Source organism: Undibacterium sp. GW821-FHT11H02, from assembly GCF_058808015.1.
Window position 1 is genome coordinate 1 of record NZ_JBXARG010000020.1, and the last position, 57,671, is coordinate 57,671.

52 protein-coding genes and 1 pseudogene (1 of these 53 running past the window's edge) are annotated in these 57,671 nt (G+C 46.9%); 19 read left to right on the plus strand and 34 right to left on the minus strand.

The genetic code is table 11. From position 1 onward, the window contains the following. Positions 1-232, plus strand: a 232-nt coding sequence (locus tag AC1RR2_RS17215; protein ID WP_493223507.1) for a hypothetical protein, incomplete at its 5' end; no start/stop codon positions are given. A 664-nt stretch (positions 233-896) separates the two neighbouring features. Here the strand turns inward: AC1RR2_RS17215 and AC1RR2_RS17220 are convergent. The 3 genes from AC1RR2_RS17220 to AC1RR2_RS17230 all read right to left on the minus strand — a co-directional run bounded on the left by AC1RR2_RS17220 (position 897) and on the right by AC1RR2_RS17230 (position 2,917). Continuing rightward, on the minus strand, positions 897-1,646 hold the full coding sequence (locus AC1RR2_RS17220; protein ID WP_493223508.1) for a FadR/GntR family transcriptional regulator: 750 nt from the start codon (positions 1,644-1,646) through the stop codon (positions 897-899). A gap of 203 nt (positions 1,647-1,849) precedes the next feature. Then, positions 1,850-2,527 (minus strand): aquaporin, encoded by a 678-nt coding sequence (locus AC1RR2_RS17225; protein ID WP_493223509.1) that lies wholly within the window; start codon positions 2,525-2,527, stop codon positions 1,850-1,852. A gap of 33 nt (positions 2,528-2,560) precedes the next feature. Next, on the minus strand, positions 2,561-2,917 hold the full coding sequence (locus AC1RR2_RS17230) for an ArsR/SmtB family transcription factor (protein WP_493223510.1): 357 nt from the start codon (positions 2,915-2,917) through the stop codon (positions 2,561-2,563). A 357-nt stretch (positions 2,918-3,274) separates the two neighbouring features. On the opposite strand from AC1RR2_RS17230, the gene AC1RR2_RS17235 reads away from it, so the two are divergent. The 3 genes from AC1RR2_RS17235 to AC1RR2_RS17245 are packed head-to-tail and all read left to right on the plus strand — an operon-like array spanning position 3,275 to position 5,793. Beyond that, positions 3,275-3,820 (plus strand): ester cyclase, encoded by a 546-nt coding sequence (locus tag AC1RR2_RS17235; RefSeq protein WP_493223511.1) that lies wholly within the window; start codon positions 3,275-3,277, stop codon positions 3,818-3,820. 9 nt (positions 3,821-3,829) lie between these two features. Beyond that, positions 3,830-4,957 carry a sensor histidine kinase gene (locus AC1RR2_RS17240; protein WP_493223512.1) on the plus strand — a complete coding sequence of 376 codons (1,128 nt, stop codon included), beginning with the start codon at positions 3,830-3,832 and terminating at the stop codon, positions 4,955-4,957. Then, positions 4,954-5,793: a LytR/AlgR family response regulator transcription factor gene (locus AC1RR2_RS17245; protein WP_493223513.1), complete on the plus strand. Its 840-nt coding sequence runs from the start codon at positions 4,954-4,956 to the stop codon at positions 5,791-5,793. Before AC1RR2_RS17240 ends, AC1RR2_RS17245 begins: the two co-directional genes overlap by 4 nt. Positions 5,794-5,924: 131 nt before the next feature. Here the strand turns inward: AC1RR2_RS17245 and AC1RR2_RS17250 are convergent, their stop codons facing one another. The 3 genes from AC1RR2_RS17250 to AC1RR2_RS17260 form a co-directional block, all read right to left on the minus strand. Continuing rightward, complete coding sequence (locus AC1RR2_RS17250; protein ID WP_493223514.1) at positions 5,925-7,325, minus strand: Fic family protein; 1,401 nt, start codon at positions 7,323-7,325, stop codon at positions 5,925-5,927. A 195-nt stretch (positions 7,326-7,520) separates the two neighbouring features. After that, the gene (locus tag AC1RR2_RS17255; protein WP_493223515.1) at positions 7,521-8,000 is read right to left on the minus strand and encodes a GrpB family protein; all 480 of its coding nucleotides are present in this window, start codon (positions 7,998-8,000) and stop codon (positions 7,521-7,523) included. Positions 8,001-8,065: 65 nt separating this feature from the next. Then, a complete protein-coding gene (locus AC1RR2_RS17260) occupies positions 8,066-9,136 on the minus strand; it encodes a LysR substrate-binding domain-containing protein (protein ID WP_493223516.1) in 1,071 nt (356 codons plus the stop codon). Positions 9,137-9,251: 115 nt separating this feature from the next. Here AC1RR2_RS17260 and AC1RR2_RS17265 point away from each other — a divergent pair, with 115 nt between their 5' ends. Further along, the gene (locus tag AC1RR2_RS17265; protein WP_493223517.1) at positions 9,252-9,830 is read left to right on the plus strand and encodes a flavodoxin family protein; all 579 of its coding nucleotides are present in this window, start codon (positions 9,252-9,254) and stop codon (positions 9,828-9,830) included. A 163-nt stretch (positions 9,831-9,993) separates the two neighbouring features. On the opposite strand, the gene AC1RR2_RS17270 is transcribed toward AC1RR2_RS17265, so the two are convergent. The 9 genes and pseudogenes from AC1RR2_RS17270 to rlmH form a co-directional block, all read right to left on the minus strand. Further along, a complete protein-coding gene (locus AC1RR2_RS17270) occupies positions 9,994-10,956 on the minus strand; it encodes a YxiH-YxzG fusion protein (protein ID WP_493223518.1) in 963 nt (320 codons plus the stop codon). Positions 10,957-11,008: 52 nt separating this feature from the next. Next, positions 11,009-11,359, minus strand: coding sequence for an immunity protein Imm33 domain-containing protein (locus tag AC1RR2_RS17275; RefSeq protein ID WP_493223519.1), 351 nt, complete (start codon positions 11,357-11,359; stop codon positions 11,009-11,011). A 233-nt stretch (positions 11,360-11,592) separates the two neighbouring features. Next, on the minus strand, positions 11,593-11,970 hold the full coding sequence (locus AC1RR2_RS17280; RefSeq protein WP_493223520.1) for a PH domain-containing protein: 378 nt from the start codon (positions 11,968-11,970) through the stop codon (positions 11,593-11,595). 138 nt (positions 11,971-12,108) lie between these two features. Beyond that, positions 12,109-12,762 carry a hypothetical protein gene (locus AC1RR2_RS17285; protein ID WP_493223521.1) on the minus strand — a complete coding sequence of 218 codons (654 nt, stop codon included), beginning with the start codon at positions 12,760-12,762 and terminating at the stop codon, positions 12,109-12,111. 28 nt (positions 12,763-12,790) lie between these two features. After that, on the minus strand, positions 12,791-14,266 hold the full coding sequence (gene rng / locus AC1RR2_RS17290; RefSeq protein ID WP_493223522.1) for a ribonuclease G: 1,476 nt from the start codon (positions 14,264-14,266) through the stop codon (positions 12,791-12,793). Between the two features lie 26 nt (positions 14,267-14,292). Continuing rightward, positions 14,293-14,904, minus strand: coding sequence for a Maf family protein (locus tag AC1RR2_RS17295; protein WP_493223523.1), 612 nt, complete (start codon positions 14,902-14,904; stop codon positions 14,293-14,295). Positions 14,905-14,951: 47 nt separating this feature from the next. Beyond that, positions 14,952-15,041 (minus strand): annotated as a pseudogene (locus tag AC1RR2_RS17300) (23S rRNA (pseudouridine(1915)-N(3))-methyltransferase RlmH); the annotation flags it as partial. Positions 15,042-15,061: 20 nt separating this feature from the next. Next, entirely contained in the window at positions 15,062-16,480 is a 1,419-nt protein-coding gene (locus AC1RR2_RS17305; RefSeq protein WP_493223524.1) for an alpha/beta hydrolase, read from the minus strand. A gap of 57 nt (positions 16,481-16,537) precedes the next feature. Next, the gene (rlmH, locus tag AC1RR2_RS17310; RefSeq protein ID WP_493223525.1) at positions 16,538-17,008 is read right to left on the minus strand and encodes a 23S rRNA (pseudouridine(1915)-N(3))-methyltransferase RlmH; all 471 of its coding nucleotides are present in this window, start codon (positions 17,006-17,008) and stop codon (positions 16,538-16,540) included. A gap of 297 nt (positions 17,009-17,305) precedes the next feature. Between rlmH and AC1RR2_RS17315 the strand changes: the two genes are divergently transcribed. Beyond that, entirely contained in the window at positions 17,306-18,190 is an 885-nt protein-coding gene (locus AC1RR2_RS17315; RefSeq protein WP_493223526.1) for an ABC transporter ATP-binding protein, read from the plus strand. 21 nt (positions 18,191-18,211) lie between these two features. After that, positions 18,212-21,814 carry an ABC transporter permease/M1 family aminopeptidase gene (locus AC1RR2_RS17320; protein WP_493223527.1) on the plus strand — a complete coding sequence of 1,201 codons (3,603 nt, stop codon included), beginning with the start codon at positions 18,212-18,214 and terminating at the stop codon, positions 21,812-21,814. 305 nt (positions 21,815-22,119) lie between these two features. Here the strand turns inward: AC1RR2_RS17320 and AC1RR2_RS17325 are convergent, their stop codons facing one another. The 7 genes from AC1RR2_RS17325 to AC1RR2_RS17355 all read right to left on the minus strand — a co-directional run bounded on the left by AC1RR2_RS17325 (position 22,120) and on the right by AC1RR2_RS17355 (position 28,761). Further along, positions 22,120-22,827 carry a LytR/AlgR family response regulator transcription factor gene (locus AC1RR2_RS17325; RefSeq protein ID WP_493223528.1) on the minus strand — a complete coding sequence of 236 codons (708 nt, stop codon included), beginning with the start codon at positions 22,825-22,827 and terminating at the stop codon, positions 22,120-22,122. Next, entirely contained in the window at positions 22,824-23,957 is a 1,134-nt protein-coding gene (locus AC1RR2_RS17330) for a sensor histidine kinase (protein ID WP_493223529.1), read from the minus strand. Before AC1RR2_RS17330 ends, AC1RR2_RS17325 begins: the two co-directional genes overlap by 4 nt. Positions 23,958-24,104: 147 nt before the next feature. Then, complete coding sequence (gene rsfS / locus AC1RR2_RS17335; protein WP_493223530.1) at positions 24,105-24,818, minus strand: ribosome silencing factor; 714 nt, start codon at positions 24,816-24,818, stop codon at positions 24,105-24,107. 73 nt (positions 24,819-24,891) lie between these two features. Further along, positions 24,892-25,620, minus strand: coding sequence for a nicotinate (nicotinamide) nucleotide adenylyltransferase (nadD, locus tag AC1RR2_RS17340; protein ID WP_493223531.1), 729 nt, complete (start codon positions 25,618-25,620; stop codon positions 24,892-24,894). Then, positions 25,611-26,510, minus strand: coding sequence for an oxygen-dependent coproporphyrinogen oxidase (gene hemF / locus AC1RR2_RS17345; RefSeq protein ID WP_493223532.1), 900 nt, complete (start codon positions 26,508-26,510; stop codon positions 25,611-25,613). Before hemF ends, nadD begins: the two co-directional genes overlap by 10 nt. 166 nt (positions 26,511-26,676) lie before the next feature. Continuing rightward, positions 26,677-27,951 (minus strand): phosphoribosylamine--glycine ligase, encoded by a 1,275-nt coding sequence (gene purD, locus AC1RR2_RS17350; protein ID WP_493223533.1) that lies wholly within the window; start codon positions 27,949-27,951, stop codon positions 26,677-26,679. 84 nt (positions 27,952-28,035) lie between these two features. Beyond that, positions 28,036-28,761 carry a YebC/PmpR family DNA-binding transcriptional regulator gene (locus AC1RR2_RS17355; protein WP_493223534.1) on the minus strand — a complete coding sequence of 242 codons (726 nt, stop codon included), beginning with the start codon at positions 28,759-28,761 and terminating at the stop codon, positions 28,036-28,038. A gap of 257 nt (positions 28,762-29,018) precedes the next feature. Between AC1RR2_RS17355 and AC1RR2_RS17360 the strand changes: the two genes are divergently transcribed. Together AC1RR2_RS17360 and AC1RR2_RS17365 are read left to right on the plus strand one after the other, a co-directional pair. Further along, positions 29,019-30,620, plus strand: a complete 1,602-nt coding sequence (locus AC1RR2_RS17360) for a helicase HerA-like C-terminal domain-containing protein (protein WP_493223535.1) — start codon at positions 29,019-29,021, stop codon at positions 30,618-30,620. A gap of 686 nt (positions 30,621-31,306) precedes the next feature. Further along, a complete protein-coding gene (locus AC1RR2_RS17365) occupies positions 31,307-32,146 on the plus strand; it encodes an alpha/beta hydrolase (protein ID WP_493223536.1) in 840 nt (279 codons plus the stop codon). Between the two features lie 3 nt (positions 32,147-32,149). On the opposite strand, the gene AC1RR2_RS17370 is transcribed toward AC1RR2_RS17365, so the two are convergent. Continuing rightward, entirely contained in the window at positions 32,150-32,671 is a 522-nt protein-coding gene (locus tag AC1RR2_RS17370; RefSeq protein WP_493223537.1) for a GNAT family N-acetyltransferase, read from the minus strand. Positions 32,672-32,842: 171 nt separating this feature from the next. Here AC1RR2_RS17370 and AC1RR2_RS17375 point away from each other — a divergent pair, with 171 nt between their 5' ends. The 3 genes from AC1RR2_RS17375 (at position 32,843) to AC1RR2_RS17385 (ending at position 36,440) form a co-directional block, all read left to right on the plus strand. Next, a complete protein-coding gene (locus AC1RR2_RS17375) occupies positions 32,843-33,739 on the plus strand; it encodes a DMT family transporter (RefSeq protein ID WP_493223538.1) in 897 nt (298 codons plus the stop codon). A 187-nt stretch (positions 33,740-33,926) separates the two neighbouring features. Then, positions 33,927-34,079, plus strand: coding sequence for a hypothetical protein (locus AC1RR2_RS17380; RefSeq protein ID WP_493223539.1), 153 nt, complete (start codon positions 33,927-33,929; stop codon positions 34,077-34,079). A 147-nt stretch (positions 34,080-34,226) separates the two neighbouring features. Next, a complete protein-coding gene (locus AC1RR2_RS17385; RefSeq protein ID WP_493223540.1) occupies positions 34,227-36,440 on the plus strand; it encodes a DUF1631 family protein in 2,214 nt (737 codons plus the stop codon). A gap of 142 nt (positions 36,441-36,582) precedes the next feature. Here the strand turns inward: AC1RR2_RS17385 and AC1RR2_RS17390 are convergent, their stop codons facing one another. After that, positions 36,583-37,302: a DUF4136 domain-containing protein gene (locus tag AC1RR2_RS17390; RefSeq protein WP_493223541.1), complete on the minus strand. Its 720-nt coding sequence runs from the start codon at positions 37,300-37,302 to the stop codon at positions 36,583-36,585. A 449-nt stretch (positions 37,303-37,751) separates the two neighbouring features. On the opposite strand from AC1RR2_RS17390, the gene pepN reads away from it, so the two are divergent. Together pepN and AC1RR2_RS17400 are read left to right on the plus strand one after the other, a co-directional pair. Next, positions 37,752-40,421 carry an aminopeptidase N gene (gene pepN / locus AC1RR2_RS17395; RefSeq protein WP_493223542.1) on the plus strand — a complete coding sequence of 890 codons (2,670 nt, stop codon included), beginning with the start codon at positions 37,752-37,754 and terminating at the stop codon, positions 40,419-40,421. Positions 40,422-40,618: 197 nt separating this feature from the next. Continuing rightward, positions 40,619-41,632: a class 1 fructose-bisphosphatase gene (locus tag AC1RR2_RS17400; protein ID WP_493223543.1), complete on the plus strand. Its 1,014-nt coding sequence runs from the start codon at positions 40,619-40,621 to the stop codon at positions 41,630-41,632. 98 nt (positions 41,633-41,730) lie between these two features. On the opposite strand, the gene AC1RR2_RS17405 is transcribed toward AC1RR2_RS17400, so the two are convergent. Beyond that, positions 41,731-42,195 carry a cache domain-containing protein gene (locus AC1RR2_RS17405; protein WP_493223544.1) on the minus strand — a complete coding sequence of 155 codons (465 nt, stop codon included), beginning with the start codon at positions 42,193-42,195 and terminating at the stop codon, positions 41,731-41,733. A 204-nt stretch (positions 42,196-42,399) separates the two neighbouring features. On the opposite strand from AC1RR2_RS17405, the gene AC1RR2_RS17410 reads away from it, so the two are divergent. Together AC1RR2_RS17410 and AC1RR2_RS17415 are read left to right on the plus strand one after the other, a co-directional pair. Beyond that, positions 42,400-43,314, plus strand: a complete 915-nt coding sequence (locus AC1RR2_RS17410) for a glutaminase (protein ID WP_493223603.1) — start codon at positions 42,400-42,402, stop codon at positions 43,312-43,314. Between the two features lie 360 nt (positions 43,315-43,674). Continuing rightward, on the plus strand, positions 43,675-46,194 hold the full coding sequence (locus AC1RR2_RS17415) for a DEAD/DEAH box helicase (RefSeq protein WP_493223545.1): 2,520 nt from the start codon (positions 43,675-43,677) through the stop codon (positions 46,192-46,194). A gap of 1,214 nt (positions 46,195-47,408) precedes the next feature. Here the strand turns inward: AC1RR2_RS17415 and AC1RR2_RS17420 are convergent. From AC1RR2_RS17420 to AC1RR2_RS17445, 6 genes are all read right to left on the minus strand, one after another. Then, a complete protein-coding gene (locus AC1RR2_RS17420; RefSeq protein ID WP_493223546.1) occupies positions 47,409-47,777 on the minus strand; it encodes a bleomycin resistance protein in 369 nt (122 codons plus the stop codon). A gap of 199 nt (positions 47,778-47,976) precedes the next feature. After that, on the minus strand, positions 47,977-48,348 hold the full coding sequence (locus tag AC1RR2_RS17425; protein WP_493223547.1) for a hypothetical protein: 372 nt from the start codon (positions 48,346-48,348) through the stop codon (positions 47,977-47,979). Positions 48,349-48,491: 143 nt separating this feature from the next. Continuing rightward, positions 48,492-48,764 (minus strand): hypothetical protein, encoded by a 273-nt coding sequence (locus AC1RR2_RS17430; RefSeq protein ID WP_493223548.1) that lies wholly within the window; start codon positions 48,762-48,764, stop codon positions 48,492-48,494. 1,179 nt (positions 48,765-49,943) lie between these two features. Beyond that, positions 49,944-50,837, minus strand: coding sequence for a pirin family protein (locus AC1RR2_RS17435; protein WP_493223549.1), 894 nt, complete (start codon positions 50,835-50,837; stop codon positions 49,944-49,946). Beyond that, positions 50,834-51,241, minus strand: a complete 408-nt coding sequence (locus AC1RR2_RS17440; protein WP_493223550.1) for an OsmC family protein — start codon at positions 51,239-51,241, stop codon at positions 50,834-50,836. Before AC1RR2_RS17440 ends, AC1RR2_RS17435 begins: the two co-directional genes overlap by 4 nt. A 64-nt stretch (positions 51,242-51,305) precedes the next feature. After that, positions 51,306-52,211 carry a DMT family transporter gene (locus AC1RR2_RS17445; RefSeq protein ID WP_493223551.1) on the minus strand — a complete coding sequence of 302 codons (906 nt, stop codon included), beginning with the start codon at positions 52,209-52,211 and terminating at the stop codon, positions 51,306-51,308. Positions 52,212-52,363: 152 nt separating this feature from the next. Between AC1RR2_RS17445 and AC1RR2_RS17450 the strand changes: the two genes are divergently transcribed. Further along, positions 52,364-52,801, plus strand: coding sequence for a hypothetical protein (locus AC1RR2_RS17450; RefSeq protein WP_493223552.1), 438 nt, complete (start codon positions 52,364-52,366; stop codon positions 52,799-52,801). 207 nt (positions 52,802-53,008) lie between these two features. Next, the gene (gene ilvD / locus AC1RR2_RS17455) at positions 53,009-54,883 is read left to right on the plus strand and encodes a dihydroxy-acid dehydratase (protein ID WP_493223553.1); all 1,875 of its coding nucleotides are present in this window, start codon (positions 53,009-53,011) and stop codon (positions 54,881-54,883) included. A gap of 164 nt (positions 54,884-55,047) precedes the next feature. On the opposite strand, the gene AC1RR2_RS17460 is transcribed toward ilvD, so the two are convergent. Both AC1RR2_RS17460 and AC1RR2_RS17465 read right to left on the minus strand, forming a co-directional pair. Beyond that, positions 55,048-55,995 carry a hypothetical protein gene (locus AC1RR2_RS17460; protein ID WP_493223554.1) on the minus strand — a complete coding sequence of 316 codons (948 nt, stop codon included), beginning with the start codon at positions 55,993-55,995 and terminating at the stop codon, positions 55,048-55,050. A 1-nt stretch (position 55,996) separates the two neighbouring features. Further along, entirely contained in the window at positions 55,997-56,332 is a 336-nt protein-coding gene (locus AC1RR2_RS17465; protein WP_493223555.1) for a PadR family transcriptional regulator, read from the minus strand. A 140-nt stretch (positions 56,333-56,472) separates the two neighbouring features. On the opposite strand from AC1RR2_RS17465, the gene AC1RR2_RS17470 reads away from it, so the two are divergent. Further along, positions 56,473-57,123, plus strand: coding sequence for a hypothetical protein (locus AC1RR2_RS17470; protein WP_493223556.1), 651 nt, complete (start codon positions 56,473-56,475; stop codon positions 57,121-57,123). Between the two features lie 93 nt (positions 57,124-57,216). Here the strand turns inward: AC1RR2_RS17470 and AC1RR2_RS17475 are convergent, their stop codons facing one another. Beyond that, a protein-coding gene (locus tag AC1RR2_RS17475) for a hypothetical protein (protein ID WP_493223557.1) crosses the window boundary here: on the minus strand, positions 57,217-57,671 show its 3' portion. 250 nt of this gene lie beyond the right edge of the window; 455 of the gene's 705 nt are visible here — the last part of the coding sequence; its start codon lies beyond the right edge, outside the window; its stop codon occupies positions 57,217-57,219.

A 57,671-nucleotide genomic window follows, 5' to 3' on the forward strand; every position in this document is an offset into this window, starting at 1 on the left:
AAAGGCGACCACGCTGCCACTGCCCTTCGGGTTCCCAATTGTGCAAGACAAAAAATGGGAAAGCTTCGAAACTCGCTACGCTCAAACAACGAAGCTTTCTTTATCCATTTTCTGTCCCGCACAATTGGCAGTGTCAGAAGTGGAACAGCGTCAAAGTCAAAAGCAGCCCCAACATCAAAAAGCAGCCCCAACATCAAAACAAACAGTATCAACCGTATTGGCGCTCAGTTAAGCTCAAAAAATCGAGATGTCATCCCTGCGTAGGCAGGGATCCAGTGACGTTCGGCTTGTACGCCGCTGGATTCCCGCCTTCGCGGGAATGACGATACGTAGAATTAGCCGTTGATGGCGGTTGTTTTTGAATTTGCCTTTGACCTACCCCCGTTAGAGACGATGTAATTTGTGCGTCCCAGAAAATGGATAAGAAAGTGTTGTGTTTGAGCGTAGCGAGTTTCAACACTTTCCCATTTTTTGTGATGCAAAAATTATGCTGAAACGTAGCGTAAGCACCCGCAGGGCGAGTCTACGGTCGCCTTTTTTGGATTACCTTTTTTGGCGAAGCAAAAAAGGTGATTGGCTGTCGGGCCACACCCGACCTACAGGCTCAAAAATCACCACCATACTTCACCATACAACAAGAAAAAAGCCAACCAAAAACACAAGTACCGCGTGGGCACAAAACCCGTGCCCACCCTACGTCCCTTGTGGGCGATGAGCACATCAGAAAATAATTAAAAAACGCAAAAGTCCAGCAACTAATTTGCCAAAATTGAAGCACGCGACATAAGTGATTTAAGCATTGAACGGTAGTTTTGCGCTAGCCAATCCTGCGAAACTACTAGGAAACGATAGGATACTTAATGTAATTGGATTGACCTTGGAGTCGGAGTCGAAACTCAACCCGCCCCCTCAATCACCTCCTGCGCCACCCTCAATCTCTCCCGGCTATTACTCAAATGGGTACGCATAGCCGCCCGTGCAGCTTCAGGATCCTTGCGCAAAATCGCATTGAAAATATCCTCATGCTCATGCTGTACTCGTGCCAGATAAGCCGCCGGATCATCTCGATTTAATTGCGCTGTATTCAAGCGTGCACGAGGGATTAATGTATGTCCCAAATGCCCCAGCAGTTCCATAAAGTATTGATTGCCGGTGGCACGCGCTATCAATAAATGAAAACGTACGTCCGCTTCTACGGAGTGAGCGCCGCTCGCTACCGTGTCGCGCATTTGTTGTAGTACTTCGCGTAGTTCGGTGATTTGTAATTCTGTGCGACGCGTTGCGGCATGCCAGGCGGCTTCGGTTTCTAAGCTGATACGAACTTCTAACACATCCAATACATCTCTGACCGTGACGATGGAAGAATTTTGCAAGCCCAGATGATGTGAGGGCGCGAGTACAAAAGTGCCTATGCCGTGCCGCGTTTCTACCAGACCGGCTGCTTTTAATTGCGAAATCGCTTCACGAACTACCGTGCGGCTGACGCCATACACTTGCATGATTTCGGATTCTGTTGGCAGTTTTTCTGCGACTTTCAAATCATCACTTTTGATCCGCGTGGTCAGATGCTCGACCACCACACTAGCGAGATTGCGTGGTTTGCTGCGGACGGGGATGGGATGATCGTTAAGTGGATTGGTAGTCATGGCTGTGTTGATTTCAAAGTAGCAGAGCGTGTCAGAAGATACTCACAGTATATTTTTTGATTCGTGGTATCTCATATGATAACCGATAAGATAAATAAGTAGAAATCGGATATCTTGAAAATAATGCTCGTCTAAATACTATTCAAAACTCGTTTAAATGCCAGTTGTATGATGACTAAATCGAAATCCCATCCTTTGTTGCTTTAATCGGTCTGAGGTTTGGGATAGAGCCAGTTAAACAGCAAAGTGGCCAAGTCTGCCGCTAGGAATTGGGCTACGATAAAGCCCAAGGTATCGATAGGACGTATGCCCGCAAAAGTATCGCTCGCTGCGCGTGCCAAAGTGACCGCTGGATTGGCAAATGATGTCGAGGACGTGAACCAATACGCTGCCGTGATATAGGCTGCCACGGCAAACGGCGTGGTCGCCGGACGTGTGCGTGAAGTGCTGATGATGACGGCGATCAGGCCAAAGGTCGCAATAAATTCACTCCACCATTGTGCTGCGCCAGTGCGCACATGAGTCGAAGCAAAAAATACGGGCAAATCAAACATCGCATGCGCCGCCGCTACACCTGCGAAAGCGCCCACTACTTGCGCCAGGATATATGGCAGTATCAAGTTCGCTGGCAGATTTTTTTGCCAAGCTTCTGAGAGCGTGACCACTGGATTAAAATGTGCGCCCGATAAATTGGCAAACATCAAAATCAAAGCAATCAAACCTGCACCGGTGGCCAAAGTGTTTGCCAGCAAAGCCAGGGCCACATTTCCATTCGAATGATTTTGCGCCATGATGCCGGAACCCACCACGACGGCCAGTAAAAAGGCAGTGCCCAGAAATTCGGCAACCACGCGTTTGATGAAGTTATTTTCTGAAGACATAACAATTGAAATAATAAAGAAAGAGAAAAAGAATCAGGCCAAGGGAACGGTTTTGCGTGTGGATTTTTTCGCTGCAGTTTTGGCTGAAACCGAAGGCCCACAAGGGTTGCCGCCGCAACAGCTCTCAGTCAAAAATCCTAGCAAATTATTCATCGCATCAAAATTCGCCGAATAAATAATAAAACGCCCATCCTGACGCGCCACGATCAAGTCAGCGTGCGACAACTCTTTTAAATGAAACGATAGCGAAGATGCGGGCACTTTGAGTTGCTCGGCAATCTTACTGGCAGCAAGACCTTCGGGGCCGACCGTCACCAACAAGCGAAAAACTGCTAGGCGAGATTCTTGAGCCAGAGCGGCGAGGGCGGTAATGGCCGATTTGGTTTCCATGGATTGAATTGATGAGTTAATAAATTTCTATAATTCTAGAGATGTAGAATTATAGAAGCAAATCGCCAGTTTTATCCACATTCGTTTATTATTTTTGATTTGGCTTGTTGAATGTGGTTTGGGTGAGTCGAAAATTAGCTTATCGAAGCATGCTCATAGTTAAAGCCAAGCTCTTTCCAGCTAAGCTCTATCTTGTTTGCCACCAAAAAAGCGAACTCTCAAGTCATCCTGGTCACGAAAAAAATACGGTCTGACCCAATAGCTTCACCGCTCATCACAAATTCTTACGATTAAAAAAATGCACAGCTTAGATTGCTATCTCAGAGCGCATTGCTCTTTACTTTTGGAGATAGGAATATGAAAATCTTTACACTCATGTTAGCCGCCATTTTGGCGGGCAGTACTTTGTCCAGTACACAGTTCGCTTATGCGAGTAACTTATTAGACAGACCGGCGGTGAGCGAGCGGCAACTAGCTAAAAATAAAGCTGCCGCGATGAAAGTGTATGAAGAGGGATTGAGTCAGGGCAAATTCGAAGTTGCTTACACCAAGGATTTTGTTGGTCGTGGTGGTGGTACGGCGACTTTCACCCATGCAGATGGCATCAAAGAGGCAAAAGGCTGGCGTCAGGCATTCCCTGATTTAAAAGTGAATGTCGATCTGGTCGTAGCAGAAGGCGATTTAGTTTCGGTGCGTTGGACGGCACGCGGTACTAATAGCGGTACCGGTAACGGTATACCCGCTACCGGAAAATATGTGCAAACCAGTGGTACCACGGTGTTCCGTTTTGTGGATGGCGCAATTGCAGAAGAATGGACCGCTGGGGACGCCTTAGGTTTGATGAAGCAATTAGGTTTATTGCCCGCCCCCAATGCGAGTTCTGGCAGTAGCGCAGCGAAGTAAAGTGAGTCTATGGAAAAGCAGAGCCAAGTAAAGTTCCTATTATCGCCAATCATCATCATTGGTCTGGCCTGGACCTTGGTGGGACTTTTGCTCGGCACACAAGCCTGGGTCGCTCGCGCAGTACGTGGCGACCCCATCGCGTTGTTACATACATTAGCGATCTGGTTAGCCTGGTCTTATCTGTGGGCGCTACTCACACCATTGGCGCTAAGTCTGTTGCGGCGCTTTCCTTTTAGTAAGCCGCATATCGGTGCTCATTTGTTGATGCATTTGCTGGCCAGTATTGTGATCGCCAGTCTGGATCTTGCCGCCTATGCCTTAGTCGCGCCCTATGTTGGCGCGATGAGTGTGGGCATCAACTGGTGGGCAACATTTTCACAATTATTTGCTACCACGGTCTTACTAAATTTGCCCGTATATTGGTTGATCATCGCCATCGCTCAGGCGGTGCAAATGATAGCGCTGCATCGTGAGCGTGAGCGACGTGAGGCGGAATTAAGAGCGCAACTGAGCGAATTAAGTTTGCAAGCATTAAAAGCACAATTACAGCCACACTTTTTGTTTAATGCCCTCAATACCATCGCCGTGCTGATGCGTGAAGATGTGAATTTGGCGCATCAAGTATTGTTGCAATTAAGTCGTCTGCTACGTCGTGCATTAGAAAACACCTCAGGGCAACGCATCAGCTTAAGTGAAGAACTCGCTTTTTTAGAGATCTATCTGACTTTGGAGAAAACGCGATTTCAAGAGCGGTTGCATTATCAGATTGAAATTGCGGACGATGTAGGAGAGGTGCAGGTTCCTAGTTTCTTATTACAAACTCTAGTTGAAAACGCTGTGCGTCACGGTTTGGCGGAACGTCAAACCCAAGGGAAGATCATCATTGCTGCTCAGCGTGAAGCGCAGATGCTGCGGCTGACAATACAAGATAATGGCAAAGGACTTCCACAGTGGAATCCAATTTTGTCGAACCAAGATGGGATCGGTTTATCGAATACCAAAGCACGCTTGGCGCTTTTATACGGCGATCGTGCGCATTTTAATATTCAGAGCTTGCCACAAGGCGGTACTTTGGTCACGATATTGCTACCTATCTTGTTGACTAACGCAGGCGCAGAAAGCGAAGAGGCATCATGAGAGCGATCCGCACATTATTAGTCGATGATGAACCGATTGCCTTGCGCGGTCTGCAACAGGTTTTGCACAATGAAAATGATATTGAAATCATAGGGCAATGCGCAGACGGTGCGGCCGCGATAGCCAGCATTGCAGAATTACAGCCCGATCTGGTGTTCTTAGATATACAAATGCCTGAGTTAAGCGGCTTTGATGTGATCGCAGCGATCGGTCTGGAACGTATGCCTATGGTCATTTTTGTGACAGCCTATGATGCCTATGCGATACGCGCTTTTGAAGTTCACGCACTTGACTATGTACTAAAACCAGTTGATCCACAGCGCATGCAGCTAGCACTGCAGAAGGCCAGGCGGCAAATGCAGAACAGGCAGCAGCCGCAGCAAGTGAAGTCCGAAACAACGGCTGACATTGCTAGCCTTACCAATGCAATGCCAACGGTGTTGCGTGAGCAAATACAGCATGTATTGCAAGAACTAGGATGGATGCAGCCTCAACGCTGGTGTAAGCGATTGGCGATTAAGCACAATGGACGCGTAATCCTTATCAACATCAATGATGTCGATAAGATTGAGGCTGCTGGCAATTATGTCGAGATAGAAGTACACAGATCAGAGAGTAATAAAATTTATCTCTTACGTGAAAGCCTGAGCAGTCTGGAGCAAAGACTAGATCCAGCGCAATTTACCCGTATCGCCCGATCGTCTATCGTCAACATTAATTCGGTACAAGAGCTACAAAACATGTTCAACGGTGATTTTGTCGCGGTATTGAAAAATGGCAGCAAAGTCAACGGTAGCCGCCGTTACCGCGAGGCTTTGGATGCCTTGTTGAATTAATCTTTAAATTAATAGCTTTAGCGGGTTCTGGATAAGAAGGTGGTGTGAGTGGGGGCGTTTTTTATTGTAATGCAAATGGACAAAGTCGCTATATGGCTTTGGTGACAAGGCTGTGCCCAAATGAGATCGATTTAATCGTGTCCGACATGTTTTTCCTGCCACGCAGCAAACTCTAGTGGTCTGATACCAAAGCGAACCGCATTGCCCGCATGCAGAGTCTTGAATTCTGCAAGCGTTAATGCGATGAAGTGAGCTGTGTCGGCTTCTGCCACCGTTGCCGGCGTGTTGGCACGGATCGTTGTGTCAGTGACGACTTCATCGCTGCGAATGATAGCCGCAACCACCTCAGTCAATGCTTGCCGATAGCGTAGGCGAAAGATATCTGGCGGCATAAGATTTTGTTTAACTGCGACATATTGCTGACAAGAGCGTTCATATGCCCATACAAAAACATCGCGTAGAAGTTCGATGCGATTTAACTCATACACGCCTATCATGGCATCGATATAGGCCTGCTGTGGCACATCGATAAATGACAGGGGACATAAGTTATGGTGGATGAAAGGAATATTCGCGGCGAGTCGAGAGACGCGTTTATTCACGTCTTCAAAGGGTTGCAGATAGGGCAAATGCACCATCAGAAAAAAAGCCTGCTCGAATGGATCGAGAATCTCTGTCGCCATTTGAATAACGATGCCAAATAACTCTTGCAGCCTCTGCGGCAAAGCGACGGGTAAATATACGCTGCCGCCGATTTCCACCGCCCGGTTACGAAGTCGACCGCAAGCCGATGGATCTGGCATTAAGCCATCAGATAAAAATGCATGTAGTGCGATGATGGTGTCACTGCTCAGCTTTGCCTGTTCCGGGTCGCGTACCAAATATTCGATTGCTTCTTTGTGATTTAAGATCATCTGCGTTTCGGTGGCATTTTTGCCTTCTGCCGCCTGACCGAACTCAATTAACCGCTCCGTATCAAGACGGCTGTAAGTATTGCCTTCCAGTTGTGACGACGCCCACGATAAATCTATCAATAGTCGATTCAAAATGTCACGAGCAAAAGTACCTGCAGGAGTCTGATCAGCCGATGAGCGTCCTATCGTGTGCAATTGTTCGCTTAGCGCTTGCGGTAAATAAGCAGTCTGATTGGGGTGGTAAGCTTCGAGAAAATTTAGTTGATAAGTTACTGGCGAGCGTAAATGACGTGCTTGGCGCACATAGGCTTTGATCGCTTCGCCTTCAGGTGACGTCGGTACATAAATTTCGGACTGCACTTGATTAATTGCATGTACGTATGCTTGAGCTGATGCTTTAGTGATGCGAGGAGCGGATAGATAGCGCAATGCGCGGCTCTCACCGCGAGTGTGAATCCGGCCTTGTCCTATCAGCACGGCCAACCTGCGCTGCAAAGTTCGTCGTGTCAGCTGATTGCCGACGACTTGCAGAAGTGCTTCTATGCCAATACCCTGATCGTGTAAGGAAATAAGTTCGGCGAGCTGGTCTAACTCTTGAGCTAAGCCTGATTTGGGCATGATCTTCTCTACTTGTGGCTGGTTTTGTGATTATCGCGCCAAATGAAATGGCATGCAAATAAATTCGTGCCATTTTTTGTGACAAATATGTGTCGCGAAAGACATTGGCTCTATGATGCGTGATCTGAAGTCCTATAACAAATGAGAGTTGTTTTTTTAATTCTTAAAATCAGGTAATCCACCCGATAAGTTGCTTCAAATCTGCCAGCTCTCACCTTGTTTAGGTGAAATCCCCAAAGCCACTTCGATGGAAGGGGATTTTGCAGCCGTGTAGGTTGACATATCGTAAACGTATTTGTCCGTTAAACTTAATTTCAAAAGCTGGTATTCAGATCGCAGTTGGGCGTTTGAACGCAGTAAGCCTCGAAACATTAAATGTTCTTGCCAGATGCGCGATCCAATTTCAACACCTTGTAAATGAATACGCAATCCGTGAGCGGGCGATTGAATAAAGTAGCGCCGCATCGGTATTTCTTTCTCGTACTTAGAAACATCAGTAAAACCAAGCGCTTCAAGCGATGCGATCTGCGATTCAATTTCGCTTAGCGAATTTGCGCCAAGAGGAATATCAATCAAAGGCTTAGCGGAAAGCTCCACCATAGAAGTGCTGCCTATATGTTCTATACGCGTATTTGTAAACGAGAATATCGTTAAAAGATCCAGACATTTTCTCAAAAGCGCACGGCCATTCTTCTGAATAGGGACTGATCATGACGGTGGGTATCATGGCTAGATTATTTTTAAATTAATTCCTGCGAACGACACGTGGACAGGGTTTGCGAAGAAGCAGCTGCCTCGTCCCTGATCCATTGTGCAAATGCCTGAACACTCGCCCTCTGCGCATCTTGTTCGCGATACAGCAGCCAATGTGAATACGGATCGCGGCTGCGCACCGCGAGTGGACGTATGAGTTTCTTCTCTAATAAATCTTCGATTACCAATACATCCAGTCCTAAGCAAATACCGTGATGCGATTTTGCAGTGTCGATGGCTAAATGTTCGTGGCTATAAAACGGACCTTTCTTGGCGTGCGCGAGTAAGGCTTCTTGATCCTCATGATTGAGCGCTTGGAATTCGGTAGTGTGATTCAACCAGGCTTGCCAGCGTTCACCGACTACACCTGTTTCGCGATCGGGAGGTAAGGGTAGACGGAGTAAAGTGTGTTGGCGAAGTTGGTTGAGATCGCCGAGTTGGAGACGTGATGATTGACGAGCAGTTTTTTTTAGCACTTTGGCTGAGTGCAAAGTAGCCGGACTGCAAACTGGAAATAAGTAAGTTTCTTCCCATAATTTCTCCGCATGCAAGCTGGATTTTTTTGCGCTAGTGGAAGCTTGGTCGTAACCACCTTTGCCATAACGCAGTACCACGTCAATGCTGGTGTCTTTGATCAAATCATGGGTTTGATTCTCGGACGATAGCCGCAAATCGATGTCAGGATATCGCGCATGAAAACGGCTCAAACGCGGCACTAACCATTTCGCTGCGATGGACGGTGCGGCACTCACCACCAACACTGGATCGTCGTTGTCTAGTTTGCTGGCCTGCTCCAATGCCGATTGCAATTGCGTGAACGAAGCGCTCACTTGTTCGGATAATTGTCGTCCCTTCGCCGTGAGTTGTACCAAGCGATTTGAACGGATAAACAGCGCTGTACCCAGATAGTCTTCCAAGGCAGCGAGCTGATGACTAATTGCTGCTGGCGTGACCGAGAGCTCATGCGCCGCCAATTTAAAACTACCAAGGCGGGCAGCCGCTTCAAAGGCACGGATGGCGCCCAGTGGCGCGGATCGGATGTGAATAGATTTCGTCATGAGTTCAGTTTAGCAGAACTAATCCGAATCGCAAAAATCATCATTTGTCAGGCGGGTTAGCGGTACTTACACTGCGATCCCATTGATTCTTTATCCCAGCATTTTGGAGCAAGCTATGACAAGCATACAGACGCAATCCCAACCACGTCGTTTTCTATTTCTACTCGCCAGCAGCCGAGCACTAGGCAATACCGAACAACTAGCTCGCTATGCTGCCCAATTTTTGCCTGCCGAGCTTGAACAACAATGGATCAATCTGCACGACTACGATATGCCCGATTTTGTCGACCAAAGACATACGGGTGATGGCGAGTATCCGGTTCCACAAGGCGCAATGCGTGAATTACTCGATGCCACCTTGGCAGCGACGGATTTGGTATTCGTGACGCCTCTGTATTGGTACAGTTTGCCAGCCGCTGCCAAAAAATACCTCGATCATTGGTCGGGCTGGATGCGCGTACCTGGTTATGATTTCAAAGAAAAAATGCGAGGTCGTCGTTTGTGGAATATCACGGTGACCGCGGATGAAGACCAAGCCTATGCGCAAGCCTTGGTGGAAAGCCTGCGTTTAACGGCGGGGTATATGGAGATGCCATGGAACGGTAGTTTGATTGGCTATGGCAATCGTCCGGGTGAGGTGATGCAGGATGCGAGTGCGTTGGAACGCGCTGCGAATTATTTTGTCGATGCGTAGGGTGGGCACGGTCTCATCGTGCCCACGCGTTACGGTCGAAAAAGCTGAAATGTGCTAAGCGCATGGAGAGATTTTCGTTGATAAACCAAACAATCCGCGTGGGCACAAAAAGCGTGCCCACCCTTGTATCTACATGGATTACAGGGTCATGAACAGAAAAACCTTACGTATTGTGATCAATTTTCAGTTTTGCTAGCAGGTCGTCTAGTGTGATGAGATAGACACTAGATTTTTCCAAAATGAATATTGATTTGCCTCTGCAAGTTATTGCTGACGGCCGATCAATATTTGAAATCCTCATAGTCAATAGTGTTTTTGCTTTGTGGTCTGGAAGGAGTTGTATGAGACTTAGAGATGACGAGGCACCGTAACCTCCAGTTAATAATGCAAAATTTCTAAAGATTGCAAAATGATTCGCCCCTGAAACCGGCATCATCCAGTAATCGACGATGACTTTGTTCTCAATTTTGACCAAAGGGAAATCGGTATAGTAGTAAGCCCATGTGGTACTGTCGGAACTCACATTAAGCGCATAGCAATCGAAGATGTGATCTAGATTTTCCGTTGGTGAATATTCGAAGCATGATTCACCTTTCTCATTCCAAGCTTTAAGTCCGGAAGTACCGATTGGCTCTTCCCAACCATAATTTCCAAATACTCCTTCGTCAAAATAACTTGTCCAAATGGTGCCGTCCTTCGACGTTTGAACATCTTGAATGCCATCTCCTAGCAAAAGACTTCCAATAAAATCACCATGAATGTTGTAGATACGACCATTTTTATCGAAGTCCTTTTCCGAACGAAATTCTGATCGAGCACACGTTAGCAAATACTTGTTTTCGGGTAAAATTTGGATCGAATGAATGTTAAATTTTTCGTTTTCGATATGTAGAACTTGGTTTGTCTGACCAGATTTTAAGAGGTAGGCTACAAAATTTTGCCCACCTTTTGGCTGTGTAATTACGAACGACGCCATGTTTTTCTCTTCGCGTAAATTTAGCTCTTTCTTGGCGACCAGAAGTAAAGCGCTTTCTTCATCAATAGCATCGAACGAAACCAACTTTTCAAGATCGATTTCTGAATTTAAGTCTAAAATTTTTAGTGCTGTGATTTCGGCTGTTTTCATGAGACTAGAGAAGTTTTTTACGACAGTTGAGTTTGAGGGATGAAGCCACGTTTCATCTTGGATCGGTGGTCAATAGCGTTTGGTCAAACCAAACGTCCTCGAAGTTTTTATCGTCAATTAGAAAACGATATCCAACTGGCAAACTGAGGTATTCCTTTACTACAGGTAGGTAATCTTCGATGTGCTCGACATGGAGTGGCGAAAAGAAATTTTCGTCTTCCGACATTTCGCCACCGCACCAAACATACCAACCATTCGTGCCCTTCTTTGGCTCGATTCTCAGTCCATGAATCGGCTGTTGCCCCAAAGTGCTAAGAGCTAAACCCAGTTTCGAGCCACTTTTTGGTTCGAATGGTGTGACATTTGCCCATTCACATACTGTCTTTTCGCGAATAATTTTCATAAGTGATAGGTACAAATAAATCTTGAGTGTCCGCTATTTTAGTTCGTAGAGTGCGCACGGTCTCATTATGCCCACACGTTGTGGTCGAAAAAGGTGAAATGTGTTAAGCGCATTGGGAAGTTTTCGTCGATAAACCAAACAATCCGCGTGGGCACAAAAGCGTGCCCACCCTGCACGGCTCATATAATCCAGAATTTGCTTGACGGACGAGACAGTATCCACATGGCTTTAGATCACGCAAGAACATATTCGCTAATAATTTTATTGAATTTGACGACGTCAAAATTGCCTTTTATCTCAAAGCGAATTTTGCCAATTGGACTGATATATATTTCTAACTCACAATCGAGATCGAGTACTCCAGCTGTTTCCACAGAAAATGTTTGAATTTTGCTGTATGGAATAGAGGTGTAATCAACTTTTTTACCAGTAAAACCTTGAACGTTTGCTGCAATGATACGCTTGTTAGTAAAGACCAATTGGTCACGAACTGTCTGAAATACTTGAAGGACATTTTCACCTTCAATTAGAAATTCATGAATTGGTGGCAGTATCTTTGATGACTCAATAGGATTCAATTTGAAAATAACATTTTTTTGAAAATCAATCATTTTTAAACTTTCTTGGATTTGTGTTTGGCCGTTTGAATCTAAGCCACCTTTGTATCAATTGTGAATGATATTAGAGCCGTTGAACTATTGGTTCTTATAGTTTATTGGTGAGGCGATATTCGAAAATACTGTTATTAATTATTTTTGAATTTCGTGCGCAAGACTGGAGCCTTTTTGATACGAATATTTCCACGCATCAGATGCGATCTTCTTTACTTTAATCGCAGCAGAATTGGTGGCAGGCTCTACCGACTTCTTGAAATTTTCTGCCGCAATTTTTGTATCTGCCATAGTATTTACAAATCGGCTGCTAAATTCTGCTGCTGCAGCTTCAATTTTCTTCACTTGTTCTGGATGATTTTTTCTTGCGCAAATCAATTCAACAGTTACGGCTGCTCCTCCTACTATTAATCCAACTCCGATAATTACAGGTGCTGAGGCAACCACACTTGTTGTACCTAGAGTCCCTGCTATATACCCAGACGTGCCAGTTAATATGTATGCTCCACTACTGTGTGCGACTGCCGTGACTGTAAGACCACTAGCCGAGATGACAGCACCGGTTATTGCCAATGATCCAGCGACGGCAGTTAAGCTGGCTATTTTATTGCTTTGACTTGGAGCATATGAGCAAATCACTTCATTTTTTTGATTGGCTTCAACGTTACCAGCGATAAAAAATAACATAGTAAAAAAATATTTCATCCATCCAATCGTCGATAGTGATGAAAGAGGGTTTACGAATTCTTTAGTGAATTGATGAAATAACGATGTTAATGAATATTTTTTCATGGTATTTAAAAAAATTACTTAATTTTATTCACATCAAAATAATATCGTACTGCTCCTGATGAAACACATTCTCCACCTGCAGTGAAATCGGCTTACCAATGAAATCCCCTAGCATCGCCAAATGCTGTGACTCTTCTTCTAAAAACATATCGACCACGACTTGCGATGCCATGATGCGGAATTCTCTTGGGTTGAATTGTTTGGCTTCGCGTAGTAGTTCGCGCAGGATTTCGTAGCAGATGGTGCGGGCGGTTTTGACTTGGCCTTTGCCGCTGCAGGCCGGGCAGGGCTCGCATAGGACGTGTGCTAGTGATTCGCGCGTGCGTTTGCGGGTGACTTCGACTAAGCCTAATGCTGAGAATGTGGAGACTGAGAGTTTGGTGCGGTCGCGTGCTAAGGCTTTGTTGAGCTCTGCTAACACCGCGTCTTTGTGCTCCTGACTTTCCATGTCGATCAAGTCTAGGATGATGATGCCGCCTAAATTACGTAAGCGCAGTTGGCGCGCGATGGCGAGTGCAGCTTCTAGATTGGTCTTGAAAATCGTGTCGTCAAAATTGCGTCCTGCGACAAAGCTGCCGGTGTTGACGTCGATGGTGGTCATGGCTTCGGTTTGATCTATGATCAGGTAGCCACCGGATTTGAGATTGACGCGACGTCCTAGGGCGCGTTCGATTTCTTCTTCAACGCCATACAAATCAAATAAAGGTCGCTCGCCCGTGTAGTGCTGAAGTTTGGGAAGTACGGAGGGTGTATACGTGCGGCAAAAATCTTGCAGCATGATGAAATTTTCACGTGAATCGATTTGTATGCTGCTGGTTTCTTCATTGACGAAATCGCGTAAGACCCGTTGCGCTAAATTTAAATCCTGATGCAAGAGGCTGCACGGCGGTTTGGTCTTGGCGAGTTTGCTGATGGTGGACCAAGTGCGGCGCAGATATTCGATGTCGGCACGTAGGTCTTCTTCGGAGGCATCTTCGGCCATGGTGCGTACAATGAAACCGCCTTTTTCGTCTTCTAACATCAAGCCTTGCACTTTGGTGCGCAAGGCCTCGCGTTCTTCTTCGTTTTCTATACGTTGCGAGATACCGATATGGGAGTCTTGCGGTAAGTACACTAACATACGACCGGCAATGGAGATTTGTGTGGAGAGGCGTGCACCTTTGGTTCCTATCGGGTCTTTCACCACTTGTACGGTGACTGCCTGACCGTCATAAAGGAGTTTTTCAATGGGGGTCAGCGGCATATTGTTGGAAGTGCCTTCGTGACCTTGCGGGCGTGCATCCCAGATATCGGCCACGTGCAAAAACGCTGCGCGTTCTAATCCTATGTCGATAAAAGCTGATTGCATGCCGGGTAGAACGCGCACGACCTTACCCAAATAAATATTGCCGACCAAGCCGCGTGATAGCGTGCGTTCTATGTGCAATTCTTGTACTGCGCCCTGAAAAATCAGGGCGACGCGGGTTTCTTGCGGTGTGACGTTGATTAAAAGATTTTCGCTCATGGCTAGGTTTCTATCTATTTAAAAATTCAATTCTGTTTGAAGCGGTCTAGCAAATTCGTGGTCTCGTATAGAGGGAGTCCCATAATGCCGGAATAACTACCGCTGATATGCGTGATAAAACGCGCCGCCATGCCTTGTATGCCGTAGCCGCCGGCCTTGTCGTAAGGCTCGGCGCTGTCGCAATAAGCAGCGATTTGCGCGTCGCTTAATGGCGCAAAAGTCACTTTTGAGATTTGCGTGCATTGTAAAAGTTGGTGTTGATACTTGATCGCGATGCTGGTTAATACTTGATGCGTATTGCCAGCCAGTTTGCTCAGCATAGCAATCGCTTCGTCGCGATTGCCGGGTTTACCTAATATTTCTTGGTGGATAACCACCGTAGTGTCGGCGGCTAACACAGGGTGCGCGAACAAATGCCGGGCAACGACGGCATTCCACGCCGCCTGGGCTTTTTCTTGGGTGACGCGGGCGACATAGGCCTCGGGCAGCTCGCCCGGTAACACAATCTCAGAGACATCGGGTCCACGTGGCGGTGAGTCGCGCAGTAGCAGGACTTCAAAATCAATGCCAACCTGACGCAGCAATTCACGTCGACGTGGGCTTTTGGAGGCAAGATAAATTTTTTGGTGGTGCGGCATAACTAAAATCCTGATGCATGGCGCGGTCGCTACATTTTTAATACCCTTTATACCCGATGGTAAGGGTGATTCTGAGTAATCGACCAAGCGCGGTAGAGTTGTTCTGCGAATAATACACGCACCATGCCATGTGGCAAAGGAAAACGACGGGTGATCGTTACCATTTCAGTTGTTCCACAAAACTTCCCAGTTCCGTGGAAATACGCTGGCGATCTGCCGGATTCTTAAAAACAAAGAAATGCCCGCCTTGTTCGAAACTGACGAGGCGATTGGGAATATCAAGTGCCGTCAACTTGGCGGCGAGACTTTGCGCATCTTGATAGGCACACATTTCATCATCTTTCGCATGAAACAGGATTTGCGGTGGGCTGCTCCGATTTACCATAAGCAGCGGGGACAGTTGTTTGGTATCGCGCAAAGGCCCCACCACGCTGTTATACCAAGTATCTTTCGAGGGATCAAAACCACCAGACATATAGGCGGCTGCGCTGACTTTCGTATGATTGAGAACCGCCATCTGCGATGCTAAGGCGCCACCACTGGAAAAGCCGCCGACCATCAGTTTCTTAGGATTGATCTGTAATTCGCTACTATGCGCAATCGTCCAATCGATCGCACGTTCGGCATCGGCCAGCGCGTTCAGTGGTGTTCCGTCAAATCGCTGCGAAGTGCGATATTCGACTTGGACCACCACAAAGCCGCGATTTTGCAAGGCGCGACACAGCACTGGGCAGTAACTCCAGTGCCCCGTACTCCATGAACCGCCATGAAACCAAATAAAGACCGGGGCTTCTTTGCCTTCGCCTTTTGCAGGGAACACATGAAGTTGTAGATCGACGTCATCGACTGTTTGGTAAGTGTAGGCGACATGATCTTTCGGTGTTTGCATTTCTTGCTCATAGGCGGCGCGGAATTTTGTGATTTGCTCTGGGGCCACGCCGTTCTTTTCTGCGGTAAGAATTTGCGGCAAGACATTCTTGGCACCGTTGTCATCAATATGCTCCACCAGCAGTTTGCTCATGAAATGGGCTTTCACTTTGTGGCTGCCGATTGCAGTGTCTAGTGCGCTAAAGTTTGCACGTAACCAGCGGTTATCACCGCGCAGTAGCGCAGGATCTTGTTTCACCAGTCGCCCCGCGCTGTCGTGCAGCCAGGCTTGAATCAAGAGCTGGAAATTGCTTTGCTCAAGACTAGCTTCATCATTGAATTGGATGGACTTAATTGCATCGCGCTTCGGTTGCCAATTAGTAGCGACCGATTCACCAGTTTCTCGTTGATGAAAATAAGGATAATTGATCAAACCCGCCGCCCATTGCCACTGCACATTCCGTAGCGCGGCGGCGCGTTCGCTGGTGCTTAGTTTGGGAGAAATTGTACGTTCTTGGCTGCGGCGTCGCTCTGTCCAAATCTTGTTGAATTGCGCGGGTTTTTCATGAACTAAACGTATCATTCCGCGCATACTGAGATCATGCTGTTGATCGATCACAGCTACTTGCGCACGAGGCTGAGAGACTAGAAGCAAAGACAAGGAAAGCCCAAGTAATACCGGCAAACAGATAGAGCGAAACAGATGCATAAGGACACCCCGCAAGCAAAGACTGTTAAAAGAAATCGTGCGTGGTAAAGACGTTTGCTAGACCCTATGATACGGGTGATTTTGGGTAATCGACCAAGCGCGATATAGTTGTTCTGCTAATAATACACGCACCATGCCATGTGGCAAAGTTAAACTGGAAATACGGATCAAACCGTCGGCTTTTGCCTTGAATTCGGCATCTAAGCCGTCCGCGCCACCGATCACGAACACCACATCACGACCTTCTTGCTGCCAATCGGTCAGTTGTTTCGCGAGACCGACAGACGTTAAATCTTTGCCACGCTCGTCAAGTGCAATGATTTTGGCATTCTTGGGAATCACCGCTTCTATCTTTTCTTTTTCCAATGCCATCACGGTTTCGGCGGTTTTGCTGCCTGAGCGTTCAATCGGTTTGATTTCCTTGAGATGAATACGAGCTTCGGGCGGCATACGTTTGGCGTATTCCTGAAAGCCATTTTCTATCCAGGAGGGCATTTTGTGGCCAACAGCGGCGATGATGAGTTGCATGATGTTGAGGTCAGTATTTGGTCTAAGCCTGATTATACTTGCTAGGCTTACTTAGCTCAGATTCTTATTTCAATTGCCAATCTGTGTCTATAGAGCTTAATCCTTGAATGCACTTCGTAGTTACATCGCAGCACAGCTACCGTTCACATAGGAAATTCACCGTTCATCACGCCAAATTCCCATTCATATAGTCAGCGTGGCTTGTGCCATGGCCTTCTTTTATTCTATGAGCTAGTAGTGACCTTGCGCGACAGATCGCAGACGTTGCTTCATTTTTTTCGGCCAGGAGTGATCGACATGTTATCCATAAAAAATCTGAATAAAACTTATGCCAATGGCGTACATGCCATCAATCAAATTAGCTTGGACATTCCTAAAGGTTTGTTTGGCTTGCTCGGGCCGAATGGGGCGGGTAAATCGTCTTTAATGCGCACCATCGCGACCTTGCAAGATCCAGACAGCGGCAGCCTCCATTTTAATGGTGTCGATGTCTTGCAGAATAAAGATGCATTGCGACGTCAGTTGGGTTACTTGCCGCAAGATTTCGGTGTCTATCCGAAAGTAAGCGCAGTTGATTTGCTGAACCACTTTGCTGTGCTCAAGGGCTTAAGCAATCGTGCGGAACGTAAAGAGATGGTGGAAGCCTTGTTACAGATGACGAATCTGTGGGAAGCGCGTAAGCGTGGTGTGGGGACCTACTCGGGCGGCATGCGTCAACGCTTTGGCATTGCGCAAGCCTTGCTCGGTGCGCCAAAATTGGTGATCGTCGATGAACCAACCGCGGGGCTTGATCCCGATGAGCGCAATCGCTTTCTCAACCTCTTGTCAAAAATTGGCGAAGAGGTCGTGGTGATTTTATCGACGCATATCGTGGCCGATGTGACGGATCTTTGTCCGCGCATGGCGATGATAGGTAAAGGCCAGGTGCTAGTGAATGGAGAGCCGAAGAGCGCGATTGCTGAACTGAATAATCTGGTGTGGCGTCGTAGCGTGAGTGAAGCCGCTTTAGCCGACTTTGAAAAACGTTTTACGGTGTTGTCGACCCGCTTGGTCGGTGGCAAGCCCGTCATTAATATTTTCTCTGACACCCAGCCTGATGATGGCTTCATTCAGGTCGAGCCTGATTTAGAAGATGTCTATTTCCTGCAATTGCGCAGTATGCAAACGCGTTTAGCGGCTTAAATCAAAATTGGGGAGTTTATTATGTGGTTTGAATTCTTTCAGTTTGACCTGCGCTATCAACTGCGCCAATGGATGTTGTGGATCACGACCGTACCCATGATGGTCATTGCGTTTGTCAGCGCTGGCAGCGATGGTGCGCGCATAGGCGGAGCGATCGGAAATATCCATTTGAATGCGCCAGTGGTCATTGCGAATCAACTGGGTATTCTGAGTATTGTTGCGATGTTCTTGGTGACGGTATTTATTGCCGGTACCGTGCTACGTGATCAGGAGGTGGGTATCGCCGATCTATTGTTTGCGACACCGATGCGTAAATTTGATTACCTGCTCGGTCGCTTCTTGGCGGGTTTCTTAGTTTGCCTCGTGATTTTTGCTTTGGTAGTGCTGGCGATGTTAATCGGTTCGACCATGTCTTATATCGACCCTGAACGTTTGAGCGAATTTAGTGTAGCACCGTATCTTTGGAGCTTCTTTGTCTTCATCGTGCCGAACTTGTTATTCGTGTCTGCCTTGTTGATGTTGTTGGCTGCGACGACGCGTTCGCTGATTTTGGTGTATGTCGGTGTGTTGGCTTTTATGGTGTTGTGGGCAGTAGCAGGGGCTTTGCGTAGTTTTCCCGGTGCGGAAAATGTAGCGGTCATGCTCGACCCGTTTGGTGTGCGCGCATTGGCTGAAATGACCAAGTATTTTACGAGCGAAGAATCGAATAATCTGCTTCCTAGCTTTAGCGGCATCTTGTTGTTCAATCGTGTGTTGTGGTCGTGCGTCTCTTTAGCCTTGTTTGCAGCGACGGTGGCTTTCTTCAAGCCGCAACGATTGGGAACGGGTAGTGCATGGTTCGGCAAATTATGGTTTGCCAAAAAGACGAAGGAAAAGCCTATCCTAGCTGCTAAGGTTTTGCCACAATTCACGCCAAAATTTGACCTGTCAGTAGCATGGGCACAATGTTGGAGTGAGATGCGCTTCGACACCAAGGGCGTATTGAAGAGTATTCCCTTTCTCGTGATGTTGTTACTGGCCTTGGCCAACTTTATCGCAAACTACATGATAGGCGGCGCGCTAATGGACAGTGTTCCTTATGCCTTGACCCGTTTAATGTTGGAAGAATTGGCGGGGGCGATCAACTTTGTGTTGGCCATTATTTTGCTGTTCTACAGTGGTGAGCTGGTTTTTAAAGAACGACAAGCCAAGATTGCCGATTTGCGTAATGCCATGCCCGTGCCGAATTGGGTGCCTATGGTGGCAAAAAGTGGCGCCTTGATTGCTGTGGTTTTTAGCTTTCTATTTGCCGGCGTGCTCTTAGCCATCGCTATTCAGAGTTTGCGAGGCGGCGCAGCTATCGAGTTGGGTCTGTATGTGCAAGGTACAGCCATCAATGCCATGTATTTCATCTTTATTGGCTTAGCCATGCTGGCGCTGCAAGTGCTCGCCAATAATAAATATGTCGGCTATGTATTGGGTTTGGGCTTGTTGATGTTGAGTAGTGCCTTGAACAGTCTCGATATCAATCTGCGTCTTTTGGATTTCGCTTCTTTGCCGCCTTTGCAGTATTCCGATTTGAATGGCTATGGTCATTTTCTGATTGGATGGATGTGGTTCGCCGTGTATTGGAGTGCCTTCACACTGGTTTTGTTGTTCCTTGCTCAAGCTTTTTGGGTGCGTACCTCCAGCCAAAACTGGCGGGCGAGATTGGTATCTGGTTCACGCGCTCTGTTTTCATTGCGAGGTGGTGTGGGCATCGGTATGTTCGCAAGTGTGACGGTTTTCGTCGCCACTGGCGCTTGGATCTATCACAACACGACGCAATTGAATCGCTACGAATCGAAAAGTGCAGAGCTTGATCGTCAGGCTGATTACGAGAAAAAATTCCGCAAATATCTTAGCGTAGCGCACCCTAGTATCACTGCAGTGAAAGCCGATGTAGACATTTTTCCGTATGAGCGAAAAGTGACGATTCAGGCGCAATACGTGATGCAAAACAAAGGTCAGAGCGATGTCGAATTATTGCAATTGAAAACGGATCTTGATGCGCAAACGAGTTTTCAGAATCTGCCGGCACATCAAGTGGTTGTCGATGATAAGCGTCATGGCTACAAGGTACTGAAGTTGAGTCAAGCCATCAAGCCTGGGGCGAGTTTAGCCTTGCAATTTAAAGTCGATGTGGTTCGTCGTGGTTTTACCAATAGTGGCGCGGCTGATCCCATTAATGAGAATGGTACTTTGTTTGCATTCGAAAATTTCTTCCCGCGTATCGGCTATGATCAATCCGGGGAAATCGAAGACAAAGCCGAACGTCGCGAACGCGGCTTGGGCGCGCAAGCTGGCGTGCCAAAATTGGAAGATCAGCAAGCGAAAAATTACATGTTCTGGAAGCTATGGGGATTTGATGCTGACCTGATGGATTTTGAAACCACGGTATCGACTAGCGCAGATCAAGTCGCGATTGCGCCCGGTGATTTGCAAGGATCGTGGGAAAAGAATGGTCGACGTTACTTCCATTACAAAATGGACAAACCGATTTCTCCTTTCTTTTCCTATCAATCGGGTAAATGGGAAGTGAAGAAAGCTGATTGGAAAGGCGTACTGATTGAAATCTATTACGATAAAAAACATCCCTACAATATCGATAGTATGGTCAGTGGTGCGCAAGCAGGTTTGGAATACTTGAGTTCGAATTTTGGTGCGTATCCACATAAACAAGTGCGCATCTTAGAGATTCCCTTGTACCAAACTTATGCGCGTAGTTTTCCCAATACCATTCCTTTCTCAGAAGCTCTGGGTTTCATCAACGATTTACGTGATAAGAATTCGGTGGATCACGTGTTCTATGTCACTGCCCACGAAATTGCTCATCAATGGTGGGGGGATCAGGCTATCGCTGCCAACGTGCAGGGTAGTGGCATGGTGACAGAAAGCTTGGCGGAATATTCAGCCTTGATGGCAACGGAAAAGCAGTTCGGTGCAGAAAAAACGCGTCATATTCTTCGTTCAGATTTGAACAAATATTTGAGCGGACGCGGCAAGGAACTGAAAGAGGAACAGCCTTTGTTCAAAAACGAAGGCCAGATCTATCTGCAATATCGTAAAGGCAGCATGATCATGTATCGTCTGCGCGAAGAAATTGGTGAGGCTGCGGTCAATCGTGCATTAGCAAAGTTCATGGATGCTTACCGTTATCAGACACGTCCCTATCCAACTAGCGCCGATGTGATTCGCTACATCCGCGAGGAGACACCTGCGGACAAGCAAGAGTTGATTACGGATATGTTTGAACGCATCGTTCTGTACGATAACCGTGTGCTCGATGCCAGCGCTAAGCAAAGAGCTGATGGTCAGTGGGATGTGACGATGAAAGTCCAACTGGCGAAACTGGAAGCGGATAGCAAAGGGAAAGAAAAAGCACGTGCTTACGATGAAGCGATTGATGTTGCTGTTTTCTCCCGTAAGGAGGGGGCGCCAGAACGTGAAGAACGTGTGCTGTTACGCGAAAAACGTCAGTTGCCTAGTGGTGAATCTGTCTTGACTTTCACGGTTAAGGACAAACCATATGACGTGGGTGTTGATCCTTATCATTTGCTGATTGATAGAAAGACCGAGGACAATCGTAAGGTGGTTAGGTTTTAACTAGATATGACAAAATAAGTAAGAGCAGGGTGGCAAATTATTTTGTCGCTCCCTTCTCCCGCAAGCGGCGAGTTGGAAATGCGGGGGCGGGGAGTCAAAGCATGCTTTGACGGGCGTTCAGATTCGGATGATATTTTTCAACGCACAAATATTTAAAAATTCGCCCTGTTTAGTGGTATTCAAACACTTTGCTGTCGCTGAACTACCCTCACCCTAGCCCTCTCCCGCTTGCGGGAGAGGGGACTTGCGTAAGTAACTGTATAAAAGACTCGTCACATTATAAATGCGAAACAATCACGAAATTTCTACAGCCGATTAGCTTGTTTAAACTCAGCAGCACGACGGCGCGACATGCTGACTTTGAGATCGCCTTTTAATGTGAGCGTCATACCACCAGACGTATTGGTGACCATGTTTTCCACAAAAGCCATGTTGACGATTTGGCTGCGGCTGACGCGTAGGAATTTACTGGCGTCGAGTCGGGCTTCTAATTGATTCAATGAGCGCAGCATTAATGGTCGTTGTTGATCGAAATAGACACGAGTGTAATTGCCCTCTGATTCGAATAAAGCGATTTGATCTAAAGCGACAAACCAGCAGCGCTCACCATCTTTGATAAATACTTTTCCATCGGATGCTAAGCTTGTTTGCTCGTCACCCGACTTAATTTTAAGCATCGCTTTCTGCACGGCTTGTGCGAAGCGCGCTGGCTCTATCGGTTTGAGTAAATAATCGAGAGCGCTGACGTCAAATGCACGAAGCGCGTATTGATCAAATGCGGTTGTGAAGATAACTTCAGGAGTGTCATCTAAACTTTGTAATAAATCAAAGCCTGTTCCACCGGGCATCTGTATGTCTAAGAAAATCAAATCGGGCTCCGTTTTGCGGATTAATTCTTGTGCCTCGACGATGTTGGCTGCTTCTGCCACCACTTCTAATTCCGCGTGTTGCTTGAGCAAGCGCTTCAATTCTTCACGAGCCAAGCGTTCGTCGTCGATGATCATGACCTTCATACAGTAGCCTTTCTGTCGAATTGCGTGTCGTCAGGTAAGTAAATGCGCGCCTTGACGCGATCGTCCTCTTCAAAAAGCTCACATGAGGCTAGTTCGCCGAACAGTAGAGATAATCGTTTTCTCGCGTTTTGTAGTCCTAGCTGTGTGGATTCGCTGCTGGTGCTGAGTTTGCCTTGATTGGCAACGATGATTTCGACGCCAGTGGGAATACGTCTGGCGAGTAATTGGACTTCACACGGTGCCATACTGGCTTCGACACCATGTTTGATCGCGTTTTCTACCAAGGTTTGTAAAATCATTGGCGGTAAAGCCAAGTTCTCCAACGAGGTGTCGATTTGCAAGGAAAACTGTAAGCGCTCTTCGAAGCGCAATTTTTCCATGGAGAGGTAGGCTTCTACAGCTTTGATTTCATCTGCTAGTTTGACTGTTTGTGCTTGGCCAGCAGTTAAGCTGTGGCGCATCATGCCGGCTAGTTGTCCGATCGCATGGGCTGCTGCTTGTTGATCTTGGAATACCAAAGCACGAATAGTGTTTAGGCTATTAAAGAAAAAATGCGGGTTCACTTGTGCCTGCAAAGCTCGCAATTCTGCATCTTTGACGTTGAGCTCAAGTTGGAGTTTTTCCAATTCAAACTGGACCAGTTTACGCTGGGAATGGGCAATCGCGTAGCATAAAGTCCAAACCAAAAAAACCACGAACCATAAGAAAATCAGGAGCGAAGTCAGTAACCACCAGGCTTCGTCGCCTTTAAAAATATCGCCGTCTCTGAAGAACCAGTCGGCAAAGATCACCACGCCAAATTGGATGATGGAAATAAGTAGCAGTCCAAAAAAAATTTTCGCGATCGGAAAGGCTTCTTTGCGCACAAACCATCGTTTCTTTTTCAGATAGGCACGCCATTGATGCGACAGCAGAAAACCTACGAAGGCGCAGAATAATTTAGCGACGGTAAAGGAAATGAAGTTGTCGCCTTTGTTGGCGGACGTGGTCAATATCATGAAGACACAAAACACGGTCCAGCCTATGGCTTGCGCCAGCCAATAGTTGCGCGATGAGCCGCTAAACATGCTTTGCTCAGCAATCGTCATCGCAATTGCATTGGTTCTAGCATTAGTTTGTGATGTTTCCATAGGGCTCGTGCAAGCTGGCTTGATGCTGTGATCGCTCACCATTAGGCATTTTCAGCAAGCGGTAAATATGTGTTGATGATCCATGAAAAATGGGGAATAACCGCGATGATTATTCCCCGTTCTCTACAAGATTTCTTGCAATGACAATTACTCAGCAGTTTTACGACGCGTAGTTGCTTTCTTAGCAGCCGCTTCTTTCGATGACGCAGCAGCAGTCTTAGTCGATGCCACCTTGACACGAGCACCGGTAGGGATCTTCGCTGCACGTGGTTTCTTCACTGCGGCATCACCCGTCGCAGAGGCACGTGGCTTAGTTACTGCTTTACGTGCAGGCTTGTCACCAGCTAACTCAGCCGCTACTTTGCTGACGCGTGGTTTGCGTGCAGGTTTTTTCTCATCTTCCAAAGTCGTTTGTATTGCCATCATATCTGGCGTCACTTCAACAGGTGCTGCTTTCGAGCGTGAGCGTTTTGGTTTCTCTTCGTCCATAGGACCCGCAGTCATTTTCGAGGTACGCTTCGCTGCGCCCATTTTGACTTCTTTGCCGCCCCACAGCTCTTCTAAACGGTAATAAGCGCGGATCGCAGGTTGCATGATGTGAACAACCATATCGCCCAAATCGACCAGTACCCACTCACCCGTACCTTCGCCTTCCATGCCGACGATATTGCCGCCGTTTTCTTTGACCTTATCACGCACTGCCGCAGCGAGTGCTTTGGTTTGGCGGTTAGAAGTACCAGAGACCACGCAAACGCGATCAAACAGGCTGGTGATTTCGGTGGTGTCGAAGATTTGTATGTCTTGACCTTTAACGTCTTCTAATGCGTCGAAGACCAAAGTTTGCAGTTTTTTAATATCCATAATTGCCTATCTATCTGAATTTTTTTGAATCTCGGTGTGAAGCTAAATAATGATGCTAATAAAGCCGAACCAATTAATCGTAAATTTGTTGCTTTTGAAGGTAGTCTAACACCTTGCGTGGAATTAGCGAGGTGGTTTCCCTGGTTTGCCCTTGTTGCTGCAATTCGTTGCGAATTCGTGTTGCAGAAATATCCCAAGCCAGATCAGTTTCTAGCCAGGTTTTGCCAAAAGAGCATTGCTTAAGATCTTCAATAGCGCCATTTGCTTGCTGCCAGAGCGCGGCAAATTCGCTGGGTAATGTGTCGAGTTGCAAGCTGTAGCCAGGTCTTGCGGCAACGACGATATGTGCCAATTTAAAAATTTGTTGCCAGTTTTTCCACGTTGCGAAATTGTGAAATTGGTCGGCACCAATTAGCAAAATAAGCGCGATCTCCTCATTTGACTGAGCATTACCCCATTGAGATCGCATGTTAGTTAAAGTATCGACCGTGTAGCTGGGTATCTGCGCAGCGGCACGTTCTATCTCTTGTTGGTCTATGCTGTAGGGCACAGATAATTGCTCATCAAATGCCAATTCCAACATCTTTATTCTTTGTTCGGCGCTTGCTTTTAAACCCGCTTTTTGCCAAGGTTGGCCAGCTGGAACTAAGCGCACTTCGTCGACCTTGAGCAGCTTTGCAAAATGCTGCACCAGTGCGACATGTCCGTTATGGACGGGATCAAAACTACCGCCAAAGACCAACACCGAGCGTTGGATCCTTGTTGCTGCTGCAGAATCGGAAGGAGCGGATTTTACACCCATTCCTTGTGCACCAAAAAGTCAGTCGCCAATTTGGCTTCTGCACTACCTGCTTCAGGCTTCCAGTCGTAGCGCCATTTGACGATCGGTGGCATGGACATTAAGATCGATTCAGTACGACCACCGGATTGCAGGCCAAATAAAGTGCCGCGATCAAATACCAGATTGAATTCTACATAGCGGCCACGACGGTAGGCCTGGAAGTCGCGCTCGGTTTCGCCATAAGCGAGATCTTTGCGGCGTTCGAGAATAGGGCGGTAGGCTTTGACAAAACTATCACCAACACTCTTAGTCATCGCAAAACTTTGCTCAAACGATTGCTCATTAAAATCATCAAAGAAAATGCCACCCACGCCGCGCGCTTCTTTGCGATGTTTGAGATAAAAATACTCGTCACACCATTTTTTAAAACGTGGGTGCAAATCGGCACCAAATGGCGTTAAGGCATCTTTGCAGGTTTGATGAAAGTGCTTAGCATCTTCTTCAAAACCGTAATACGGCGTCAGATCCATGCCGCCGCCAAACCACCAAACGGGATCTTTGCCCTCGGCGTAGGTAGTGAAAAAGCGCACATTCATGTGAACAGTCGGCGCATAAGGATTGCGTGGATGCAGTACCAAAGAGACACCCATTGCTTCCCACTGACGACCCGCCAATTCTGGACGGCTTGCAGCAGCTGATGGCGGTAAGTTTTTCCCCATGACATGGGAAAAATTCACACCACCACGCTCAAATACAGTGCCTTCTTCAATCACACGTGAAATCCCGCCACCACCTTCCGGGCGTTCCCAGCTATCGGTAATAAAACGGCAGCCATCGACTTCCTCCATAGCCGCAACGATGGAAGCTTGTAAGCCTAGTAAATACTCTTTAACGGAATTAGCGTCGGTCATGATTAATGAAATTCTTTAAACCTCTCAACACAGAGGCACAGAGATGAGGAGGAAAAGCAAAAGAGAGTGTCCTTGATTGCTTTGTTTTTCTCTTGTCGTTCCTCTGTGTCTCTGTGTCTCTGTGTTGAGAGGTTTTAATTTAGATGTTTGTGATCAGTGCTTAGACTCAATGCTTGCGATTCAGTGCACGCCAGCCAATATCTTTACGATATTGCGCGCCTTTAAATTGGATTTTTTCAACCACATCGTAAGCATGCTTTTGTGCTGTTTTGACCGAATCACCCAAGCCGACCACGCATAAAACGCGACCACCCGTTACGCTGAGTTTGCCGCCATTGAGTGCAGTGCCTGCGTGGAATGTGATGCAATCGGCGGTTTCTGCTGGGATGCCCGTGATGTCCGCACCTTTTTCCGGCGAGTCTGGGTAGCCAGCTGCTGCCATCACGACGCCCATCGCTGTGCGTCTATCCCACTCTAGTTCTATCGTATCCAGCGTGCCGTTGACTGCGTGTTCCATGACAGTGACTAAATCCGTTTTCAGGCGGGACATAATTGGCTGCGTTTCTGGGTCGCCCATACGGCAATTAAATTCAAGAGTTTTAGGATTACCCTGATCATCAATCATCAAACCCGCATACAAGAAACCAGTGAACACGATGCCATCTTTCGCCATACCTTGGACGGTGGGCTGTATGATTTCGCGCATGACACGTGCATGTAATTGTGGTGTCACGATAGGTGCAGGGGAGTAAGCGCCCATGCCGCCTGTGTTCGGACCCTGGTCATCGTCGAGTAAGCGTTTGTGATCTTGGCTGGTCGCTAAAGGCAAAATGTTTTTACCATCGACCATGACGATGAAACTGGCTTCTTCACCTGCTAAAAACTCTTCAATCACGACGCGGGCACCCGCATCGCCCAGCTTATTGTCGGACAACATCATATCGACTGCAGCATGCGCTTCTTCGGCTGTCATCGCAACGACAACGCCTTTGCCTGCCGCCAGGCCATCGGCCTTGATGACGATAGGTGCGCCTTTTTGATTTAAGTAGTCGTGAGCAGATTGCAGATCAGAGAAAGTTTGGTATTCCGCCGTTGGAATGTGGTGGCGATGCATGAAGGCTTTGGCGAAATCTTTGGAGCTTTCTAATTGTGCGGCTTCTTTGCTCGGGCCAAAAATTTTTAAGCCTTTGTCACGGAAGGTATTTACGATGCCAGCTGCCAATGGTACTTCTGGACCGACTACCGTAATGCCTATGTGTTCTTGAATAGCAAATTCTGCTAATGCATGTGGATCACTGATATTGATATTCTTGAGATTTTTGTCCAATTCCGTACCACCATTGCCTGGCGCTACAAACACGGTTTGTACACGTTCTGATTGTGCTAATTTCCATGCCAACGCATGTTCACGCCCACCGGAGCCGACTACGAGAATTTTCATTTTTTTACTCTTGAACTTAAGTGTCAATTGATCTTGATTTGCTATGCCATTTTCAGGCAATACAAAATTGCTAAAGTCTTGGCCTTAGTCTTCTAGGATGGCGTTGGTGAAAACCTCTTGTACGTCATCGAGGTTTTCTAATGCATCAATAATCTTTTGCATCTTGATCGCATCGTCACCTGTGAATACGGTTTCGGTCTGAGGCTTCATCACAACTTCCGCAACTTCTGGTTTAAAGCCTGCTTTTTCTAAGGCATCTTTAAGCGCTGATAAATCGTGTGGTGGACAAGTGACTTCAATACCGCCTTCGTCGTCGGTAATCACATCGTCAGCACCCGCTTCTAAAGCTGCTTCCATCAAGGCATCTTCATTTGTGCCCGGTGCGAAAAACATTTGACCGCAGTGGGTGAACAAAAACGCTACTGAGCCTTCTGTCCCCATATTGCCGCCAAATTTACTGAAAGCATGACGCACCTCAGCCACCGTACGCACACGGTTATCAGTCATGCAGTCAACGATAATTGCTGCGCCACCTATGCCATAGCCTTCGTAGCGAATTTCTTCATAGTTGGCACCTTCCAAAGTACCGGCACCGCGTTGTATCGCTCGCGTGACGTTCTCTTTTGGCATGTTCGCGTCAGCTGCTTTATCGACGGCCAAACGTAAGCGCGGGTTGGAGTTGACGTCCTCACCACCCATGCGCGCTGCTACCGTGATTTCTTTAATCAAGCGCGTCCAGATCTTGCCGCGCTTAGCGTCTGTGGCTGCTTTTTTATGCTTAATGTTGGCCCATTTACTATGTCCTGCCATGATTGCTCTTTCTAAAATTGGCAATACTTTGCATTGATTGATGCTTATTTACGGCAATTTTTATCATTCGCTAACAATTCAGACATGTCGCGATGGAAACTTTGCAAAGGATTGGTTTTATAATGAAGACCGCTATTCTAACATAGAGCACTTAGGCAAAACCGTCCCTGACTTTGTCGGACAGCGAGGATAAGCTAAGTTTTCGATGTAGATCTGAATAATTATCTCTTTTTACTCATTTTAAACTCGGGCAAATCATGTCAAAACCCCTCTTAGTCGCGAAGTCTATTGCGAAAAATCAAACTTTTGATCTTCATTTGCTTTCTGATTGGGCGAATCGTCATGGTTGCATTACTGGCGCAACCGGCACCGGTAAAACCGTTACTCTGCAAGTCTTGGCGCAGTCTTTTTCTGATATTGGTGTACCGGTGTTTATGGCCGACGTCAAAGGTGATTTGTCCGGCATGTCTCAGGCAGGGCAATTGTCGCCTAAGATGCAGCAACGCTTAGACATGTTGGCGGTAGCCGCACCAGCCTGGCAAGCTTGTCCTGTGACCTTTTGGGACGTCTTCGGTAAGCAAGGTCATCCGGTGCGTGCGACTATCTCTGATCTCGGTCCTCTGCTGTTAGGCCGTATGTTGAATCTAAATGAAACCCAAGAGGGCGTGTTGCAATTGGCGTTTAAGATCGCCGATGACAATGGCATGTTGTTGTTGGATGTTAAAGACTTACGTGCCATGTTGCAGTACCTGGGTGATAACGCATCGGAATTTCAAACCGAATACGGCAATATTTCAGCTGCCAGCATAGGTGCGATACAACGCGCTTTACTAGCAATGGCCGAACAAGGTGGCGAAGAATTTTTCGGCGAGCCTATGTTGAATCTTGACGACATGATGCAAACCGATACTAGCGGTAAAGGGTTTATCAATATCTTGGCGGCTGATCAGCTCTTGCAATCACCGCGGTTGTATTCAACATTTTTGTTATGGATGCTGTCCGAGTTGTATGAGAACCTGCCGGAAGTAGGTGACGTTGAGCAGCCTAAGATGGTGTTTTTCTTCGACGAAGCGCATCTCTTATTCGATGAAGCACCCAAAGTATTGCTACAAAAAATCGAGCAAGTGGTGCGCCTGATACGTTCTAAAGGTGTGGGTGTGTATTTCGTGACGCAGAACCCGCTTGATATTCCCGATACGGTATTGGGACAATTGGGCAATCGCGTACAACACGCTTTGCGTGCTTACACACCACGTGATCAGAAAGCCGTGCAGGCAGCCGCCGAAACCTTCCGGCCAAATCCTGAATTAGATACCGCAGCGGTGATCAGCGAATTAGGTGTGGGCGAGGCCTTGATTTCTTTCTTAGATGAAAAGGGGCGTCCTAACATAGTTCAACGCGGATTTATCGTACCACCCGCATCACAAATTGGTGCGATCACACCAGAACAAAGAAAAGCCATCATGGCGAGTTCTATCGTCGCAGGTGTGTACGAGAAAGCGATTGATCGTGAATCTGCTTACGAAAAAATTAAAGGACGTGTAAATCAAAATTCGGAACCAGCGAGCTCAACTACGCCACCAGTCGCAAATGACAATGAAGCTTGGGGGCGTGGCTCACATTCAACACAGCCAGCTTCGCAACCGCAACCCCAGCAACCGGCGCCGCAAGAATCTGAGGGCGGCGGTATTGCCGGGGCTTTAGGTGGAATGTTTGGAAATTTATTTGGTGGATCTGGCATACGTCGTCGTGATAATGTGGCTGAGACTATGGTGAAGTCAGCTGTGCGCACTATAGGCTCACAAGTGGGGCGTGAGATTATTCGTGGGGTGTTGGGGTCAATTATGAAGAAGCGCTAATTTTTAACTTGCTAATGTAAGTTGGTGCTGTTTGGGGAGTGATAGGTTCGGCGATAATGTGATGTTCGCATGCTTGGCGTTTGCAGGTCGGGTGTGGCCCGACAGCCAATTACCTTTTTTGCTTCGCCAAAAAAGGTAATCCAAAAAAGGCGACCGTAGACTCGCCCCTACGGGGTGCTTACGCTACGCTTCAGCATAATTTGTGCATCCCAAAAAATGGGAAAGTGTTGAAACTCGCTACGCTCAGACAACAACACTTTCTTATCCATTTTCTGTGAAGCACAAATTACATCGTCTTAAACGGGGGTAGGTCAAAAGCAACGACCTACAACTGCTATACGAAAAATGATTAACCGTCGATGCTGATTGTTTTGATGTTGGTGTTGCTTTTGACTTTCATCCACTTCTGACACTGCTAATTGTGCAGGACAGAAAATGGATAAAGAAAGCTTCGTTGTCTGAGCGAAGCGAGTTTCGAAGCTTTCCCATTTTTTGTCCTGCACAATTGGGAAGCCGAAGGCCAGTGGCAGCGTGGTCGCCTTTCTTTGCTTCCTTTCTTTGGCGAAGCAAAGAAAGGGAGTGGCTGTCGGGCCACTCCCGACCTACAGGCAGTAAATCAACAGAAAAAACTAAATAGATAAAACCAACGATAATCTACAATTCAAGGATCAAGCTGAGAGAACACCATGCACATCAAACAACTAATCACCATAATCCTATTAACCACAAGCCTAACAATCACATCCACCGCAACAGCCCAAGTCACCGTCAAACCCCTAGTCATAGGCGAATCCCTAGAGCTAGCCTCCAAAACCATGCAAGAAACCAGACGCATCAATGTCTATTTACCCGACGGCTATCAACAAGATCAATCAAAATCTTATCCCGTGATCTATATGCCAGACGGTGGTATCGCTGAAGATTTTTTACATATTGCAGGGCTGATGCAGGTGTCGATGGCAAATGGAACGATGCGACCGTTTATTTTGGTGGGGATAGAAAATACGGTGCGACGTCGTGATCTCACCGGACCTAGTGAAAGTGAATTAGATAAAAAAGCGATTCCGAATCTGGGCGGGGCTGAAGCTTATCGCCGTTTTTTGACTAAGGAATTAATTCCCGCAATCGAACAGCGTTATCGCACTACGCAAGAGCGCGCATTGCTTGGCGAATCCTTGGCGGGGCTATTCACGATAGAAACCTTGTTTCACACGCCAGATATGTTCCAGACCTATATCGCGATAGATCCTAGCTTGTGGTGGAACGATGAGCGTTTGACCAAGCAGTTTGCGGAAAAATTGCAGGCGCAGCCTTTGCTCGCGAAGAACCTGTATTTTGCTAGCAGCGGACAGCGTGGCATGGAGCAAGTGATTAAGAATTTTGCTGAGATGTTGACAATGAAAAAACCGCAAGCTCTGAACTGGACCTACGAACACTTTGCAAAAGAGACGCACGCGACTATATATCATCCCGCCGCTTTGCTTGCGTTTCGTCAATTGTTTGCACCTGAACCCGTAAAGAAATAGATATTAGTCTCGGCGTATCCACGCCATAGGAATATCCGCTTCCAGGTCGCCATCGGGACGGCGCACGCGTTGTTGAAAATGGCCTTCAATCTCAAATCCTAAGCTTTGATAAAAAGCGATCGCTTTGAGATTGGATTGGCGCACAAATAGTTCGACCCGCAAGATATGTGGGCGGTGTAGCTTTACCTCATCCAGTAAAGCGCTGAATATCGCGCGTCCAACCCCGGTACCTTGAAACTTAGGGTGCACCGCGATCGTAAGATCAGACAAAATATGGGCGAATAATTTAGGGAAGGGGGGATAGGCATGTATCTCGCCGACGATTTGTTCATCTACTTTCGCGACATAGCAGATGCCGCGTGAAATTGAGCTAACTAAATTGTGGCGGATATAGTCGTCAGTGATTTCATCTTCAGTCCGGGCAATACCTCCACCTTGCCGCGCGACACTTTGATAGAGTGCTTTGATGCCGTCGAAGTCGCTTAGTACGGCGTGATGTAGTTGATGCCGAGTGTTCTTATCCATAGTAGGCTTGGTTTCAAATAATGATGGTACGCATAAAAAAATAAGCATAAATGAAAACGGAGTCGATCGGCTACTTAAACTAGTCAGTTTGCAGGCTAACTCAAGGTATTTGAAAAAATGGTATAACTCAGCCTCATTTTGTGATCATCTATCTCTTTGTCAGGAACTGTTTTGGATCAAGCCGCCGCTCAGCGCCGCAATCATTTGACAGGCTTAAGTTTAGCGATTGTCGGTGCCATTTTGTTTTCTGCTAAAGCCATCGTTGCAAAATTGATTTATCGTTATCAGGTCGATGCGGTGACCTTGATTGCTTTTCGTATGCTATTTTCTTTGCCTGTATTTGCCGCTATCGCGATCTGGCAGGCCTGGCGCCATCCGCCTTTGTGTGCAGCGGATCGTTGGCGTCTGCTGGCTCTGGGTTTGGTTGGCTATTATTTATCGAGTTTTTTAGATTTTTTGGGTTTGCAATATATTTCAGCCGGCTTGGAACGTTTGATTTTGTTCTTGACGCCGTCTTTCGTTTTGTTCATCCATGTGCTGTGGTTTAAACGTCAAATACGTCCCATCGAATACTTGTCTTTGCTGATTGCTTATCTGGGAATCGTTTTAGTTTTCTTGCATGATTTATCGTTCAATGGTCAGCAAGTCATACTAGGCGCAGGATTGGTACTGGGTTCGGCGATTGCCTATGCGACTTACTTGATACAGTCGGGTGAAATGGTGGCACGCATAGGGTCTTTGCGTCTGGTTTCTTATGCTATGTGTGTTTCCAGCCTGGCCTGTATCGCGCAGTTCTTTCTTTTGCGTCCTGCAAGTATGTTAGTTCAGCCCGCGCAAGTCTTATCCTTATCTTTAGTAAACGCCATTGTCTGCACGGTATTTCCTGTGTTTTTGACGATGTTTGCGGTCAAGCGTATTGGTGCGCCAAGTGCCTCTCAAGCGGGCATGATAGGACCAGTTTCAACTTTAATTTTAGGCTCTGTGTTTTTGAATGAGGCGATTAGTAGCTGGCAAATTGCTGGTGCCAGTTTAGTGATTTTTGGCATGTATTTACTGAGTAGAAAATGAGGCAACTCTGGCGCTTGAGTTCTGATATATCGCCCTTAAAACCTGTCTAAATACTTCTTTTTGTTAGTTTGCTTACCAGATTAATGCTACGGACTAGTCTAATACAAGCAAAACAACATATACTGAATCTTTATGTAGTTTGCCTCACCAATCCGATATTTGGAGACAGTCAAGACTGTCCAATACTATGACTGAAGAAAAACAAATTGAAACTGATAATGAAAATAAGCGTACCGATGACGGTAGCCCTAAATTTGGTCGTTTGTTACTAGTGCTTTTATTTGCGGTTGCTGTGATTGTTGCGATTACCTTTGCAACTGAGGCTTACCATGGTTTGTAATTTTTTGTGACCAGCATAAACCGACCAAGTTTGAATAAGTGATCGCAATACGATGTCTACACGCCTTAATCTAGCTAAAGTAATTGATTGGATCGGCATTTTTTATCTGCATTGCTTGCTATAACGTGCTACAAGTTGAATTGAAATATGGACACTATCCCACTAATGCCGGTTGCGGCAGACAAATCCCTCAAACCTGCAAGCCCGACTGCCAGCACCGCAAGTAAGAAAGCGGAGACTTCGAATGCATCACGTCTCTTGATCTTACAAAATATGGTGCCCTTGGCAACTAATTTAGTGGCTTCACAATTGGAGGCATTTTCCACACGTTTGGCAGATGCATTATTTAAATTGTCTGATCAGGCTGTGCGTCCGGATGAAGCCAAAATCAGTTTTGAGGCGTATCAATTAGTGAAGCGCAATAGCACTTCCTTCTACCGTTTAGTCGCAGGACATATAAACACCGCTCTCATCAAAGAAGTGAGCGTGTTCAACACCAGAAAACGGGTGAAGAAAGATAGTCAGTTGTTAGATACAACGGCGCAAACTTACGAAGAGATGGAAAGCAAAATTTTGCTGCGCAATGCCAGCCAATCTTTGGAAGTTTTAAATGCAGAATCGCTGGTCTTACTCAATAGCTTGATCGGTCGTATTTTGAATCGCATGCCGATTGATATCTCACAAAATCCTTTTCGGCCTGAGATTTTTATCACGGCCGTGCATAAAGCGTGGATGGAGTTAGATCCAAATTCAGCCTCGCATTTAATTGTGCTACGTCTGCTGCAACCTGCCATATTTTTACAATTAACGCCTATCTTGGATGAAATCAATCAGGAGTTGATGGCGCGTGGAATTCATCCTGGTGTGGATGATAATTTTGATAGCTCGGGCGGCGTTTTAGCGTACTTGCCAGCGCAAAGCCTGTTCAGTCTAGATCCTTATTTGCAAGATAAATTGAAACGCGTTTTCTCTGGGCAAATTGAATTGCCATCGGCAGATGGCTTGGATGGACTGGCGTCGGGTAGCGATACTTTACTCAATCAATTAGATTTGGATGATGAAGATACCCCCTTGGATAAAGCCACGGTGGATCAGCAATTCTTTGCTAATCTGGTCGAGATGCAAAAAGACTTTGCACAGAACGATGCCGCTGCACCGCAATTTGAATCGCGTTTGCGTAAAGTGTTGCGCGCACCATCGGCCGATAGTTTGAGTCTGATACAACGCAATACGGTGGAACTATTAGCGCGCGTATTTGATTATATTTTTTCTGATCCCAGTTTACGCGATGATGTGAAGACCATGATCTCGCAATTACAGATACCGATTTTGCGCGTGGCCTTGCAAGATGCGGATTTCTTTTTCCGCGAGTCACATCCGGCACGTACCCTGATGGATATTTTGGGTAGCTCTGGCATTATTCTCGACAATGAAGCAGCGCAATCAGATCCTCTATTGGGGGTCATTGGCGACGTGATAGAGCGGGTACAGTTTGAATTTGATGAACGTATAGATTTATTTTCTGATGTCGTCTCTGATCTGGAAAACTACCTTAAAGACGAAGAAGTTAAAGCCCAGGAAGTAATTAGTCAGCCTGTGCAAACGGCCTTAAGCGAAGAGAAAATGCGGGTCGCACGTGAATTCGCCGAACATGATGTGGCGATTCGGGTAGAGACTGGGGAAGTTGCAGGTTTTCTTGAAGTCTTTTTGCAAGAGCAGTGGATAAGGATATTGACGATTGCTCATAGCGTGAAAGATGAAAAACCGCACGCATTAGAAAATGCTTTAAAGACGATGGACGATTTGATCTGGAGTCTGAAACCTAAGAATAGCTCGGAAGAGCGCAAAGAATTGATCGCGAAGTTGCCTGCCATGCTGACGTTGTTGAATGCCTGGTTGAATGCGATTCGTTGGGACGAGCCTGATCGTGTTTTGTTCTTCTCAAAATTGGCGGAGCGTCATGCTTCGATGGCACGGGCACCTTTGGAACTGTCGCCACGCCGACAATTAGAAATTGCAGTCAATATCGCGCAGCGCGCCAGTAATCGTCGTCTCGATCGCTTTGTGCAAGAAAAGGTCGCCCATACTGATGATGAAGCTACTAAACAGGTCGTCAGTTTGGAGCGTGGAATCTGGCTTGATTTTTGCGACGAGAATGAACAAGTTAATCGTTATAAATTGGCTTGGATTAGCCCTAAACGCACTAGCTTTATTTTTGCTAATCGTCAGGGGCATCAAGCGTTTTCTATTTCTGCAGAAGAGTTGGAAGAAAAATATCGTACAGGCTCAGTCAGTACGATTTTGGCAAACTCTTTGGTAGATCGCGCTCTGATATATGCTTTGCGCGAGTTATCTGCCTAGAATTTTTAGCCGAGAAAAGCGGCAATTAGACTGCTCAAAAAAACAGCTCAAAAAAACAGCTCAAAAAACAGCTCAAAAAAAATCCCAGTGCTGATTCAGTACTGGGATTTTTGCTTGTGCGTCATTGCAGATTTTTTTTGTACTATTTCTCCAGATGAATTTCCATGTGGCTGTCGCCAGTTTTATTTGGAAATTCACGGAGCGCGCTTTCAACTAGCAAAGCGATATAGGGATCAATTTCTACATTGTTTTGCGTTGTTTTTGCTTTGACTGAGTAGAGTAATTTTCCAGAAGTCGCTTCGGAAATTGTGATCTCTACACCATGATCAAAGTACTGACGTACATCAAGCTGTGAACCATAGATAGGATCAAAACGGCGGCCAAACGGATAGGCAGAGTAAAACGGCTCAAAATAGCGCGGATAGAACAGGGCGCGTGGGTAGAACCGATAAGGCGGGCGGATAAAACCTGGATAAAAGCGATAAGGTTCAAAACCGCCCATTGGAATGATCATGCCCGATGGTGTGACAATATAGCTGGTAGATCCAAATGGTGATGAGACGTGAGCATTGCCCGGTATCGACACTAATTGCAGATTAACTTTCAACGCCGCTTTTCCACCCTCCACCTCAGTAAAACCCAGTTCACGCAAACGCGCTTTTACATCGTCACTGGCATGCAGATATTCTGGCTCTTTGCCTTGTTCAGGATGTTCGATCAAGCTATAGGTTTTGTCCGCAAAACTCGCTGGCAATTGATTGACGGTGCTGATTTTGCTGGAAAACGTGCTGGCACATCCTGTGAGTGCTGCTGTGCAGCAGATTAAGCTGATTAAAAATAAGCGTTTACTAAAAATATTCATGGTATTCATCTCCGGTATCGCTTGCGCGATGTGCTTCACTCTTGCTTCAATTTACGTCGTTGTTAGCGGATAGTACTAGGTAGGCAGAATTCTTCCAAGCTCGTGAAATGTTGCGACTCTATCATGATCCTGTCTGGTAGAAAAGTCTGTGATAATTTGTAACGGTGATGCCTGGAGAAAACATGATTGCATACCACTTTCGCGGAATCGTCTACTACTTCATACAAACCGATTTTTGCATGCCTTATGCTCAGCTTATTCTATCCGGGCACTGTTTGTTATTTGAGTGGGAATTTTGCGCTTTTCTCGGCTTAGATTCGACTTTAAAAGCCCATCCTTCCCCCGTGCTTGGTAAAATACAGGATTTATTTCTTATCCTGCTGACCACACCAGTTTCTGTGGCTTCATTTTTGATGTGAGTTCAATTTATGCGAAAACCAGCACAAGACATGTCCCCAGCCGCACCCCTTACGATTTATCGTAAAGATTATGTTGCCCCTGGATTTTGGGTTGATACTGTAGAAATGGGCTTCGACTTGCATCCGCAACGTACTCATGTCGCGACGCGTATCACGATGCGACGTAACCACGATAGCGCTGAAAAAGATTTGGTTCTATTTGGCGAAGATATCAAGCTGCTGCAATTGCGCATGAATGGTGTGAACCTGAAGAAATCAGCTTATACCCTGAGTAAAGAACGGCTGGTGATTAGCAATGCACCAGATCAAGTCACACTGGAAATCGAAACTGCGATTGCCGCCGACAAAAATACGACGATGTCTGGCTTGTACGTTTCTAATGGCAATTTTTTCACACAATGCGAAGCTGAAGGTTTCCGCAAAATTACGTATTTTCCAGATCGTCCGGATGTGATGGCGAGCTATACCGTGATGTTACGCGGTGATAAGAAGCGGTATCCCGTCTTGCTGTCGAATGGTAATTTGATAGAGCAAGGTGATCTCGGCGATGGTCGCCATTATGCAAAGTGGGAAGACCCATTCAAGAAGCCGTCTTATCTGTTCGCTTTAGTCGCTGGCAAGCTGGTTTGCCAAGAAGAAAAATTCAAGCTCAAATCCGGCCGTCAAGTTTTACTGCAAGTGTGGGTCGAAGAGGGCAATCTCGACAAAACGCAACACGCAATGGATTCGCTGAAAAACAGTATACGTTGGGATGAAGAGCGTTTTGGTTTAGAACTTGATCTCGATCGCTTCATGATCGTTGCCACTAGCGATTTCAATATGGGCGCGATGGAAAACAAGGGCTTGAATATTTTCAACACCAAGTACGTCCTAGCGAATTCTCGCGTGGCGACCGATACGGATTATGCGGGTATTGAATCGGTAGTTGGTCACGAATATTTTCATAACTGGACGGGCAATCGCGTCACCTGTCGCGACTGGTTTCAATTGTCTTTGAAGGAAGGATTGACGGTCTTCCGCGATCAAGAATTTTCTGGTGATCTGGTTGGTAACGAGACCGGGCGTGCGGTCAAACGCATCGAAGACGTACGCGTACTGCGTCAATTGCAATTCCCGGAAGATGCAGGTCCGATGGCACATCCTGTGCGCCCAGATTCTTTTGTGGAGATCAATAATTTCTACACGGTGACTGTGTACGAAAAAGGTTCAGAAGTGGTGCGCATGTATTACACCTTGCTGGGTCATGACGGCTTCCGCAAAGGCATGGACTTGTACTTCCAGCGCCATGATGGACAAGCGGTGACTTGTGACGATTTCCGCGCGGCGATGGCAGATGCAAATGGTCGCGACCTCAAGCAGTTTGAGCGTTGGTACAGCCAGGCTGGCACACCTCGTGTGAAGGCGCATGCTAGCTACGACGGCTATGCAAAAACGTATACGTTGAACTTGAGTCAATCTTGTCCTAAAACGGCAGGGCAAGCAAAAAAATTACCTTTTCATATTCCAGTCGCCGTTGGCTTAATCGATGCAGAAGGAAACGATATTGCTTTGCAATTGCAAGGTGAATCTGCGATTGCTACGACCAAGATTTTGGAATTAAAAGAAGCGCAGCAAAGCTTCGTGTTCACCAATATTGATCGTGAAGTTACGCCATCCATTTTGCGCAATTTTTCTGCGCCGGTGATTTTGGAATACGATTATAGCGACGAGCAATTAGCGCATTTGTTAGCACACGATAGCGACCCATTCTGTCGTTGGGAAGCGGGACAACGATTGGCGATGCGCCGTTTGTTGGGCTTAGTCAGTGCGGTACAAAAGGGTGAAGCCTTGAGCTTAGATGATTTGTTCATACTAGCTTTGCGTAAGACTTTAAACGATCAACATCTCGATCCTGCCTTCCGTGAATTAGTGTTGACCTTGCCGTCTGAAGTCATGATTGCTGAAGAAATGGCAATCGCTGATCCGCATAGTATTCACACCGCACGTCAATTTGTGCGCGCGACGTTAGCGCAGCATTTGAAGGCAGATTTGCTGCAAGCCTATCAGGATAATTTAACACCAGGCAAATACAGTCCTGATGCGCAATCTGCGGGTAAGCGTGCTTTGAAGAATTGCGCTTTAGCGTATTTAGTCGAGTGGCCAGACGCAGCAACTTATGCGTTAGCGCATACCCAGTATCAAGAAGCGGAGAATATGACTGATAGGATCGCCGCTTTGAGCGCGATGCTGCATTGTTCTTCCGCTTTGGATAAAGCGCATAGCAAGACACGCAAACAAGTGTTAGCACACTTCTATAAAGAGTTTGAAAGCGAAGCACTTGTGATCGACAAATGGTTCACGCTGCAAGCAACTGCCCCAACAGCGGATGTTGAACAAGTACGCGCATTGATGCAGCACAAGGCTTTTAGCATGAGTAATCCGAATCGTGCACGGAGCTTGATTTTCGCTTTTTGTAATGCCAATCCAGCGCGCTTCCATGTGGCTGACGGTAGTGGTTATGCTTTATGGGCAGAGTGCGTGATTGCATTGAATAAACTCAATCCGCAAGTCGCGGCGCGCTTGTCTCGCAGTTTGGATAGATGGACCAAATATCCAAAAGCGAATCAAGCCTTAATGAAAACGGCTTTGCAAAAAGTAGCAGCGACCAAGAATTTGTCGAAGGATGTCTTAGAAGTGGTAACGAAAGCTTTGGCGGCATAATGTTATGCGATGTCGTAAATGTAGAGCGGGTGCAACCCGCGCCGCCTGACCATAGAGCACGTGAGCAGCGCGGGTTGCACCCGCCCTAAGAAATAGTAGATCTTGATGGTCGATCTCTGCGATAAGCGCGATTGGTATCGTCAGCGCGAATTTTGAATAGTACATTTTTGTAAGATTTATTTTAAAGAAGGAAGAATATGAAACGCATTAGTCTGACCCGTTTTTTGGTCGAAGAGCAAAGGCTCAATAATAGTATCCCTGCCGAACTACGCCTGTTAATTGAAGTGGTAGCACGCGCTTGTAAAACCATTAGTCACGCGGTTGGTAAAGGTGCACTGGGCGAGGTCTTAGGTACGGCGCATACAGAAAATGTACAAGGCGAAGTGCAAAAGAAACTCGATATTTTGTCGAACGAAATTCTGTTAGAGGCGAATGAATGGGGCGGCCATTTAGCGGCGATGGCATCGGAAGAAATGGAAACTATCCATCCTATTCCTAACCGTTATCCGCAAGGCGAATACATGCTCTTGTTCGATCCTCTCGATGGCTCCAGTAATATCGATGTGAATGTGTCGATCGGTACTATCTTTTCTGTCCTGAAAGCACCCGAAGGCATGGGCACACCGACAGAACAAGACTTCTTACAAAAAGGGTCTCAACAAGTGGCGGCGGGTTATGCGATTTATGGTCCGCAAACCATGTTGATTTTCACTACCGGTAATGGCGTCAATTGCTTTACGCTCGATCGTGAAATGGGCTCATGGGTCCTGACCGAACGCAACATCCAAATCCCAGTGGACACGCAAGAATTCGCGATCAATATGTCAAATGTGCGCCATTGGTATCCGCCAGTCACACGTTATGTGGACGAAATGCTGGCAGGTAAAACCGGCCCACTCAATAAAAATTACAATATGCGCTGGATCGCGTCGATGGTGGCGGACGTACATCGTATTTTGCATCGCGGCGGCATCTTCATGTATCCAGCCGATAAGCGTGAACCGGACAAGGCTGGCAAATTGCGCTTGATGTATGAAGCCAATCCTATGTCCATGATCGTTGAACAAGCAGGTGGCGCATCAACTGACGGTAAGCAACGTATGCTAGATGTTCAACCTAGCTCATTGCATCAGCGAGTCGCAGTGTTTTTGGGGTCGAAAAATGAAGTGGAATTGGTGACACGTTATCACGCTGAACATTCTGAAGCCTAAATTGAGAAAATATAGGTGCGATTTGCGAAATGCAATCGCACCTAATACATGCTTAAGTGACAGGTGAATTTTTAATAGAAACCGGTAAATATTTTCAACTACGGTGATTTAGAAGTATGAATTCCACAGAAAAACATTAAACCATCAAATTTTTCAACATAAGTAGATTTGGGTTCAATTGCTTTGGTCATAGGATTGGGGAATTTGTAATGCGTCCAACCGCTATTCTTGTCTTTGGTGATCCGAAACATATCTTTGACCATAGCGGTACCTTCATGGTCGCGCATTTCCATAATGTTCTTCCCTATCATTTTGTGTTCGAAGCCATGGGCCAGTACCACGCCTTTTGCATCCATAATGACGGTAAACATCTCTTTGTCAACAAACGGTCCTTTTAATTTGCTTACTTCGGCCAGGGTCTTTTCTTTGCCGAATTTTTGGTAATGTGCAATTGCTTTCTTGACCATAGCGACTGCTTCTTCAGGTTTATTCAGATCGGCGGCAAGCGTAGCCTCAATCGAGCAGAAAATACAGATGAAGAGTGCGACAAAAAGCTTAAACATGATGCGAATTTTCTATAAGTAATGTTGAGTTTTATTGTATCGGCAAATTGATAAATGACAAGTGAAATGTTTAAGCTCATGCAGAATCAGCAGACTTGTGAGTGTTGAAAGTCTTCGATTCAAACTGGTCATACCGGCATTCCCTGATTGAGGTTTTATGCGTAGAATCTGATGCAATTTCAAAATGCCGCTGATACGATGACCATCAATTACCAACAAATCCTCGACGACATCCATCAAGAAATTCAGCCCTTGCTGGCTCAAGGCAAGGTTGCGACTTATATTCCCGAGCTGTCCAAAGTTTCACCACAACATTTCGGCATGGCAGTCTACTGTTTGGATGGACGTAGTTTTACGGTCGGTGATGCGCAACAAAAATTTTCCACGCAAAGTATCACCAAATTATTCGCTTTGTCCTTGGCATTTGAACGTGAAGGCAATGCCATTTGGAAGCGGGTAGGGCGTGAGCCTTCGGGTAATCCATTTAACTCCTTGTCCCAGTTAGAGTACGAACGCGGTATACCGCGAAATCCGTTTATCAATGCAGGTGCCTTGGTCATTAACGATATCTTGGCGCAGCGCTTTGTGCAGGCCGATATTGCCGTTTTGCAGTTTATGCGTATGTTGGCGGATGAAGTAAAGATTGATTTTGATCGTGAGGTAGCGATCTCTGAAGAGAAGCATGCACATAGAAATAGTGCGATTGCGCATTTGATGAAAGACTTTGGCAATTTGCATAATCCGGTCGACTCAGTAATCGCTAGTTACTGTCGTCAATGTGCTATCACCATGACCTGCCTGGAGTTAGCTAAGGCGGGAAGCTTTTTAGCTAATCATGGCACCATCCCTTGGAATGGCAACAAGATTTTGGATTCTAGTTCTGCCAAACGACTCAATGCCTTGATGCTCACTTGCGGTACCTATGACGTGGCAGGCGACTTCGCTTTTCGCGTCGGTTTGCCCGCCAAGAGCGGCGTGGGCGGTGGCATCTTGGCTCTTGTGCCGGGCGAGTTGGCGGTCTGTGTCTGGTCACCCGGACTTGACCCTGCGGGTAATTCTTTAGCCGGTGTGATGGCTTTAGAGTTGTTTACGACGATGACAGCTCGGTCGATTTTTTGATCAGAATCCGTCTTAAGCTATTTTAAACATGGTATGAAATTTTCAAATTGCGTGTAGATGCAAGCGCATTCATAAGCGGGGAACAGAGGCATTTAGGTTTGAACAGGCCAGCGAATGCCATTGTGGAGAAATTTGGCCGTTGCGGCACACCCGATCTGCAAACGATCAGCAAGCCAAAAAATAATTTAGCGTCAAATATATAAGAGTCGAATAAAGCCACAACTTATTCGCTAAGTATGCAGCTGCGTTACGTCTACTATGAGCGATTTAAGGCTCAAACCTATCCTTACGTAAAATTAAAATTCGAATCAATAAAGCTCGGTATACTTCTTTCAAAACAAAGTATGTATTGAGATCCAAATGCCATCCCCAACAAGTCAGCAAGCTCACTTTCAACCCCGCATCACCCTACAAACCCTACACCGCGGTGACGGCTTATTAGGCATGAAACCTACAGGTAGGTTCGGTCCGCGTGGTGGCAGCGTCACTGTGGTGCAAATCGATTGGCTATACACAACCGACACTGGTCTGAGCTGGACCACGCCAGCACCAATCACGCTATTGAATCGCCGACCCCATGCCACTCATTTAATGGAAGACGCGCAAGGCCAGCCAGTCGTGCTAGTCCGCGATCTCGGTGCGGAAGCGGATGCTTTGGATAAAGTGTGGGACTTGAATTTACAACCTGTGCCCGCCAAGAGTTTGCAATGGCGTAGTGAGGAAGCGGCTTTGCAATTTGGTCCGCTATGGAGTTTACAGCAAGAGGATTTTTTTGCGGATTTTTGGGCCGAGGAATTGCCGCGTTTGCAGGCACTAGGTTGGCGTGTTGTCGTGCGTCCAGGTTTTGCACATGAGAGCGTGCCTGTGGATGCCTGGCATTTGATAATTGATCCCGCCAGCGGCGAAGTGTTAGGCAAAGAAGTCGCCGCACCGATGCGTGGCTATGCGCCGGCCATTGTGCCCGTGGGCTTGCCGGCGCGAGAAGGTTCGTGGTTGTTGAGTTTGGGTGTTGAGATTGATGGGCAGATTGTGGATCTGGTGCCTATGCTGGCGAATTTGTTGCGACGTGATGCGCGTTGGCTGGACGCCAGGCAGGTGGCGGCGATTGACGATCTGGCAGTCATACAATTGCGTGCACCGGGTGGTAAGCGTATCGATGCTTTGGCTGCGCCTTTGAAAGCGATAGTCACCCACATGTTGGAATTGTTGACCGACGAGCAGCGCCCACAAGATCGACTGGCGGGACCTTTGCACTTGTCGGCTTGGGATGGCTATCGACTCGAAGCCTTGCGCCAATCTTTGCTTGATAGTCAGGTCGCGCGGGCTGGTGTGCACGGTGGCTGGCAATTGCGTGGTGATCTGGGTTTGCGTGAATTGGCGCAACGCTTGCAAATGGTCGGCGAATTAAAGCCTATCGCTGCGCCAACTGGTTTGGGCATCACCTTGCGGCCATATCAATTGCATGGTGTCGCGTGGTTGCAGTATTTGCGTGAACATCATCTCGCTGGTATTTTGGCGGACGATATGGGCTTGGGTAAAACGGCGCAAGCCTTGGCGCATATTTTGATAGAGAAGCAAGCAGGGCGTTTGGATAAGCCTGCTTTGATTGTGCTGCCGACCTCGTTGGTGTTTAACTGGCAGGCTGAAGCGCAGCGCATGGCACCAGGTTTGCGTGTGCTGGCATTACAGGGCGCGCAACGTTCAGAGAATTTTTGCCAGATGGCTGATGTCGATATTGTATTGACCACTTATCCTTTGTTGTGGCGTGATTTAGCTGTTTTGGAACAGCAAACATTTCATCTCCTCATTTTGGATGAGGCGCAAACTGTGAAGAATGCTTCGAGTCGTGCTGCCGATGCCGTACGTCGTTTGTGTGCACGCCACCGAATCTGTATTACGGGCACGCCGCTGGAAAATAATCTCGGTGAACTGTGGACGCAGTTTGATTTTTTGATGCCGGGATTTTTAGGCGATATGCGCAGCTTCACACGGCTCTGGCGTAAGCCTATCGAAGTTAATGGTGAAACGCTGCGGGCGCAATTGTTAGCGCGGCGTGTGCGACCCTTCATTTTGCGGCGACGTAAAGATGAAGTCGCAAGTGAATTGCCAGCCAAGACCGAGGTGATTAAACGCTTGCAATTGCAAGGACAGCAGCGTGAATTGTATGAAAGCGTGCGGGTCGCAGCGGATGAACAAATTAGAAAGCTCTTACAGCGCAGAGGCTTTGCTGGCAGCCAGATTACGATACTCGATGCTCTCTTAAAACTACGTCAGGTTTGCTGTGATCCCTATCTTTTAAAGGGTTCCAAGACCCCCGACAACATGGAGCGCGCCAAGCTAGAAATGCTCAGCGATATGCTGCCTAGCCTAGTAGCAGAAGGTAGGCGTATTTTGGTATTTTCCCAGTTCACCGAGATGTTGGATTTGATCGCAGTACAGTTGGAGAAGTTGGCTTTACCGTTTTTGAGTCTGACCGGAAAAACGCCGGTAGCACAACGTGGTGCGGTAGTAGCGCGATTTCAAAATCAAGCTGAAGACAATGCGCCGCCTATTATGCTGATCAGCTTAAAAGCTGGTGGTGTGGGTTTGAATTTAACGGCAGCTGATACCGTGATTCACATGGACCCATGGTGGAATCCCGCCGTCGAAGAACAAGCCACCTCACGCGCCCATCGTATCGGTCAGGACAAGAATGTATTCGTGTTTAAGCTGGTAGTCGAGGGCAGCATAGAAGAGCGCATACTCGGTTTGCAAGAACGCAAAGCGGCATTGGCAGAAGGCGTGCTTGGTAGTGATGCGGCGTTTTCTGCGAAGTTTAATGTTGAGGATTTGCAGGGATTGTTGCAGCCTTTGGGCTTGTATGGGGAGGTCGGCTTTTGATTGACTTTAGGTTTTGTAGGGCGGGTGCAACCCGCGCTGTAAATAGATTTTAACGATTTATCGTTCAACTATTTTCTCTCGTTTCAATTCACCATCGCGGCATGTTAAAAATTTTGACGGCGTGGGTTGCACCATCCTTTCAAGGCTCGTCTCTGATTTGCAATCTCAAGGAGATCAGAACTTTTTTGACCGTATTATGTGGTTTGTATACTCCTTTCCCTTCAAGGGGAAGGTTGGGATGGGTATGGGTTATCGCCTTGGTTCCAGTAAGACTGGTTATTTTTTGATCGTATTTTTTTGTCGTTGATCTGCAGTCTGTAGGTCGGGAGTGGCCCGACAGCCAGTTACCTTTTTTGCTTCGCCAAAGAAAGGAAGCAAAGAAAGGCGACCACGCTGCCACTGGCCTTCGGCTTCCCAATTGTGCAGGACAAAAAATGGGAAAGTATTGAAACTCGCTGCGCTCAAACACAAGACTTTCTTTATCCATTTTCTGTCCTGCACAATTGGCAGTGTCAGAAGTGGAACAGCGTCAAAGTCAAAAGCAACCCCAACATCAAAAAGCAGCCCCAACATCAAAACAAACAGTATCAACCGTATTGGCGCTCAGTTAAGCTCAAAAAATCGAGATGTCATCCCTGCGTAGGCAGGGATCCAGTGACGTTCGGCTTGTACGCCACTGGATTCCCGCCTTCGCGGGAATGACGATACGTAGAATTAGCCGTTGATGGCGGTTGTTTTTGAATTTGCCTTTGACCTACCCCCGTTAGAGACGATGTAATTTGTGCGTCCCAGAAAATGGATAAGAAAGTGTTGCTGTCTGAGCCGCAGGCGAGTTTCAACACTTTCCCATTTTTTGGGACGCACAAATTATGCTGGAGCGTAGCGTAAGCACCCGCAGGGCGAGTCTACGGTCGCCTTTTTTGGATTACCTTTTTTGGCGAAGCAAAAAAGGTAATTGGCTGTCGGGCCACACCCGACCTGTGAACGATGAGCACAGGAAAAAAACATTCCAAGCAAAAAAACTTGAAATAGAAGAAAAATTAGTTGTTTGGGACAGGTACAACCCGGTGCTGTAAATCTATTTCAAGGATTTGTCGTTAAACTTTTTTGATCTCACTTTACCCACGCGGCGACTTGAAGAGTCAGGCGGTGCGGGTTGCACCTGCCCTGCATGATTTTGATTTGATGAATAGGCATATCGAAAACCAGAGGCTCTATTCCTGCACAAAGCGCAATGTATTGCCATCTGGATCGTTGACGTAGAATTCGCGAGTTCCCCAAGTCTGGTCTAATGGTCCTTCATGTACTGGAGAGTCAGGATTTCCCGGCGTAACAAGTCCCCGAGCAAGATAACGTTTAAACAGTGCGTCGATTTCATCAGTCAGCACAACAATAGCTTGACCAAACACACCGTCGCCGCTGTGACTGGAAAGGAATATTCGATCAGACCCTCTGATTAGGACGCAGAATGAAGGATCATCTTCGGGAAGCTCATTATCCAATCGCTCAAAGTCCAGAATGCTCGTATAGAACTTCAACGCTGTTTTTATATTACGGCAGCGAATAGTTGGGATGATTGCCATGGCTTGCTCCTTCTATTCCGCGGTCTAAGCTTAGCTTGTATAGTGTCGGCACAATTCGCCCCGCGACATTGACGAAGCGATTTGTTGTGCATTGGTCGTTTGTTGGAATAAATTTACCGTGTGAGTCTCTTAGTTGTCAGTGGGCGGGCCTTACAAAGCTGATCAATGCAACAAAGCGAGAAGCGGTGTTAAAAATTCGTTATAGATTTTTTTTAGCATACCAAGCCTTGCTTTCTTCGGACGCAATAAAAACATAAGCTGCAACAAACATTAAAAGTTCAAAAGCATAAAAAATTTGCGCGACCCCAATGCCATACTGCATTAGATCCCAAACCAGAGATACGAGCATTATTAGGCCAACTAAAATCAAAGTTAATTTGATACTCTTTCCTCTAATGAGATCCCAAATTATCCAAGCAACAATGAAGGTCCAGATAACATTAATTCCTAAGGTAAGCGGGTCACTGAAACTGATATCTTCGTACTCAAGACCATCAAAATAAACTGCAATCAAGGTCGAAATGCATGAAAGTATAAGTGCTACAACGGCTTTTTTAATATTCAAAGGCATGAAAGAATTTCCTGTTAGTTGGCTTGTAGTTTGATTCCAACGATTTGTCGTTCAACTATTTTTCTCACTCTCAATCACCATCGCCACATATCGAAAATTCTGGTGGCGCTGGTTGCACCCGGCCTAGGATCAGCATTGAATTGTTAGATTGCGCTGGCTTTGGCTCTTGTAACCGCTTCTTGTAATTGATTTTCAAATAGTTCGCTATCATCGCGATCTGTATTCGCAAGCCTATACTCTGCCTCGATTAAAACTCTAGGAAAAGCAATTTTTTGGTTTAACAAGGTAGCGACCATCAGGTCTGAAAGTTCCATTAGAGGCGTGGCCCATGCCTCTTTGCAGCGTTGCGTGAGACCTGTATCAGCAGACCCAGTCCAACGGCCAACAATTTTCTCGACGCTAATTTCTCTATTCATCCTGGAATCTATCGATGATTTAAATTTCAAAATGAAATGATATCCGAGTGCCTATTGGAATTCAATTTGTTTCAAACCCTTGAAAGTTCTGGCAGCGAGGGTTGTATTCACTCTACAGGGCTTTCGAGCTTGTATTTGTTTTGTCGTTGATCCGCGGTCTGTAGGTCGGGGGTGGCCCGATAGGTTGGACTATAGTCCAACAGATTCCTTTCTTTGCTTCGCCAAAGAAAGGAAGCAAAGAAAGGAAGCAAAGAAAGGCGACCACGCTGCCACTGGCCTTCGGCTTCCCAATTGTGCAAGACAAAAAATGGGAAAGCTTCGAAACTCGCTACGCTCAAACAATGAAGCTTTCTTTATCCATTTTCTGTCCCGCACAATTGGCAGTGTCAGAAGTGGAACAGCGTCAAAGTCAAAAGCAACCCCAACATCAAAAAGCAGCCCCAACATCAAAACAAACAGTATCAACCGTATTGGCGCTCAGTTAAGCTCAAAAAATCGAGATGTCATCCCTGCGTAGGCAGGGATCCAGTGACGTTCGGCTTGTACGCCGCTGGATTCCCGCCTTCGCGGGAATGACGATACGTAGAATTAGTCGTTGATGGCGGTTGTTTTTGAATTTGCCTTTGACCTACCCCCGTTCAAGACGATGTAATTTGTGCTTCACAGAAAATGGATAAGAAAGTGTTGTGTTTGAGCGTAGCGAGTTTCAACACTTTCCCATTTTTTGTGAAGCACAAATTATGCTGGAGCGTAGCGTAAGCACCCGCAGGGCGAGTCTACGGTCGCCTTTTTTGGATTACCTTTTTTGGCGAAGCAAAAAAGGTAATTGGCTGTCGGGCCACACCCGACCTGTGAACGGCGAGCACAGGAAAAAAACATTCCAAGCAAAAAACTTGAAATAGAAGAAAAATTAGTTGTTTGGGACAGGCACAACCCGGTGCTGTAAATCTATTTCAAGGATTTGTCGTTAAACTTTTTTGATCTCACTTTACTCACGCGGCGACTTGAAGAGTCAGGCGGTGCGGGTTGCACCCGCCCTACAGAATTGCATAGTGCAATGGAGTTCGTCCAAGGTCATCAACTCCTGGTCGAACATTTGATTTTGGTTTTCTGTTTGCCATGCTTGCTTATACTTATTATCGCTTGAAAAAACTTGTTTAAATGCGAAGCTTAGTCAAACTATCGCTTAGGCAAAGGAATCCGCTCACTCTCACCAGGCACTTGCCCCATACCCAAAGCACTATCACCAGCCTCCCATGCCAGCGATGCAGCCTCAATATCTTCCTTATGACTAGCAACAAAATTCCACCACATAAATCGATGCCCCAAAGCCTGACCACCTACAAGTACCAAGCGTGTCGGACGGTCTCCACTGCTGATACTTTGCTCCTGATCGATGACTAACATCGTATGTGATTCCAAGCTCTCGCCAGCGACTAAGACTTCACCTTCGATCGGATATATCGCTTGCTCGTCCGCCAGCATCGGTAATTGCCATTGACTATTCGGCGGCAATTGAATATCGAGATAAAGTGTCGGCGCTAAAGTTGGGACGGGAGAGTTGGCGCCAAATGCGCTTCCGACTAATACGCGTATGGTTGCATTGCCATTGCTGATTTCCGGGATGGCGGAAGCAGGCGTATGGCTAAACGAGGCGGGGATTTTTTCCTTGTCTTCGGGTACGGCTATCCATAATTGCAAACCGTGGTTGACGTAGGTGTCATTCTTTTGTTCTTCTGGCTTACGTTCTGAGTGGACGATGCCACTTCCGGCGATCATCAAATTGATCGCACCAGGTTCTATGCGTTGGGTGTAGCCGAGATTGTCTCTGTGCAGAATCACGCCATCGAATAAATACGTTATTGTCGCTAAGCCTATGTGAGGGTGGGGGCGGACATCGTGATTGTCTTCGGGCTTGACGGTCACTGGACCAAAGTGATCGAAGAAGATAAATGGGCCGACTGCCTGCCGTTTTGCGGATGGTAACAAACGATTGACGACAAAGCCGCCGCCTAGATCTTTGCCATGGGCTTTGAGTACTTTAGTGGGGTCAAATGGATAGCTGGTACTCATTTTGCACGCTCGACTTTCGTGGTGATTTCTGTGGTGACGCTAGTCATTAGTTTATGCACTGGGCATTTTTCTGCGACTGCACTCAGTTGGGAAAATTCTACCTCACTGATGTCGCCGTGAATAATTAGCTGAGTGCTTAATCGATAAATGCCTTGTCGTTCATCGCTATCGTCGCGTTCTATTCGGGTATCTATGTGCGTGACAGGAATATTCTTTTTACGGGCGAACCACATTACGGTTAAGGCCTTACAGGACGCTAGTGCAGCATCGTAGAGATCGTGTGGACTAGGTCCCAGATCTTCACCACCTTCGGCGCTGGAAACGTCTGTAGTCAGTTGATGATCTCCCATGTGCAGGGTCTGTGCTAATAGTGCTTGGGCTTTGCTTTCTAAACTGATGTTCATTGTTTTTCCTTAAAGGTTAAGGTACATTTTAACCAAGCATGATCGCAAATACTGCCAGTACGGTTCAAATTTTTTGTTTGGATGAAATCACGATGCCTGCGACGATGAGGAAGAAAGCTAGACCGTGATACCAATCAGGTAGCTCTCCCAAAATTGCAGCAGACAAAATCGTCGTGAACAAGGGTGTCAGATTGACGAAAAATCCCGCCACATTGGGTCCGGCTTTTTGTACTCCTGCGCCCCAACAGCGAAAAGCGATCAAGGCGGGGCCAATAGCAACGAAGATAATTGCAGCCAGTAATTGCCAGCTCCACTGAATGTGGTAATCGATTAACGCCCATTCTCCAGCGGCAAATAGTCCTGACCAGATCACACCAAAGCTGATTTGTGCGAGCAAAAAAAAGGTCCAGCGCGGTCGTAGCTCTTGATACTTGCTCTGGTCAGTGAGTAGCCAGCTATAAAACGACCAGGCGATGGTGGCGGCGATCATGAGTAGGTCGCCTGCAACTAAATGTAAGGCGAGCAGATGCTCGAGTTTGCCACGACTTAGCACCAATAGCACACCAACAATAGAAAGCGCTGCGCCTGCGATTTGCAGCATACGTATTTGGGCATCAAAGAAAAGCCAACCGACTAGCATCATCCAAACGGGCATGCCGGATGCGACTAAGGTGACATTAATAGGGCCCGAACTTTGCAGTGCGGCATATTGCAAGGCATTGTAGACACCTATGCCTAATAGACCCAAGACCGCATAGCGCTTAGCATCGCGCCAAAGGCTGCTGTTAGTTTTGAAAATAGGATAAGCAAACGGCAACAAAATGAAGAAGGCGCACAGCCAGCGTAGAAAATTCAAAGTTACAGGGGGAATGTCGTGATAAATCAGACGCCCAACGATGGCGTTCGCAGCCCATAGCATGGGCGGGATGGTGAGTAGGATGATGGTGTTAATTGAGAGCTTATGGCGCATAGGGATAGGAAGGTAATTTAGTTTTGTATTATCCACGTTAATTGGAATGCTAGTATTTTGTTGCCGCATGGAACTATTTATCTGGCTAATTGTCTGAGCTTGCGCTGTACATGCTGCGATTTGGATAAATTGACTCAGGTAGGTGTTTTTCGATGTTAAATAAAATACATGGGGAATGGGAAATTAGTGTGGTGCGTGATGTGCTGGTGTCAAGCTTTGCGGGGGTTTTCAATGAACCTGGTACGCGCGCCTATTTTGCGGAGGCGATGCAAAAAGCACCCTTAGACCGGGCCTGGGTTGCCTTAAGTCATTCCGAAAATTGGGATATGTCGGGCGCCGCTGCGCTAGCGATATTTGCCGAAATGCGCGCCTATGCATTTGCTAATAACTGCCAAGGACTTGCTGTGGTCATTCCTAGTGCATTACGCAAAATGATACATCAGCGTCAAACGGGTAAATTTTCGGAAGACTTAGTGGCCTATTTCACCAAGTTGGAAGACGCCTGCTTGTGGTTGCAAAGTAGAGGTTTTTCGTTTGCGGTTGATGATTATCCGCATTATGAATTTTTAGCCCGAACCCGGCTAGCTTAGTGCAAACTAGGCGCCTACAAAGTTTCTCAGCAGGCTTCTGTCTTAGCTCATTGCTAATTGCATGACTTCTATATCGAGACTCATCAAGATCGCTATATTTATATGTAAATCGACCTAATATGTAATATTTTAACTATTTGACATATTAAATGCCTTGCGGCACTCTTGTGGTTTAGATTTTCTATTTTCCTTTTTTGAGGTGATCTCATGCCCGTATATCGTTCCCGAACCACCACCCACGGTCGCAACATGGCAGGTGCCCGCGCCTTATGGCGTGCCACTGGGATGATGGATGGCGATTTTGAAAAGCCGATTGTGGCGGTGGTTAACTCTTTCACGCAGTTTGTGCCGGGTCACGTACATTTAAAAGACTTAGGTCAAATGGTGGCACGTGAGATTGAAGCGGCTGGCGGTGTGGCGAAGGAATTCAATACCATTGCGGTGGATGATGGTATCGCGATGGGACATGGCGGCATGTTGTATTCACTGCCATCGCGCGAATTGATCGCGGATTCGGTCGAATACATGGTGAACGCCCATTGCGCCGATGCCATGGTGTGTATTTCGAATTGCGACAAAATTACGCCTGGCATGTTGATGGCAGCGATGCGCTTGAATATTCCTGTGGTGTTTGTTTCTGGTGGTCCTATGGAAGCGGGTAAGGTTTTAGAAACCTTGCATCCAAAACAAACCGGCGAGCAAAAAATCATGAAAATCGATTTGGTCGATGCCATGATTAAGGCCGGTGATAGCAAGGTTAGCGATGAAGAAATCGGACGTATCGAGCGTTCAGCTTGCCCGACTTGCGGTTCGTGCTCAGGTATGTTCACCGCAAATTCCATGAACTGTTTGATGGAAGCTTTAGGTTTAGCGTTGCCAGGCAATGGCACGATTTTGGCGACCCATGCCGACCGTAAGGAATTGTTTTTGCGCGCTGGTCGTTTGATCGTGGATTTGGCCAAGCGCCATTATGAGCAGGATGATTACACCATCTTGCCCCGCTCGATTGCCAACAAAGCGACCTTCGAAAACGCCATGGCACTCGATGTGTCTATGGGCGGCTCCACCAATACGGTATTGCATTTGTTGGCAGCAGCACATGAGGCTGGCGTGGATTTCAAAATGGCCGATATCGATCGCATTTCACGCAAAGTTCCTTGTTTGTGTAAAGTCGCACCGATGACGGATAAATATCATATCGAAGACGTGCATCGTGCGGGTGGCATTATCGCGATTTTAGGTGAATTGGCACGTGCGAATTTATTTGATACGACCCGCCCGACGATACACGCGCCGACTTTTGCCGAAGCGATTGCGCATAACGATATCGCTGTTAGTGACGACGCCGCGGTTAGAAAATTATTTATGGCAGCACCGGGTGGTGTTCCTACCCAAACTGCTTTCTCACAAGATAAGCGCTTTGATAGTTTGGATACAGATCGCGCGAATGGTTGTATCCGTGATTACGAGCATGCCTATTCCAAAGATGGCGGCCTTGCGGTCTTGTACGGCAATCTGGCGGAAAAAGGTTGCATCGTGAAGACCGCTGGCGTCGATGAAAGTATTTTGACCTTCAGCGGCAAGGCGCGTGTTTTTGAAAGTCAAGACGATGCGGTCGCAGCGATTTTGGGCGATACCGTGCATGAAGGTGATGTGGTGATTATTCGCTACGAAGGCCCGAAAGGTGGGCCAGGTATGCAAGAGATGTTGTACCCAACTTCGTATATCAAATCTAAGGGCTTGGGCAAAGCTTGTGCACTTTTTACCGATGGTCGATTCTCTGGCGGCTCATCCGGTTTGGTGATAGGTCATGCTTCACCCGAAGCGGCCGAAGGCGGAGCGATTGGTCTGGTCGAAGAGGGCGATCAAATCTTAATCGACATTCCAAATCGCAGCATACGTCTGGATATCAGCGATGAGACTTTGGCCGCACGTCGCGCGGCGATGGAAGCGAAAGGCGCTTTGGCTTGGCAGCCAGTGAATCGTGATCGCTATGTGTCACAGGCTTTGCAAGCGTATGCGGCATTAGCGACTTCGGCAGATCGCGGTGCTGTGCGAGATATTACGCAGTTGCGTCGTTAGTTAAGGGGTGCTGCAAGCTAAGATCATCAGTGTCTGTGCAAGCGCAAGAGCAAAATAACTTGTGCACATACTCCCTTCTCCCGCAAGCGGGAGAGGGAATGTCATCTCTATCTCGACTTGTGTTGTTGTGTTTGTAAAAAACATGGGAGAAAGAAAAGTTCCTACTACGCTTGTAAACCTTGATTTGGCCTTGGTTTCACTTGTCGCACGATTTCCACTCCCATAATTAACAGCGAACACGCCACAATCACGCCCATGAAAAACTTGGCGGTGGAATCGCTAGCAGGGGACATCATGATGGCGCCATCGGCGATCGCCCATGTCATTACCGCACAAGTCAACAAGCTCAAACCAGTTTCCATACGTCGTAATAAAGGTGTCCATCGCCCCTGAATCATGACCGTGAAGTAAAAAGGAATATTCAGTACCACCAATGTAAATAGGAGTGGCGCCTGACGCTGCAAAAAAGAATCGGTATACGTTAATGCCATATAGGCAGCAGGCGCTGCTTTGCCGGCCCAGATGACATCTAAAATCGAGCTAGGATTAGCCAGCAAATAGATTCCGCACAGCATGGCAATCAATCCTAAAGCCACCGCTAGGCGACCTCCTGTTATCCGGTCTTGTGCGCGTGGTTTCCATGTGGATTTCATCGGATAGTGTTGACGCGCCCATGATGCAAGGCCAAAACCGACAACCAACACACCGGGCCACCAGAAAGACGGAATCACGGTTTTCCCCCACCATGAACTGAGTGCGCGAATAAAATCTGTTCCGGAGTTGATAGGCTGACTCAAATTAGAAAGTAAACCTAAACTCCAGATCACTACTAAGCCGATGATGGTCAGATGTAAGAATTTGCGGCCATCTGCTGTATCAATAATGGTAAGTGCTGGTTGATAGCGTGCAGCTACTTCGTTTGGATGTCCGAAGGCTTGCAAGAAATCGATGACGAGTTCGGCGTCAAGTTGGCGACCAGTTTCTTCCGCTTTGGCCTGACATTCTTCCAATAACAAAGCACGTAATTCAAATGCCACGTCGTTGCGCTGCTTGCGTGGCAATTGCAATGCGACCTCATTGACATACGATGTAATGACATCATTGGCGTTCATCTTAGTCCTCCTGTAAAAGTCGTCCCATGACATCGTTCATGCCTTGCCATGACTCTGTCAGTTTCTTGAATAATTTCTTACCATCCGCATTGAGTGAGTAGTAGCGACGTGGCGGACCGTCTTCTATCTTCCACTCACTTTGCAGTAAGCCCTGCGTTTCTAATCTGCGTAGCAGAGGATATAAAGTACCTTCCTCAATTGACATTCCCTGTTCGGCCAAGGCTTGACGCAGCTCATACCCGTAGCGCGGTTTGCGCAATTGCGAAAGCGTGGCAAGCACCACCACGCCGCGTCGCAGTTCGAGTTCTAGTTTTCCGAAGTTATCTGTAGTAGCCATGTGGTGCACTGTACTGTGTGTTGCACAGTATGTCAAATAGATTTTTGTGTTGTTGCTTTTTTTGTATAATTCGAGGCTGTTGCTAAGTTGCGTGATAGAGCAGGGCATGCATAGAGTCGGATGACGATGAGGAAAATATTTTGTATTTAAAAAATCGTTTTGAATTTTCAGGCGGCATGTCGCAACGCTTGCTTGGTGCGCTGGCAGCTACTTTATTTCCCTTGATGTTGGGTTTAAGTTTGCATCGAAGTCATGATGCTAAAAAAGCGCCTACGTCATCCACGATTTTTCAGTTAGCTTTTATCGCTCAACCATGGCCAAGTGAGTCAGTAAATAATTCAGCCAATATGGTGACCAAGAAGGCGCCCATTCGGCATCGTGCGAAAAATTTGTCAGTAAAAGCAGCTTTTAGTCGTGATCCAGATTCGCCTGCCTCGGTAAGTGCCTCGGACGCTTCCACCCAGATCGCCGAGACTGCATTAACAACGATAACGAGTCACACTTCAGAGTCAACAGCAGACACTTGGGCAAAAAAAATTAAAGGAAAGTCAGTGATAAGCGCCTTTCAAGATGCGCGCTCAGATATTCAAAAAATGGGTGATCGCAAGGCGATTGCATTACAAGCAGAGCGTGCCAATAAATATGAAGTATTTCAAAGTGCGGCCAATAATGCAGTCATTCCTGATTGCCTCGCGCGAGGCACTACGACCAAATTGGGGCTAGACTCGTTTAAAGGCTTGCTCGCAATTCCGGCACTGGCAACGGCGGCAGCTATGGGGAAATGCAAATAGAGTTGGCGTTGTAGTGCGGCCTACTATGTGTAAGCAAATATACTACGCCTTGCAAATTTGATTTGCGTGATAGTGAGGGATGTTTTCAATGATTTAAAGCTTGGCGTCGCTTGTCCATTTACCTTGCTTCTTGATGTCGCTGCCTTGAAATTGTAACTTGTGTTTCGTTTTTACGATTTCGTTTTTTTGCCAGTAAATCTTATTAAATGAAATGCTGGTATTGCTGTCCCACTTGAGGTCTTCCGCTCCCCATTCGGCAGGTCGCATATCAAATTCTTTGATGATTCCATTGGGCGTAATTAGATAAACGCTTAGAACATTCGGTGCATAGCCTGCTTCAATATCAGCGTGTGCGACGGCCATTCTTCGTTGGTTAGGCGAGATTATGGCATCACCGCCTATGTTGGTGAGCTTGCCGAATTTCATATCGATTAAGTCGTAAGTACCGCCTTCGTAGTAAGTGGTTTCCAGCAGGCCGTAAGCTATTTCTGGGAAATATTTTGTAAATTGATAGATGCGAAAGTCATCACTGTCGCTGTCGATATTTT

What these genes read in the sequence shown, in the direction of transcription:
- AC1RR2_RS17445 (WP_493223551.1), bottom strand. Translation starts at nt 52,211, where the DNA reads ATGCGCCATAAGCTCTCAATTAACACCATCATCCTACTCACCATCCCG.
- AC1RR2_RS17370 (WP_493223537.1), bottom strand. Translation starts at nt 32,671, where the DNA reads ATGGATAAGAACACTCGGCATCAACTACATCACGCCGTACTAAGCGAC.
- AC1RR2_RS17325 (WP_493223528.1), bottom strand. Translation starts at nt 22,827, where the DNA reads ATGAAGGTCATGATCATCGACGACGAACGCTTGGCTCGTGAAGAATTG.
- AC1RR2_RS17430 (WP_493223548.1), bottom strand. Translation starts at nt 48,764, where the DNA reads ATGAATAGAGAAATTAGCGTCGAGAAAATTGTTGGCCGTTGGACTGGG.
- AC1RR2_RS17385 (WP_493223540.1), top strand. Translation starts at nt 34,227, where the DNA reads ATGGACACTATCCCACTAATGCCGGTTGCGGCAGACAAATCCCTCAAA.
- AC1RR2_RS17460 (WP_493223554.1), bottom strand. Translation starts at nt 55,995, where the DNA reads ATGAACGCCAATGATGTCATTACATCGTATGTCAATGAGGTCGCATTG.
- AC1RR2_RS17265 (WP_493223517.1), top strand. Translation starts at nt 9,252, where the DNA reads ATGACAAGCATACAGACGCAATCCCAACCACGTCGTTTTCTATTTCTA.
- AC1RR2_RS17220 (WP_493223508.1), bottom strand. Translation starts at nt 1,646, where the DNA reads ATGACTACCAATCCACTTAACGATCATCCCATCCCCGTCCGCAGCAAA.
- purD (WP_493223533.1), bottom strand. Translation starts at nt 27,951, where the DNA reads ATGAAAATTCTCGTAGTCGGCTCCGGTGGGCGTGAACATGCGTTGGCA.
- AC1RR2_RS17405 (WP_493223544.1), bottom strand. Translation starts at nt 42,195, where the DNA reads ATGTTTAAGCTTTTTGTCGCACTCTTCATCTGTATTTTCTGCTCGATT.
- AC1RR2_RS17250 (WP_493223514.1), bottom strand. Translation starts at nt 7,325, where the DNA reads ATGCCCAAATCAGGCTTAGCTCAAGAGTTAGACCAGCTCGCCGAACTT.
- AC1RR2_RS17230 (WP_493223510.1), bottom strand. Translation starts at nt 2,917, where the DNA reads ATGGAAACCAAATCGGCCATTACCGCCCTCGCCGCTCTGGCTCAAGAA.
- AC1RR2_RS17225 (WP_493223509.1), bottom strand. Translation starts at nt 2,527, where the DNA reads ATGTCTTCAGAAAATAACTTCATCAAACGCGTGGTTGCCGAATTTCTG.
- AC1RR2_RS17380 (WP_493223539.1), top strand. Translation starts at nt 33,927, where the DNA reads ATGACTGAAGAAAAACAAATTGAAACTGATAATGAAAATAAGCGTACC.
- AC1RR2_RS17450 (WP_493223552.1), top strand. Translation starts at nt 52,364, where the DNA reads ATGTTAAATAAAATACATGGGGAATGGGAAATTAGTGTGGTGCGTGAT.
- AC1RR2_RS17315 (WP_493223526.1), top strand. Translation starts at nt 17,306, where the DNA reads ATGTTATCCATAAAAAATCTGAATAAAACTTATGCCAATGGCGTACAT.
- AC1RR2_RS17400 (WP_493223543.1), top strand. Translation starts at nt 40,619, where the DNA reads ATGAAACGCATTAGTCTGACCCGTTTTTTGGTCGAAGAGCAAAGGCTC.
- AC1RR2_RS17415 (WP_493223545.1), top strand. Translation starts at nt 43,675, where the DNA reads ATGCCATCCCCAACAAGTCAGCAAGCTCACTTTCAACCCCGCATCACC.
- AC1RR2_RS17390 (WP_493223541.1), bottom strand. Translation starts at nt 37,302, where the DNA reads ATGAATATTTTTAGTAAACGCTTATTTTTAATCAGCTTAATCTGCTGC.
- AC1RR2_RS17295 (WP_493223523.1), bottom strand. Translation starts at nt 14,904, where the DNA reads ATGCCGCACCACCAAAAAATTTATCTTGCCTCCAAAAGCCCACGTCGA.
- rlmH (WP_493223525.1), bottom strand. Translation starts at nt 17,008, where the DNA reads ATGCAACTCATCATCGCCGCTGTTGGCCACAAAATGCCCTCCTGGATA.
- AC1RR2_RS17420 (WP_493223546.1), bottom strand. Translation starts at nt 47,777, where the DNA reads ATGGCAATCATCCCAACTATTCGCTGCCGTAATATAAAAACAGCGTTG.
- rsfS (WP_493223530.1), bottom strand. Translation starts at nt 24,818, where the DNA reads ATGGATATTAAAAAACTGCAAACTTTGGTCTTCGACGCATTAGAAGAC.
- nadD (WP_493223531.1), bottom strand. Translation starts at nt 25,620, where the DNA reads ATGGGTGTAAAATCCGCTCCTTCCGATTCTGCAGCAGCAACAAGGATC.
- AC1RR2_RS17365 (WP_493223536.1), top strand. Translation starts at nt 31,307, where the DNA reads ATGCACATCAAACAACTAATCACCATAATCCTATTAACCACAAGCCTA.
- AC1RR2_RS17465 (WP_493223555.1), bottom strand. Translation starts at nt 56,332, where the DNA reads ATGGCTACTACAGATAACTTCGGAAAACTAGAACTCGAACTGCGACGC.
- AC1RR2_RS17440 (WP_493223550.1), bottom strand. Translation starts at nt 51,241, where the DNA reads ATGAACATCAGTTTAGAAAGCAAAGCCCAAGCACTATTAGCACAGACC.
- AC1RR2_RS17260 (WP_493223516.1), bottom strand. Translation starts at nt 9,136, where the DNA reads ATGACGAAATCTATTCACATCCGATCCGCGCCACTGGGCGCCATCCGT.
- AC1RR2_RS17285 (WP_493223521.1), bottom strand. Translation starts at nt 12,762, where the DNA reads ATGAAAAAATATTCATTAACATCGTTATTTCATCAATTCACTAAAGAA.
- pepN (WP_493223542.1), top strand. Translation starts at nt 37,752, where the DNA reads ATGTCCCCAGCCGCACCCCTTACGATTTATCGTAAAGATTATGTTGCC.
- AC1RR2_RS17240 (WP_493223512.1), top strand. Translation starts at nt 3,830, where the DNA reads ATGGAAAAGCAGAGCCAAGTAAAGTTCCTATTATCGCCAATCATCATC.
- AC1RR2_RS17435 (WP_493223549.1), bottom strand. Translation starts at nt 50,837, where the DNA reads ATGAGTACCAGCTATCCATTTGACCCCACTAAAGTACTCAAAGCCCAT.
- AC1RR2_RS17355 (WP_493223534.1), bottom strand. Translation starts at nt 28,761, where the DNA reads ATGGCAGGACATAGTAAATGGGCCAACATTAAGCATAAAAAAGCAGCC.
- AC1RR2_RS17320 (WP_493223527.1), top strand. Translation starts at nt 18,212, where the DNA reads ATGTGGTTTGAATTCTTTCAGTTTGACCTGCGCTATCAACTGCGCCAA.
- ilvD (WP_493223553.1), top strand. Translation starts at nt 53,009, where the DNA reads ATGCCCGTATATCGTTCCCGAACCACCACCCACGGTCGCAACATGGCA.
- AC1RR2_RS17235 (WP_493223511.1), top strand. Translation starts at nt 3,275, where the DNA reads ATGAAAATCTTTACACTCATGTTAGCCGCCATTTTGGCGGGCAGTACT.
- AC1RR2_RS17305 (WP_493223524.1), bottom strand. Translation starts at nt 16,480, where the DNA reads ATGCATCTGTTTCGCTCTATCTGTTTGCCGGTATTACTTGGGCTTTCC.
- AC1RR2_RS17280 (WP_493223520.1), bottom strand. Translation starts at nt 11,970, where the DNA reads ATGATTGATTTTCAAAAAAATGTTATTTTCAAATTGAATCCTATTGAG.
- AC1RR2_RS17245 (WP_493223513.1), top strand. Translation starts at nt 4,954, where the DNA reads ATGAGAGCGATCCGCACATTATTAGTCGATGATGAACCGATTGCCTTG.
- AC1RR2_RS17425 (WP_493223547.1), bottom strand. Translation starts at nt 48,348, where the DNA reads ATGCCTTTGAATATTAAAAAAGCCGTTGTAGCACTTATACTTTCATGC.
- hemF (WP_493223532.1), bottom strand. Translation starts at nt 26,510, where the DNA reads ATGACCGACGCTAATTCCGTTAAAGAGTATTTACTAGGCTTACAAGCT.
- rng (WP_493223522.1), bottom strand. Translation starts at nt 14,266, where the DNA reads ATGAGCGAAAATCTTTTAATCAACGTCACACCGCAAGAAACCCGCGTC.
- AC1RR2_RS17270 (WP_493223518.1), bottom strand. Translation starts at nt 10,956, where the DNA reads ATGAAAACAGCCGAAATCACAGCACTAAAAATTTTAGACTTAAATTCA.
- AC1RR2_RS17330 (WP_493223529.1), bottom strand. Translation starts at nt 23,957, where the DNA reads ATGGAAACATCACAAACTAATGCTAGAACCAATGCAATTGCGATGACG.
- AC1RR2_RS17275 (WP_493223519.1), bottom strand. Translation starts at nt 11,359, where the DNA reads ATGAAAATTATTCGCGAAAAGACAGTATGTGAATGGGCAAATGTCACA.
- AC1RR2_RS17360 (WP_493223535.1), top strand. Translation starts at nt 29,019, where the DNA reads ATGTCAAAACCCCTCTTAGTCGCGAAGTCTATTGCGAAAAATCAAACT.